51 protein-coding genes, 1 tRNA gene and 1 pseudogene (2 of these 53 cut by a window edge) are annotated in these 57,671 nt (G+C 60.6%); 17 read left to right on the plus strand and 36 right to left on the minus strand.

Translation table 11 applies throughout. The features are described 5' to 3' along the window. The 3 genes in view from E0E29_RS16300 to E0E29_RS16310 are tightly spaced (at most 16 nt apart) and all read right to left on the minus strand, a layout consistent with a single transcriptional unit that may run on beyond the window. On the minus strand, positions 1-714 hold the 5' portion of the coding sequence (locus E0E29_RS16300) for a hypothetical protein (protein WP_130850701.1). 48 nt of this gene lie to the left of the window's left edge; only the first 714 of its 762 coding nucleotides appear in the window; it begins with the start codon at positions 712-714; the stop codon falls past the left edge of the window. Further along, positions 704-2,566 (minus strand): cell division FtsA domain-containing protein, encoded by a 1,863-nt coding sequence (locus E0E29_RS16305; RefSeq protein WP_130850702.1) that lies wholly within the window; start codon positions 2,564-2,566, stop codon positions 704-706. Before E0E29_RS16305 ends, E0E29_RS16300 begins: the two co-directional genes overlap by 11 nt. A gap of 16 nt (positions 2,567-2,582) precedes the next feature. Continuing rightward, a complete protein-coding gene (locus tag E0E29_RS16310; RefSeq protein ID WP_130850703.1) occupies positions 2,583-3,317 on the minus strand; it encodes a cell division ATP-binding protein FtsE in 735 nt (244 codons plus the stop codon). Positions 3,318-3,399: 82 nt separating this feature from the next. Here E0E29_RS16310 and E0E29_RS16315 point away from each other — a divergent pair, with 82 nt between their 5' ends. Next, entirely contained in the window at positions 3,400-4,275 is an 876-nt protein-coding gene (locus E0E29_RS16315) for a C39 family peptidase (RefSeq protein ID WP_130850704.1), read from the plus strand. Positions 4,276-4,341: 66 nt separating this feature from the next. On the opposite strand, the gene E0E29_RS16320 is transcribed toward E0E29_RS16315, so the two are convergent. After that, a complete protein-coding gene (locus E0E29_RS16320) occupies positions 4,342-4,752 on the minus strand; it encodes a hypothetical protein (RefSeq protein ID WP_130850705.1) in 411 nt (136 codons plus the stop codon). A 14-nt stretch (positions 4,753-4,766) separates the two neighbouring features. Beyond that, complete coding sequence (fliS, locus tag E0E29_RS16325; protein ID WP_130850706.1) at positions 4,767-5,135, minus strand: flagellar export chaperone FliS; 369 nt, start codon at positions 5,133-5,135, stop codon at positions 4,767-4,769. A 174-nt stretch (positions 5,136-5,309) separates the two neighbouring features. Between fliS and E0E29_RS16330 the strand changes: the two genes are divergently transcribed. Further along, positions 5,310-5,624: an imidazolonepropionase gene (locus E0E29_RS16330; protein WP_130848458.1), complete on the plus strand. Its 315-nt coding sequence runs from the start codon at positions 5,310-5,312 to the stop codon at positions 5,622-5,624. Positions 5,625-5,674: 50 nt separating this feature from the next. Further along, a complete protein-coding gene (locus E0E29_RS16335) occupies positions 5,675-6,478 on the plus strand; it encodes an IS3 family transposase (protein WP_242622339.1) in 804 nt (267 codons plus the stop codon). Between the two features lie 412 nt (positions 6,479-6,890). On the opposite strand, the gene E0E29_RS16340 is transcribed toward E0E29_RS16335, so the two are convergent. The 4 genes from E0E29_RS16340 to ytvI form a co-directional block, all read right to left on the minus strand. Continuing rightward, a complete protein-coding gene (locus E0E29_RS16340; protein ID WP_130850707.1) occupies positions 6,891-9,017 on the minus strand; it encodes a sodium-translocating pyrophosphatase in 2,127 nt (708 codons plus the stop codon). A 417-nt stretch (positions 9,018-9,434) separates the two neighbouring features. Further along, positions 9,435-10,871, minus strand: coding sequence for a TrkH family potassium uptake protein (locus tag E0E29_RS16345; RefSeq protein WP_130850708.1), 1,437 nt, complete (start codon positions 10,869-10,871; stop codon positions 9,435-9,437). Further along, positions 10,868-12,292: a Trk system potassium transporter TrkA gene (gene trkA / locus E0E29_RS16350; RefSeq protein ID WP_130850709.1), complete on the minus strand. Its 1,425-nt coding sequence runs from the start codon at positions 12,290-12,292 to the stop codon at positions 10,868-10,870. Before trkA ends, E0E29_RS16345 begins: the two co-directional genes overlap by 4 nt. Before the next feature lie 122 nt (positions 12,293-12,414). Further along, on the minus strand, positions 12,415-13,488 hold the full coding sequence (gene ytvI / locus E0E29_RS16355) for a sporulation integral membrane protein YtvI (RefSeq protein WP_130850710.1): 1,074 nt from the start codon (positions 13,486-13,488) through the stop codon (positions 12,415-12,417). Positions 13,489-13,726: 238 nt separating this feature from the next. Between ytvI and E0E29_RS16360 the strand changes: the two genes are divergently transcribed. The 6 genes from E0E29_RS16360 (at position 13,727) to E0E29_RS16385 (ending at position 19,681) form a co-directional block, all read left to right on the plus strand. After that, entirely contained in the window at positions 13,727-14,167 is a 441-nt protein-coding gene (locus E0E29_RS16360; protein WP_130850711.1) for an ACT domain-containing protein, read from the plus strand. A 48-nt stretch (positions 14,168-14,215) separates the two neighbouring features. Then, positions 14,216-15,424 (plus strand): homoserine dehydrogenase, encoded by a 1,209-nt coding sequence (locus E0E29_RS16365; protein WP_130850712.1) that lies wholly within the window; start codon positions 14,216-14,218, stop codon positions 15,422-15,424. A 67-nt stretch (positions 15,425-15,491) separates the two neighbouring features. Next, positions 15,492-16,715, plus strand: coding sequence for an aspartate kinase (locus E0E29_RS16370; RefSeq protein ID WP_130850713.1), 1,224 nt, complete (start codon positions 15,492-15,494; stop codon positions 16,713-16,715). A gap of 112 nt (positions 16,716-16,827) precedes the next feature. After that, on the plus strand, positions 16,828-18,171 hold the full coding sequence (locus E0E29_RS16375) for an MATE family efflux transporter (RefSeq protein WP_130850714.1): 1,344 nt from the start codon (positions 16,828-16,830) through the stop codon (positions 18,169-18,171). Between the two features lie 495 nt (positions 18,172-18,666). Further along, positions 18,667-18,741 (plus strand) — tRNA-Thr (locus E0E29_RS16380). Positions 18,742-19,003: 262 nt separating this feature from the next. Then, complete coding sequence (locus E0E29_RS16385) at positions 19,004-19,681, plus strand: Crp/Fnr family transcriptional regulator (RefSeq protein WP_130850715.1); 678 nt, start codon at positions 19,004-19,006, stop codon at positions 19,679-19,681. A 185-nt stretch (positions 19,682-19,866) separates the two neighbouring features. Here E0E29_RS16385 and E0E29_RS16390 read toward each other — a convergent pair whose 3' ends face one another. From E0E29_RS16390 to E0E29_RS16420, 8 genes and pseudogenes are all read right to left on the minus strand, one after another. After that, positions 19,867-20,871 carry a hypothetical protein gene (locus E0E29_RS16390; protein ID WP_242622535.1) on the minus strand — a complete coding sequence of 335 codons (1,005 nt, stop codon included), beginning with the start codon at positions 20,869-20,871 and terminating at the stop codon, positions 19,867-19,869. Between the two features lie 45 nt (positions 20,872-20,916). Then, positions 20,917-20,970: pseudogene (locus tag E0E29_RS19325) on the minus strand (zinc-ribbon domain-containing protein); the annotation flags it as partial. A gap of 14 nt (positions 20,971-20,984) precedes the next feature. After that, on the minus strand, positions 20,985-21,905 hold the full coding sequence (locus E0E29_RS16395; RefSeq protein ID WP_130850717.1) for a zinc ribbon domain-containing protein: 921 nt from the start codon (positions 21,903-21,905) through the stop codon (positions 20,985-20,987). A 14-nt stretch (positions 21,906-21,919) separates the two neighbouring features. Further along, a complete protein-coding gene (locus E0E29_RS16400; RefSeq protein WP_130850718.1) occupies positions 21,920-22,330 on the minus strand; it encodes a right-handed parallel beta-helix repeat-containing protein in 411 nt (136 codons plus the stop codon). A 351-nt stretch (positions 22,331-22,681) separates the two neighbouring features. Then, positions 22,682-23,539 (minus strand): IS3 family transposase, encoded by an 858-nt coding sequence (locus tag E0E29_RS16405; protein ID WP_130848459.1) that lies wholly within the window; start codon positions 23,537-23,539, stop codon positions 22,682-22,684. Then, the gene (locus E0E29_RS16410; protein WP_130848458.1) at positions 23,536-23,850 is read right to left on the minus strand and encodes an imidazolonepropionase; all 315 of its coding nucleotides are present in this window, start codon (positions 23,848-23,850) and stop codon (positions 23,536-23,538) included. Before E0E29_RS16410 ends, E0E29_RS16405 begins: the two co-directional genes overlap by 4 nt. A 106-nt stretch (positions 23,851-23,956) precedes the next feature. Continuing rightward, complete coding sequence (locus tag E0E29_RS16415; protein WP_130850719.1) at positions 23,957-24,826, minus strand: DegV family protein; 870 nt, start codon at positions 24,824-24,826, stop codon at positions 23,957-23,959. Positions 24,827-24,829: 3 nt separating this feature from the next. Further along, complete coding sequence (locus tag E0E29_RS16420; RefSeq protein WP_130850720.1) at positions 24,830-26,209, minus strand: radical SAM/SPASM domain-containing protein; 1,380 nt, start codon at positions 26,207-26,209, stop codon at positions 24,830-24,832. Positions 26,210-26,558: 349 nt separating this feature from the next. On the opposite strand from E0E29_RS16420, the gene E0E29_RS16425 reads away from it, so the two are divergent. The 7 genes from E0E29_RS16425 (at position 26,559) to E0E29_RS16455 (ending at position 35,696) form a co-directional block, all read left to right on the plus strand. Then, positions 26,559-27,623 (plus strand): hypothetical protein, encoded by a 1,065-nt coding sequence (locus E0E29_RS16425; protein WP_130850721.1) that lies wholly within the window; start codon positions 26,559-26,561, stop codon positions 27,621-27,623. 226 nt (positions 27,624-27,849) lie between these two features. Continuing rightward, entirely contained in the window at positions 27,850-30,060 is a 2,211-nt protein-coding gene (locus E0E29_RS16430) for a hydratase (protein ID WP_130850722.1), read from the plus strand. A 118-nt stretch (positions 30,061-30,178) separates the two neighbouring features. Beyond that, positions 30,179-31,084, plus strand: coding sequence for a metal ABC transporter substrate-binding protein (locus tag E0E29_RS16435; RefSeq protein WP_242622536.1), 906 nt, complete (start codon positions 30,179-30,181; stop codon positions 31,082-31,084). Beyond that, on the plus strand, positions 31,081-31,854 hold the full coding sequence (locus tag E0E29_RS16440) for a metal ABC transporter ATP-binding protein (protein ID WP_130850723.1): 774 nt from the start codon (positions 31,081-31,083) through the stop codon (positions 31,852-31,854). The genes E0E29_RS16435 and E0E29_RS16440 overlap by 4 nt, the downstream gene beginning before the upstream one ends. Continuing rightward, on the plus strand, positions 31,854-32,723 hold the full coding sequence (locus E0E29_RS16445) for a metal ABC transporter permease (RefSeq protein ID WP_130850724.1): 870 nt from the start codon (positions 31,854-31,856) through the stop codon (positions 32,721-32,723). Before E0E29_RS16440 ends, E0E29_RS16445 begins: the two co-directional genes overlap by 1 nt. 17 nt (positions 32,724-32,740) lie before the next feature. Continuing rightward, the gene (locus tag E0E29_RS16450; protein WP_130850725.1) at positions 32,741-33,331 is read left to right on the plus strand and encodes an MBL fold metallo-hydrolase; all 591 of its coding nucleotides are present in this window, start codon (positions 32,741-32,743) and stop codon (positions 33,329-33,331) included. A 163-nt stretch (positions 33,332-33,494) separates the two neighbouring features. Then, the gene (locus E0E29_RS16455) at positions 33,495-35,696 is read left to right on the plus strand and encodes a bifunctional metallophosphatase/5'-nucleotidase (protein WP_130850726.1); all 2,202 of its coding nucleotides are present in this window, start codon (positions 33,495-33,497) and stop codon (positions 35,694-35,696) included. A 124-nt stretch (positions 35,697-35,820) separates the two neighbouring features. Here E0E29_RS16455 and E0E29_RS16460 read toward each other — a convergent pair whose 3' ends face one another. The 5 genes from E0E29_RS16460 to E0E29_RS16480 all read right to left on the minus strand — a co-directional run bounded on the left by E0E29_RS16460 (position 35,821) and on the right by E0E29_RS16480 (position 39,507). Next, positions 35,821-36,285, minus strand: coding sequence for a CD1247 N-terminal domain-containing protein (locus E0E29_RS16460; protein WP_130850727.1), 465 nt, complete (start codon positions 36,283-36,285; stop codon positions 35,821-35,823). Between the two features lie 56 nt (positions 36,286-36,341). Further along, positions 36,342-36,908 carry an elongation factor P gene (efp, locus tag E0E29_RS16465; protein WP_130850728.1) on the minus strand — a complete coding sequence of 189 codons (567 nt, stop codon included), beginning with the start codon at positions 36,906-36,908 and terminating at the stop codon, positions 36,342-36,344. Positions 36,909-37,033: 125 nt separating this feature from the next. Beyond that, complete coding sequence (locus E0E29_RS16470) at positions 37,034-38,098, minus strand: M24 family metallopeptidase (RefSeq protein ID WP_130850729.1); 1,065 nt, start codon at positions 38,096-38,098, stop codon at positions 37,034-37,036. A 34-nt stretch (positions 38,099-38,132) separates the two neighbouring features. Continuing rightward, positions 38,133-38,993: a TIM barrel protein gene (locus tag E0E29_RS16475; RefSeq protein WP_130850916.1), complete on the minus strand. Its 861-nt coding sequence runs from the start codon at positions 38,991-38,993 to the stop codon at positions 38,133-38,135. A gap of 4 nt (positions 38,994-38,997) precedes the next feature. Beyond that, complete coding sequence (locus E0E29_RS16480; RefSeq protein WP_130850730.1) at positions 38,998-39,507, minus strand: YqeG family HAD IIIA-type phosphatase; 510 nt, start codon at positions 39,505-39,507, stop codon at positions 38,998-39,000. Between the two features lie 83 nt (positions 39,508-39,590). On the opposite strand from E0E29_RS16480, the gene E0E29_RS16485 reads away from it, so the two are divergent. Further along, a complete protein-coding gene (locus tag E0E29_RS16485; protein WP_130850731.1) occupies positions 39,591-40,364 on the plus strand; it encodes a glycoside hydrolase family 18 protein in 774 nt (257 codons plus the stop codon). A 47-nt stretch (positions 40,365-40,411) separates the two neighbouring features. On the opposite strand, the gene rpsU is transcribed toward E0E29_RS16485, so the two are convergent. The 14 genes from rpsU to E0E29_RS16565 form a co-directional block, all read right to left on the minus strand. Then, entirely contained in the window at positions 40,412-40,594 is a 183-nt protein-coding gene (gene rpsU / locus E0E29_RS16490) for a 30S ribosomal protein S21 (RefSeq protein WP_050618074.1), read from the minus strand. Between the two features lie 167 nt (positions 40,595-40,761). After that, positions 40,762-43,197: a leucine--tRNA ligase gene (leuS, locus tag E0E29_RS16495; RefSeq protein WP_130850732.1), complete on the minus strand. Its 2,436-nt coding sequence runs from the start codon at positions 43,195-43,197 to the stop codon at positions 40,762-40,764. A 185-nt stretch (positions 43,198-43,382) separates the two neighbouring features. After that, positions 43,383-43,673: a hypothetical protein gene (locus E0E29_RS16500; protein WP_130850733.1), complete on the minus strand. Its 291-nt coding sequence runs from the start codon at positions 43,671-43,673 to the stop codon at positions 43,383-43,385. A 9-nt stretch (positions 43,674-43,682) separates the two neighbouring features. Beyond that, the gene (locus tag E0E29_RS16505) at positions 43,683-44,213 is read right to left on the minus strand and encodes a helix-turn-helix domain-containing protein (protein WP_165449942.1); all 531 of its coding nucleotides are present in this window, start codon (positions 44,211-44,213) and stop codon (positions 43,683-43,685) included. 178 nt (positions 44,214-44,391) lie between these two features. After that, a complete protein-coding gene (gene rsfS, locus E0E29_RS16510; protein ID WP_130850735.1) occupies positions 44,392-44,751 on the minus strand; it encodes a ribosome silencing factor in 360 nt (119 codons plus the stop codon). A gap of 21 nt (positions 44,752-44,772) precedes the next feature. Beyond that, the gene (locus tag E0E29_RS16515; RefSeq protein ID WP_130850736.1) at positions 44,773-46,284 is read right to left on the minus strand and encodes an LCP family protein; all 1,512 of its coding nucleotides are present in this window, start codon (positions 46,282-46,284) and stop codon (positions 44,773-44,775) included. A gap of 112 nt (positions 46,285-46,396) precedes the next feature. Next, on the minus strand, positions 46,397-47,956 hold the full coding sequence (locus tag E0E29_RS16520; protein ID WP_130850737.1) for an LCP family protein: 1,560 nt from the start codon (positions 47,954-47,956) through the stop codon (positions 46,397-46,399). After that, the gene (gene nadD, locus E0E29_RS16525; RefSeq protein ID WP_130850738.1) at positions 47,956-49,170 is read right to left on the minus strand and encodes a nicotinate (nicotinamide) nucleotide adenylyltransferase; all 1,215 of its coding nucleotides are present in this window, start codon (positions 49,168-49,170) and stop codon (positions 47,956-47,958) included. Before nadD ends, E0E29_RS16520 begins: the two co-directional genes overlap by 1 nt. Before the next feature lie 559 nt (positions 49,171-49,729). Then, complete coding sequence (gene yhbY, locus E0E29_RS16540; RefSeq protein WP_130850739.1) at positions 49,730-50,047, minus strand: ribosome assembly RNA-binding protein YhbY; 318 nt, start codon at positions 50,045-50,047, stop codon at positions 49,730-49,732. An 18-nt stretch (positions 50,048-50,065) separates the two neighbouring features. Beyond that, positions 50,066-50,665 (minus strand): XTP/dITP diphosphatase, encoded by a 600-nt coding sequence (locus E0E29_RS16545; protein ID WP_130850740.1) that lies wholly within the window; start codon positions 50,663-50,665, stop codon positions 50,066-50,068. 3 nt (positions 50,666-50,668) lie between these two features. After that, entirely contained in the window at positions 50,669-51,385 is a 717-nt protein-coding gene (gene rph / locus E0E29_RS16550) for a ribonuclease PH (RefSeq protein WP_130850741.1), read from the minus strand. Positions 51,386-51,436: 51 nt separating this feature from the next. Then, positions 51,437-52,303 (minus strand): signal recognition particle-docking protein FtsY, encoded by an 867-nt coding sequence (gene ftsY, locus E0E29_RS16555; RefSeq protein ID WP_130850742.1) that lies wholly within the window; start codon positions 52,301-52,303, stop codon positions 51,437-51,439. A gap of 531 nt (positions 52,304-52,834) precedes the next feature. Then, complete coding sequence (smc, locus tag E0E29_RS16560; RefSeq protein ID WP_130850743.1) at positions 52,835-56,404, minus strand: chromosome segregation protein SMC; 3,570 nt, start codon at positions 56,402-56,404, stop codon at positions 52,835-52,837. Between the two features lie 215 nt (positions 56,405-56,619). Further along, positions 56,620-57,671 carry the 3' portion of an acyl CoA:acetate/3-ketoacid CoA transferase gene (locus E0E29_RS16565; protein WP_130850744.1) on the minus strand. The gene runs 514 nt beyond the window's last position, so the window shows 1,052 of its 1,566 coding nt (coding positions 515-1,566); the start codon falls outside the window, past its right edge; it ends in the stop codon at positions 56,620-56,622.

A 57,671-nucleotide genomic window follows, 5' to 3' on the forward strand; every position in this document is an offset into this window, starting at 1 on the left:
GAGGGTTTTGCCATCCAAAGTGAGCATGCAGGTCTCCTGGATGGAGTGATCTTTGCTGTAGACATTCATCTGGTAGCAGGTTTCTCCGTCCACCAGCACATAGCCGTCCTGGGGATAGACCAGATAATCCTCCATAGAGGTGCCCTCCAGTCCCAACAGGGCGGGGGACATGGACTCGATGCTGTCCACCGCCTGGGTCACGGTAATGGTGGGCTCATCCTTTGGTTCCGACACCTGAAGTCCCTCCACCACTGACACGGTGACGGTACAGCTGTCTGCCGTCCACTGGAGCGCCACCTGGAGAATACCATCCTCCGCCTGGGTATTTTTGCCCACCAGGACAGAGCCCTCCTCCGCCGTGAAGTCCGGTGCTTCCTGGATAACGCCCGACTCATCGATCACCGAACACGTCCCGTCTGCCGTCAGCGCGTCCACATAGATCTCCGCCTCCGCGCCTCCGGAGACCAGGCCGCCATACACATAGGTGACTGGCTCCCCTTCTTCCCCCTGCTCTGTGGTGAAGGTCGTCCCTTCCGCTCCGGGGACGCCCACTGTGCCCAGGGCTGGCATGCTATCATCTCCTACGGCGTAGGTCTCGGGCATCTCTGCCCCTCCGCCGCCACACCCACTCAGGGTGAGCAGCAGCGCAAGCCCTACCAGAGACAGCTGTATCTTACATCGGTTCAAAAGAGCCACATCCTTTTTACGCTTCATATCGGATCTCCACCTGATCGCCGGGCCGGAGCACCTGTTGAAATGCGCCGGCCTGGCCGTTGACTGCCAGGCGGACCGGGCGGTCCAGGTGTTCAAAGTCAATACCGGAGCGCTCCAGGAGATCCATGAGATAATAGGGCCCGCCCTCCGGCTTGGGGGGCAGCAGCAGCGTGCGGCCGTTGAGGGTCAGGCGGCAGCTCTCCACCACCGGCCGTTCCGGCTCACTGACAGCCGGTGGCTCCGGCTTTTCAGCCACTGGCGCTGCGCCCGTCTGAAGCCGAACGCCCACGGGAACCTCGTCCTCCGGGGCCAGCGGCGCCCCGTCAGCCAGAAGACTTTGCGCCCCCAGGCGCTCCAGCACCTCCCGGACCGTCACCTTCCGGTCGGCTCCGGGTGTGGCCGGGACAAAGCGAATTTTGTCTCCGGCGTGAATCACATCGAAAGGCCGGGCGGGTGCTCCGTTGACCTCCAGCACAGCGGGCTGAGAAGGCTCGCCGTGGAAGACCACCCGCCGACTATCTACCTCCAGCACCGCGCTCTTTCCGTTCCGGCCCAGCAGATCCCGGTAGCCGTAGCCGTTCATCATCAGCAGCTCCAGCAGCGTCAGGCGGCCATTCCGGAAGAGTTTGGCCGGCCGGTCGTTGAGGAGGATACGGTAGCTGTCGCTGATGAGCTCCAGACCCGCGGACACTGCGATCCCCAGATGGGTGGTGTACTCCGGATCTTCCAGCTCTACCGTATCGGAGAAGGCGCTGGTCTTGAAGTGGGCGCCCGCCAGGGCCACCCGCCTGGGGTCCATGCCCAGGGCCTGGGCCATCTTCTCCCGCAGGGAGGAGAGCTTGCTGCCGCCGCCGGCCAGGAGCAGGGCCGAAGGGGCTCCCCCGTTGAGTTCCAGCACCCGGGCGGCCACCTCATCCACCAGGGACTGTCCGGCTTGATCGGCGGCGTCCAATACCTCCTCCGCCCCGCAGGTCTGCTCCATCCCCAGGATGTCAGTGAAGGTGATGGTCTCACTCTGCCCCAGGGCCGCCTTCATCTCCTCCGCGGTGCGGTAGTCCACAAGGTAGGTCCGCATGAGGGCTTCAGTGATCTCATCCCCGGCCACGGTGGCCATGGTATAGCCCACCACGCTGCCCTCCCGGCAGATGGCGATATCGGAGGTACCGGCACCGATGTCCACCAGAGCCAGATTCAGCAGCCGCAGCTCGGCAGGGATGGCGGCGTTGAGGGCGGCGATGGGCTCCAGCGTCAGGCTGGCCACCTCCAATCCAGCTTCCCGCAGCACGGCATACAGGCTGTCCACCACCTCGCCGGGCAGAAAGGTCGCCACTACGTCGGCCTCGATGTTCCTGCCTGTGTGGCCCAGCAGACTGGTCATGGGGTAGCCATCCAAGAGGAACCGTGTCACGGTGTAGCCCACCAGGAAGAGCCGCTGCCCCTGGTCCTCCCCCTCCCGGAGATGCTGCTCGGCGTCGGCCACCGCCGTCGCCTCCAGCTGGCCCAGCTGCTCCTCACCCAGCTTTCCGGTCTCAGGCAGCTTCAGCACGCCATGGCCCTGCTCGGTGCGCAGCGCCCGGCCGGCCGCCGCCACACAGGCCCGCTCCAGCCTCAAACCCATGCGCTCTTCCAGTCGGCGGGTCACCTGCTCCACCACCTGAGCCACCTGGGCGATGTCCTCGATCTGGCCGTCCAGCATGGCACGCCTGGGGTGGGGCTGCTTCTCCACCGCCAGCACCCGGGCCCGGCCATTTTCCGCCCGGCCCACCATGCCGATGACGCTCCTAGTCCCTACATCCAGAGCGTAGATGAGCTCCTCCGTCTGGACCCCATCGGGCGTCTTCGTCTCTGCCATGTCCTTCCCGCCTTTCTTATCGTTCCATTTCCTCCGGGTGGGATGCCGGGCGGCCCACCACATCGCCGTACCGCCCCTTCTCCACATCGGCAAAAAACCGTCCGTCCACCAGGGTCACCACTCGTTTGCGCAGCATGTTGACAAAAGGTTGGGCGTGGGTGGCCATGATGATGGTGGTCCCCCGGTGATTGAGCTCTTCCAGCAGGTGAAAGAGGTCCCAGATGGTGTCCTCATCCTGGTTGGCGGTCAGCTCGTCCAGCACCAGCACCGCCGGGCTGTTGATCATAGCCCGTGCCAGCTCCACCCGGCGGCACTCGCCTTGAGACAGCCCCACCGGATAGCGGTCCTCCACCCCTGGAAGCCCCACCATGCTGAGGGCCTTGTTGACCCGCTCCTCTATCGGCCCATGTCGGCGCCCCCCCTGGATCATGGCGATGGCCGTCAGATTGTCCCGGATGGTCCGCCGCCGCATCAGCTGGGGGATCTGGGGCACATAACCGAACATCAGACGCTCCCGGAACCGTCGTGAGAGGAGGGTGCGGCTGGCTCCATCCAGATACACAGTGCCGCTGCTGGGCTGGAGATCTCCCGTGATGAGCCGCAGCAGGGTGGATTTTCCCGCGCCGCTGCTCCCCGTCACAAAGAGGAACTCCCCCTGCCGGACAGTAAGGTCCACGTCCCGGATGGCCGCCACCTGCCGTTTCTCCTGTTTGTAGAATTTTGTGATCTTCTCCAGGCGTATCTCTGGCATACGGCGTTCCTCTTTCTGTATACAACCGGCAAAACTTCTGCTATAATCTTCAAATACAGTCTAACGTTCCGAGGTGTTTTCCTTGTCCTCCAAAAAAGGTCCCGGCAAAAAAATCTTCCTGGCGGTGTGCCTGGCTCTGGTGTGCGTCGCCAGTGCAGAACTGCTGGTATGCCGCTTTTCCGCACCGGACCTCTTCCAGCGCATCACAGCGCCAGTGATTGCCGCCACAGAGCATGTCCGCTCCGCTGGCTCCGCACTGCTGAACGCAACGGTCCAGCACATCCCCACTCCGCCGAAGCAGGAGGAGATGCCGGAGGAACAGCTGGCCGGCGACCCGGCCCTGGAGAATACCCAGCCCAAGGAAGATCCCGCCATCACAGAATTTGTTCAGAGAGATGGTCATGAAGTCCTCACCGGCGGCAACGTGGAAATCGTCTACTTCAACCAGGGAGAGGAGCCATGGGCCTCCGCTCCCTACGGGCCGGATAAAATCGGCGGCTACGGCTGCGGCCCTACCGCCATGGCTATGGTGGTCTCCAGCCTCACTGACCAAATGGTCGACCCCTCCGCCATGGCTCAATGGGCCTACGAATCCGGCTACTGTGCACCGGGCAGCGGCTCCTACAACGGTCTGATCCAGGCCGCGGCGTCTGCCTACGGGCTAAAAGCAGCCCCCTGGACAGACCTGACGCCAGATGCGATCTCTCAGTCTCTCGCCTCCGGCCAGCTCTTCGTGGCCCTAATGACCCGAGGGCACTTCACTTCCAGCGGACACTTCATCCTTCTCCGAGGACTTACCTTGGAAGGGAAAATACTGGTGGCCGACCCGAACAGTCGGGAGCGCAGCCTCACCGCCTGGGACCCACAGCTCATCATTGACGAGCTCTCGGCCACCCGCAGTTCCGGCGCCCCGCTATGGTGTATTTCCACTGTGGACACCATCTCACAGCAGTCATAACGCACGATTCCCCTGCCGGCGCGCCCCGCCGGCAGGGGAATTTTCGTTGGTACGGAAGTCCTTTTCCTATCCGTGCTCTTTCCGACGGGCATAGTAGGACTTTTTTCCACCCAGTTTCATGCTGACCTGACGGTCCGCTTCCTGAACTCGCTCCAGCAGGTTCCGGTTCTGCCCGATCAGCTTCTCCAAAACCTGGAGCTGCTCCGAACCATCCCCGCTGCCCTGGCCCGTCAGTACCTTCCACAGGACCTCGCCCTCCTCATCAGGAAGAGCCGCGCACCTTTTGCGTTGAATGGCCCGATACTCTCTGAGCTGATTGATCGGCTCCTGCCGCATACTCAAAAATAAACGCACTGACACCTGGTCCTGACGCTGAAAGGCGTCACCCAATTCCTTGGTCAGCTCCATGACCTCGGTGAGGGTTGTATAGCGTTTCCGCTCCGTGGCGAGGGCTGCCGCGATGATATTCTCGTCCATCCTGCTTGCCCTCTTCAGACTGCTGCACTGTTTTTGTCGGCCTGGCGGAAGCTATCCCGCAGCTCTGCGACCATACCGGTAACCCGCTCCAGCTCCGTCTTGTTCCGCCCGACCTTGACCCGGCTGAGTTCGTAGCAGAAGTACTCATACAACCGGTCCAGATTGGCACTGATGGGATACTTCCGGTCCAAGGTCTTGGAGAGGTAACGAATGATCTCTATCGACCGGTCCACCGCGGACTCAAATCCCTGGTACCGTTCCCGATCCAACTCCAGTCCCGCCAGTTTTAGGCGTTTGACCAGCTCATCATAGAGCAGCAGCAGCAGTTCTCCCTGGGTCATGGTATTCAGCGACTCTTCCCGATAGCGCTGATAGCCTCGCATAAAGAAAAAGACCTTTCAAGCAGGGGAGAAGCCGCCCGGCGCGCACCCCGCTTAAAAGGTCTTTTTTGTTTTCTTAAAACCCCGCAAACCCCCGCCTGAACAGATCCAGTAAAAACGGACAGTGACAAAAGCCCCCCTGATGTAGGAAAATAGACTACATCAGGGGGTTTTGTCATGAAGAAACGAAATTACACACACGTTCAAATGCTTTTACCAGAGATCAAGGCCATGTTGGCAGAGGGGAAAACACAGCGGGAAGTCGCAGAATACTATGGCTTCCGGAATAAGCAGGTGGTAAAAAGACTACTTGAGCGTGAGCGCCGTAAAGAACGAAAACTGGAAGCCGGAATCCGCCCACGACCGAAAGGACGGCCGAGAAAAGATGCTGCGCCAGGAGACGTTGTGGCAGAGCAGGCCTGTGAGATCCAACGGCTTCGCATGGAAAATAAACTACTGCGGGATTTTCTGCGCTTCACAGAAAGGAAGTGAGAGCAAAGGTAAAGTATCATATCATCTATCGTCACAGGACAGAGTATCCAGTGGCAGTCATGTGCAAATTCTTTGGAGTGTCCAGAAGCGGCTACTATGCTTTTGTCCATCGCCTAGGCAAGCCAGAAAAGGATGCGGCTCTTGCGGGGCTCATCGCACAGCAGCGGGAACGCAGCTTCCGCACCTACGGCTACCGGCGGATGTGGCTGTGGCTGAAAAGCCGGAATATCTTCTGCAATCCCAAAACTGTGCTGCGAATCATGAAGAAATATGATCTGCTCTCGGAGATCCGCCGCCGCAGGAAATGGCAGCAGATGGGGCGGCAGGCACACAAATACAGGAATCTGCTGAACAGGGAGTTCCATGCGGACAAACCTAACAGCAAATGGGTAACAGACATCTCCTACATCCACACCAGGCAGGGTGTGCTGTACCTTTCCATAATCCGGGACCTCTATGACAACAGCATCATCGCCTACAAGACTGGAACCCAGCAGACAGTGAATTTGGTTCTGGATACCGTTCATCTGGCAATGAAACAGGAGAAAAAGAGGGTCGCTGCGGAGTTGCAGCTCCACAGCGACCAAGGATTTCAGTACACCTCTGCAGCATACTTCAATCTGACTCAAGCATACGGAATCACACCATCCATGTCAAGGAAAGGAAACCCGTACGACAACGCCATGGCGGAAAATTTCTTCTCTATCCTCAAAACAGAATGTATTTACCGCCACAAACCGGCGACCTTTTCCGAAGCCAATGAGATGATTGACCGCTATATTTACTTCTATAACCATGAGCGCATCCAGTTAAAAACTGGAGAGGCGCCGCTGGCGCGACGCCTCTCCGCTTAAAACTTAATCTTTCCTACTAAGGGCTCTTTTTTGTACTGTCCGCACAATCTGGGGCAGTTCATCAGGGCGGCCGCTCTTTTCTAATTGCGAACAGAAACAAAGGTAAAAAAGTGGCCGCCCAGACGGGCGGCCACTTCTCAGGTTGTCGAAAAAGGGCATATACGTCAGATTTTGTGCAAGAGCCTCGCAGAGTTCCGTCGTCCGCAGACGACGGAATCAAGTACAGTCTGTTTTTTCCGGGGACATGTGCCTCGGAAAAAACACTGCTCAGGCCGCAAACGTGCGAGCGAAGCGAGTGCGATGCAGCGGCCTGCATCTTTTCGAAAAAATGCCTGCATTTTTGAGAGAGCCTGTCGACTTTGTCGACAGGCTCAAAAGTGGCCGCCCAGACGGGCGGCCACTTCTATTTGGTTCACAGGATGTTCATCAGGTTGAAGGCCACGATGAGGCCGGAGAACACGATGGAAACGGTGGAGCACAGCTTGATGAGGATGTTGAGGGAAGGACCGGAGGTGTCCTTGAAGGGATCGCCCACGGTGTCGCCCACAACGGCAGCCTTGTGGCAGTCGGAGCCCTTGCCGCCGTGGTGGCCGGACTCGATGTACTTCTTGGCGTTGTCCCAGGCGCCGCCGGCGTTGGACATGAACACAGCCATGGCGAAGCCGGTGACGGAGACGCCGCCCAGCAGACCCACCACGCCGGTGGGGCCAAGGATGAGGCCGGTGAGGATGGGCACCACGATGGCCAGCAGGGCGGGGGCAACCATCTCGTGGAGGGCGCCCTTGGTGCACAGAGCCACGCAGGAGGCGTAATCGGGGTCAGCCTTGCCGTCCATGATGCCGGCGATCTCGCGGAACTGACGGCGGACCTCCACAACGATGGACTGAGCAGCGGTCTGCACGGCGCTCATGGTGAAAGCGGAGAAGACGAAGGTGAGCATGGCGCCGATGAACATACCGACCAGCACGGTGGGGCTGGTGAGGGTGAAATTGAGGACCTCGGTGGTCTTGGTCTGCACGATGTCCACGTAGGAGACCAGGAGGGCCAGAGCGGTGAGGGAGGCGGAGCCGATGGCGAAGCCCTTACCGGTGGCGGCGGTGGTGTTGCCCAGAGAGTCGAGGGCGTCGGTACGCTCACGGACCTCCTCGGGGAGACCGCTCATCTCGGCGATACCGCCGGCGTTGTCGGCCACGGGGCCGTAAGCGTCGGTGGCCAGGGTGATACCCAGAGTGGAGAGCATGCCCACGCCGGCGATGCCGATGCCGTAGAGGCCCTTATTGAAGGCGGCGGTGAAGAGTCCGGACTCATCCACAACGGTGAGGGAACCACCGGCAGCGAAGTAGCTGATGAGAACGGCGGCGGCCACAATGAGGATAGAGGCCACGGTGGACTTCAGGCCCAGGGAGATACCACCGATGATGACGGTGGCGGAACCGGTCTCGGAGGAGGCGGCCAGCTTCTGAGTGGGCTTGTAGGTATCAGAGGTGTAGTACTCGGTGAAGTAGCCGATGGCGCAGCCACCGATGAGGCCGCAGAGGATGGCAATGTAGACACCCCAGTTGCCCAGCACCAGATAGGTGAGGGGAGCGGCGATGACAGCGGCCAGGATGGCGGCGGTGTAGGTGCCGGTGCGCAGGCTCTTCAGGAGGGACTTCTGATCGGCATCCTCCTTGGTGCGGACCAGGTAGGAGCCGATGATGGAGCAGATGATGCCCTCCACAGCCAGGAGCATGGGAAGGAGCATGCCGCCAAACCCGTAGCCAGCCACGGCAGACAGAGCGAAGGTGGCCAGGATGGAGCCCACGTAGGACTCGTAGAGGTCGGCGCCCATGCCGGCCACGTCACCCACGTTGTCGCCCACGTTGTCGGCGATGGTGGCGGGGTTGCGGGGGTCATCCTCAGGAATACCAGCCTCGACCTTACCCACCAGGTCAGCGCCAACGTCGGCGGCCTTGGTGTAGATGCCGCCGCCCACACGGGCGAAGAGGGCCATGAAGGAGGCACCCATGCCGTTCATGACCATGATGTTGGCCAGGGTGGTGGCATCGGTGATGCCGAAGACATAGTAGAGGAGAAAATACCAGATGGAGATGTCCAGCATGCCCAGGCCCACTACGGTGAAGCCCATGACGGAGCCGGAGGAGAAGGCCACCCGCAGGCCCTTGTTCAGGCTCTCAGAGGCGGCCTGAGCGGTACGGGCGTTGGAGTTGGTGGCGATCTTCATGCCCACGAAGCCGGCCAGCATGGACCAGATACCGCCGGTGACGAAGGCGAAGGGGGTAAACTTGGAGAGCATCTCGCCGTTGGAGCCAAAAGCAATGGCCAGCAGAACGATGAAGACCACCACAAAGACCTTGGCGACGGTGGTGTACTGCCTCTGGAGATAGGCGTTGGCGCCCTGACGAATAGAGGCGGCGATCTTCTTCATGGTATCATTGCCTTCCGAGAAGGTCATGACCTTCCGGCTCTGGACATAGGCAAAGAGGATGGCCAGGACGGCGCCCACGATGCCAACCCAGAAGTAATTTTCCCAATTCAAAATTCCTCACTCCTTTTGCATGCGCACGCCGAGACGCGTGCGCTCCTTGTCTATAATTTTAGCAGATTGAAGAGGATTTTCAAGATTTCTACCCGGCCATTTCAGCATCTTGACGAAGTTTTTACAGTTCGTACGAAAATGAAATGTCCTTTCTGTACCTTTCCGTGCATTGTTGCCATCACATGGAAAAAGGAAACAGTAAACGAAAATTGTGCCCCTTCAAATGAAAAGAAAAGGGACTTACGAGCGGCGGGAGGACGGAAAAGCCGCAGTGTTGTCAAGAAAAAAATTTTATGCTTTGCACAAAAATGAAAAGGGAAGAAAAGGAAAAGACAGGGTCGCACGCATTTGGCGGCCCTGTCTTTGGTCAAAAAAACGATATGCAGGAAATGGCAGTCTTTCCTTCTAAATGGGAGGTCAAACCCGCTGCCAGGCACTCTTGCTGAAGAGGACCAGAATGGGGAAGACCTCGAGACGTCCGATGATCATACACATGGAGAGGACGATCTTGGAGAGGGGGGAGAAGTCGGCGAAGTTGCCCATAGGGCCCACCTGCTCCAGACCGGGACCGATGTTGCCGATACAGGCCACCACGGCAGTGAAGGTGGTGCCGAAGGAGAAGTTGTCCAAAGCCACCACCAGCATGGCGGAGAAGGCGATGAGCATGTAGGTACCCAGGAAGACCATGACGGTGTGGAGTACCTTTTCGTCCGCCACACGGCCGTCCAGCTTGACCACGCTCACCGAGCGGGGGTGGAGGATCTGGCGGATCTCCCGGCGCACACACTTGAGCAGCAGGAGGATGCGGGAACATTTCATGCCGCCGCCTGTGGAGCCGGCGCAGGCGCCGCACAGCATCAGAAGGACCAGGAGCATCCGGGAGAACTCCGGCCACAAATCGAAGTCCACACTGGAAAAGCCGGTGGTGGAGATGATGGTGGCCACCTGGAAGAAGGCGTGGCGGAGCGCGGTGAGGTAGCTGGGATAGAGGCTATGGATATTAACGGAGATGAGCAGCACTGAGAGTGCCACCACAACAAGGAAGAAGCGCAGCTCATCGCTCTGAAGGGCCTGTTTGACCTTTCCGCAGAGAATGAGGAAATAGAGGGCAAAGTTGACCGAGAAGAGGAGCATGAAGATGCCGATGATGACCTCATAAACTGCGTTGTGGTAACCGCCGATAGAGATGTTCAGGACGGAAAAGCCGCCGGTGCCGGCGGTGGCGAAGGCGTTGACCAGGGAGTCATAAAGGGGCATTCCCGCCAGCAGGAGACAGAGGACCATGATGACGGTGAGCCCGAAGTAGATGGTGTAGAGGATCTTGGAGGTCTGAGAGGCCCGGGGGACCAGCTTGCTGATGATAGGCCCGGGGGATTCCGCCTTCATAACATGGAGGGTACGGGCGCCCAGGGAGGGGAGAAGGGCAATGGTGAGGACCAGAATGCCCATACCGCCCAGCCAGTGGGTAAAGGAGCGCCAGAAAAGGATACCCTTGGGCAGACCCTCCACCGCCCGGAGGATGGAGGAACCGGTGGTGGTAAAGCCGGAGATACATTCAAAGAAGCAGTCAACAAAGGAATCAAAATAGCCGCAGGTATAAAAGGGAATGGCGCCGCAGAGCCCCACCAGTACCCAGATCAGGCCGGCGGAGAAAAAGCCCTCCCGGGCGTGGAACCGGGTATCGGAGCGCAGGAGGGAGAGGAGAAAGCCCAAGCTGGCGGTGATGCCGATGCCGAAAAAGAACGGAGTGGGGTCCTCCCGATAGAGAAGAGCCACACACAGGGGCAGAAGCATGCTGGCTGCCTCCACCAGCAGGGTCTTGCCTGCCAGACGAAAAACGAGTCTGAAATTCATAGTTCCAGCCCCCGGTCGAGCAGATCTTCCTCGGAATTGTCGCCCCGGCGTTCCAGAAGGGAGTCATCGAAGATGTCGTTGATGTCCAAAATGCCATGTCCGCTGGAGATGATGATAACGGTGTCCCCCATCTCAATGGTGGAGGAGCCCTCAGGGATGATGGTGCGGCCCTGGTGGATGATGACGGCTACTAGAATGCCCTTTTTCAGATGGAGGTCCTTGAGGGGCGTACCCAGGTGGCGGGTGGTCTGGTTGACCACGAACTCCATGGCCTCGGCGCCGCTGTCGCCGATCTTGTAGAGGGTGTTCATGACGCTGCCCTTGGAGTTCTGGCGGCCGCGGACGATCTGAAGGATCTGGTTGGCGGTGAAGAGCTTGGGGGAAATGATGCTCTCCAGACCCAGGTGGCGGACGATACCGGTGTAGTTCTGGCGGTTGCACTTGGCCACCACCTTGGGAACCTCGCGCTGCATGGCATAGAGGGAGATGATGAGGTTGTCCTCATCACGGTCGGTAAGGGCCACAAAGGCGTCAGATTCCCCCAGATTTTCCGACTCCAACAGCTCCTGGTCGGTGCCGTCGCCCATGATGATGAGGCTGTGAGGCAGATCCTCGGAGAGCTGTCGGCAGCGGGCCTCCTTGAGCTCCACGATCTTGACCCGCATGTTCATCCTTTCCAGGATGGAGGCCAGATAGTAGCTGATGCGGCCGCCGCCCACCACAAAGACGTTGCGGATGTGAGAGGCGTACCGGCCGATGAGCTTGAAGAACTCGTGGACGCCAACAGGGGCGCCGATGAGGTAGATCCGGTCTTCCGCCTGAGGCACGAAGGAGCCGTCGGGTATGATGACCTGACCATTGCGGTCGGCGGCGCAGAACAGGATGGGCAGGCCCTTGACACGGGCGGACAGATTGGAGAGAGGCTGCCCCAGGAAGAAGTCGCCCTCCCGCGCGCGAAAGCTCATAAGCTCCACCCGGCCGCGGTAGAAGGTCTCAATGTTGGCGGCGGAGGGGAACCGGAGCAGCCGGGCGATCTCCACGGCGGTGGCCCGCTCCGGGTTGATGAGCAGGTCAATGCCCATGTCACGCTTGAAGGCGTTGATGTCCACAGTGTACTCCACGTTGCGGACCCGGGCCACGGTGAAGCTGGTGCCCAGGTGCTTGGCGTTGAGACAGCAGACCATATTGACCTCGTCTAGACTGGTGGCGGCGATGAGCACGTCGGCATGCTCGGCGCCTGCCTCTCTCAGTACGCTGATGGAGGCACCGTTTCCTTTGACACACATGACATCCAGCGCGTCGTCGGCCTTCCGCAGAGCCTCACTGTTGTTGTCGACGATGGTAATATTATGGTCCTCCTGTGAGAGCAGTTCCGCAAGGGTGTAGCCGACCTTGCCGTCGCCCACGATGATGATATTCAAAACTCCGACATCCTCTCTGGCGATGTGTAAATAAAACCATTTATAATATAGCTGAACAAGAGCGGATGTGCAATAGAAAGTGACAAAAAATGACAGATAAGCGGACAAAATATCAAAAAGGTTCAATCCTGCCAGAGATGCAGGAGTCCGGCGTCATGCAGGGCCTTGGCGAGCATCAGGGCAAGGGGAGTGAGCACCATTCCGGCCACGCCCAGAGCATGGAAGCCCACATACATGGCCAGCAGGGCGGCCGGGGGAGGCAGACCGGCGTGGAGTCCCACCAACTTGGGTTCCAGCAAACTGCGGGCGGTCATCACCAGACCCCATAGTCCCAGAAGGCCCAGTGCCATGGGCAGATCGCCGGACAGGGCGGTGAGCACAGACCATGGGACCAGTACCAGACCGGCACCCAGCACAGGCAGGGCGTCGGTAAGGGCGGTAACGGCGGCGGGAAGGAGGGGAGACTCCATCCCCAGCGCAAAGAGTCCGGCCAGGAGGAGAGAGAATGTGAGCAGGGTGAGCAGGCCCTGGGCACGGAGCCAGCCCAGGGCAGCGGTACGGAGGTGAAGAAGGCCGGTGTGGACGTCGGCCTGACGCTCTTTCGGCACCTGCCTCCAGAGAAAGGCAAGCAGGGCGGGGCGTCCGGCGGAAGAAAAGTAGGTGGCCAGCACTGTGGTGAAGAGGCCAAGTCCCCACCGCGGGAGGGCGGCAAAAACGGCGGCGGTCTGGGCCGCCGCCGCGGATGAGAGTCGAGCGGGGAGGGCAGCGGCCTGTTCGGAGAGGGCGTCCAGGCCGTTTTGGAGCAGGGGGCGCAGCTCCGGTGGCGCCGCGGTCAGAATGCGGAGGCTCCAGTGCTCCGACAGGGTGCCGGCGGCGGAAAGCGGAGCGAGAAGTCCGGGCAGGTCCTTGAGCAGATGCTCCGTCTCACACCACAGCCGCCACAGGAGCAAAAAAAGTCCGCCGCTGAGGAACAGGGCCAGGAGGAGCGTGGATAGCCCCGATGCCGCCCAGCGGGGCAGGTGCAGGCGGCGGGTAAGAAAACGAACGGGGGGCTCCAGCATGGCGGCCAGAAGGAAACCGACCAAAAAAGGGGCAAACCAGGTCAGCATCAGTCTGGAAAAAACCCAGAGCAGGAGGGCGCAGAGGAGAAACACACCGCCCGTTTGCAGAAACCGGTAAAGCGGTTTTGGGACCATTGCGACCTCCTTTCATGGCAGGTGGCCGTCTCCGGGAGACAGGCGGCAGGGACTGGTATGGTGACAACGACGATTTTTGAGCACTGCTGATAGGAAAAAATCGTGGGAAGTATATGAGGAAACGCACTTGCGCATCTCAATTTACTGTGCTAAAATAAATCCCACATGCGGACAAATGCCTGCGTGACAAAGACACGAAGACCTCTGCGCCACAGAGGGGATAGGGGAGTAGATTGCCATGGCGAATCCGCCCAAATATTTTATCGTGGAGGCCGCCGCCCTGCCGGAGATTTTCCGTAAGGTGGCGGAGACCAAGCGGCTGCTGGAGACCGGCGAGGCCGAGACCGTTCATCAGGCCACCGGGATCACCGGGATCAGCCGCAGCGCTTTTTATAAATATAAGGATGCGGTCCGGCCTTTCAACGATATGCTCCACGGCCGGATCGTGACCGTCCAGGTCCGGCTCCGGGACGAACCCGGCGTTTTGTCGTCGGTGCTCAATAGTTTTGCCGTATCGGGGGCGAATATTCTCACCATCAACCAGGGCATTCCTACAAGCGGCTGTGCTCTGGTGACCATTGGGGCGGAGACCTCCGGGCTTCAGATCCCGGTGGAGGAGCTTTTGACCCGGACCACGGAGCTCAAGGGCGTCCTGAAGTGTGAGATCCTGGCGGGCTGACGCCGCCCGGCGCGAACGTCGGAATTGAATCAGAGGAGAGTAGATCACATGGTGAATATTGCGATCCTGGGCTTTGGCACCGTTGGTTCCGGTGTGGCCGAGGTGCTGGCCAAAAACGCCGACCACATCGACCAGAAGGTGGAGACGCCGGTCCGTCTCAAGTACATCCTGGATGTGCGGGACTTTCCGGACAGCCCCTTTGGGGATAAGGTAGTCCACGACTTTTCCATTATTGAAAACGATCCCACCGTGGACATTGTGGTGGAGACCATCGGCGGGGCTACCGTAGCCCTTGACTTTACACGCCGTGCTCTGACGGCTGGGAAGAGCGTGGTGTCCTCCAACAAGGAGCTGGTGGCCGAGCACGGCCACGAGCTTTTGCAGCTGGCGGCGGAGAAGGGCGTCAGCTACCTCTTTGAGGCCAGCGTGGGCGGCGGTATCCCCATCCTGCGCCCCCTGTCCCAGTGCCTGGCGGCCAACGAGCTCACAGAGGTCTGCGGCATCCTCAACGGCACCACCAACTATATTCTCACCCGGATGATCCGCTCCGGCCTCACCTTTGAGGCGGCGCTGAAGGAGGCCCAGGACAACGGCTACGCCGAGAAGGACCCCACCGCCGATGTGGAGGGACACGACGCCTGCCGGAAGATCTGCATTCTGGCTGCCATTGCCTTCGGCCGTCATGTCTATCCCCGGCAGGTGCCCACCGAGGGCATCTCCGGCGTGACCCTGGCCGATGTGGCTTACGCCGAGTCCTGCAACCGGAAGATCAAGCTGCTGGGCCGGGCGGTCAAGCAGGATGACGGCAAAATCTGCGCCTATGTGGCGCCCCATCTGGTGGACGGCGAGGCCCCGCTGGCCGGTGTGGAGGACGTGTTCAACGCCATCATGGTCAAGGGCGACGCCATCGGCGACGTGATGTTCTACGGCAGGGGCGCCGGCAAGCTGCCCACCGCCTCCGCCGTGGTGGCCGACGTCATGGATGCCGCCCGGCACATTCGGTCCCGGAAACGGATCGAGTGGGGGCCCGGAGGCGACGATGTGGCGGTCGGGCCTGAGAAGATGCCCTTCCGCTGGTATGTGCGGGCACTGGGTACGGCGGAAGATGCCCGGGCGGTGCCCGGCGCCAGCCTGCTCTCCCGCCCCGGCGCGCCTGCCGATGAGGTGGCCTTCCTCACCAGCCCCATGACCCGCGCCCAGTTGGACGGCGCTTTGGGAGCGCTGGTGCCCCAGTCGGTGTTCCGGGTCCTGGAGTGAGGGCATAGACTGGTTTGGAGCCTGGCAGGCTCCCCTTTCCCATAAATGCTTAGGGGGTACATATACCATGGCACTCATTGTACAGAAATTCGGCGGGTCCTCCGTCGCGGATGCCGACCGCATCCGCAACGTAGCCCGCATCATCACGGAGACCTACCGCCGGGGGCACAGCCTGGTGGTGGTCCTTTCCGCCCAGGGTGACACCACCGATGATCTTATCGCCAAGGCCGGTGAGATCAATCCCAAGGCATCCAAACGGGAGATGGACATGCTTCTCTCCACCGGCGAGCAGATCTCCTGCGCCCTGTGCGCCATGGCCATCGAGGGCATGGGCTACCCGGTGGTCTCTCTCACCGGCTGGCAGGCGGGCTTCAAGACCAACTCCGTTTACAGCGCCGCCCGGATCAAGAGCATCCGCAGCGAGCGTATCCTGGCCGAGCTGGACAAGAAGAAGATCGTCATCATCACCGGCTTCCAGGGCATCAACAAGTACGGCGACATCACCACCCTGGGCCGGGGCGGCTCGGACACCTCGGCAGTGGCCCTGGCCGCCGCCCTCCATGCCGACCTGTGCCAGATCTACACCGACGTGGACGGTGTCTACACCGCCGATCCCCGTTATGTGAAGGGCGCCCGGAAGCTGGATGAGATCACCTACGACGAGATGTTGGAGCTGGCAACCCTGGGCGCCCAGGTCCTGCACAACCGCTCCGTGGAGATGGCGAAGCGGTATAACGTGAATCTGGAGGTCCTCTCCAGCTTCTCCGGTCAGCCCGGGACAAAAGTCAAGGAGGTTGCAAAAACCATGGAAAAGCCCTATGTCAGCGGCATTGCCAAGGATAAAAATATTGCCCGCCTGGCCCTCGTCGGCCTGCCCGACAAGCCCGGCACCGCCTTCCGGATGTTCTCCGCCCTGGCGAAGTATAAGATCAATGTGGACATCATCCTCCAGTCCATTGGCCGCAACAACACCAAGGACATCAGCTTTACCGTGGACCTGGACGATATGGAGAAGGCCAAGCAGGTCATGACCGACCTGCAGAGCGTGCTTGGCTTTGACCACATCGACGTGACCGATGAGATCGCCAAGGTCTCCATCGTGGGTGCCGGTATGATCAACAACCCCGGTGTGGCCTCCCTCATGTTTGAGGCCCTCTACAACGCCGGCATCAACATCCACATGATCTCCACCAGTGAGATCAAGGTGTCTGTCCTGGTGGACAAGTGCGACGCCGACACCGCTGTCCAGGTCATCCACGACCGCTTCTATGAGGAGTTCGGCAACATCTGAGTTTGCAAAATGCCCCAGCGGCGCAAAGACGCGTTGAGATGGGAGCCCGAAGACCCCGCCCGGCAGGGGGGTCTCCGGGCTCCCGTTCTGCGTTCTGAAGAGAGGAAAAACGATGAAACAGAAGAAGCAAGACGTATTGAGCCTGTCCTGGCCCATTTTTGTGGAACTGCTGCTCCAGATGCTGGTGGGCAACGCCGATCAGATCATGGTGGGCTGGCGGGACCCCAACGGGGTAGGCGCCATCGGCAATGCCAACCAGATCACCAATTTGCTGCTGCTGGTGTTCTCGGTGGTGTGCACCGCAGCCATGATCCTGGTGTCCCAGTACTTGGGGGCCGGAGACACCAAACGGGTGGGGCGTACCTGCACCGCGGCCCTGGTGATGAACCTGATCTTCGGCCTGGCGGTGAGCCTGTTGCTGATTTTGGGCTGTGGCCCCATCTTCCGGCTCATGGGGGTCCACGAGCTGATTTTTGAAGAGACCTGTCTCTACATGCGCATCATCGGCGCCGGCATGGTCTTTCAGTCGGTCTACCTTACCTTTACCGCCTTTTTCCGCAGCGCTCAGATGATGCGGGAGACCATGATGGTCTCCATTTTTATGAACTGCCTGAACATTGGCGGAAACTATATCCTCATCAACGGGCTGGGCTCCCTGCCCGCTCTGGGCGTGGCGGGTGCTGCCCTCTCCAGCGGTCTGAGCCGCTTTGTAGGGGTGGTGGTCATCGCCTGCCTGTTCCGGCGGCGTTTCCCCGGCCTGCTCTCCAGGCGGCACCTGCGCCCCTTTCCCAAGGCGGAGATGCTTCAGCTCCTGGGTATCGGACTGCCTACCGGCAGTGAGTCGCTCTCCTACAACGGCTCTCAGATCTGCATCCAGGCCGTCTGCAACCAGTTCGCCGCCTATGTGGTCAATACCAGGGTCTATGCCATGATCTTTGCCAACGTTACCTATATGTTCGGTTCCGCACTTTCCCAGGCATGTCAGGTGGTGGTGGCCCGGCTCATGGGTGCCCGGGAGATGGAGGCCACCCACCGCCAGGTCATGTCCACCCTGCGGGGGGCCGTGCTGGTTTCCGGAGGCCTCTCAGTTCTCCTCTGGCTGGCGGCGCGGCCAGTCTACAGCATCTTCACACAGGACCCTCAAATCCTGGACCTGGCCGGTACCATCATGCTCATTGAGATCCCCCTGGAGCTGGGGCGGGCGGTGAACATGGTCATGTGCCGGGCGCTCCAGGCCTGCGGTGATATCCGCTTTCCCACCGTCATCTGCGTCTTTGCCGCGTGGTTGGTGGGCGTAGGCGGAAGCTTTTTCCTGGGGGTAGTCCTGGATTGGGGTCTGGTTGGGCTGTGGGTCGCCATGGCGGCAGATGAGTGCATCCGTGCGGTGCTTTTCCTCATCCGCTGGCAGAGCGGCGCCTGGCGGCAGAAACGCCTGCTGGATACGGCACAGGGATAAGAACTGGGAAAATGCCCATACATGTTTGATATGGATTTTTCCACAAGAAATTATATTATGTAAATTAATAAGGGAGCCTGGGCAACAGAACACCCTGTGTTGAGAATGTGGAAAAATAGGTGTAAAAGTGCGATAATTCCAGGCATAAGAAGGGGAACGACCGGTGGAAAACCCGGTGCAAAATGTGAATAACTAGATGTAAATACACCTTACATGTTTAATATTATGTAAACTATATGATAAAAATTACAACAATAAAAAAGTAAAAGTTCGTTTCTGAAAGACTGGAGAATGTGGACTTTTTATGAACAGAAGGAAAAAGAGGAAAATAGAAAAATGAGGGAAAAGGGAACGCCTGCAAAGAGAGATATACTTCTTGTATAGCTACAGTAAAGGACTGGAAAAGGGCGGCGGGCGGTGCGAAACTCGCTTGACAACCAGGGGCGGATATAGTATCATAACAAAAGCAGTTTGCAGTCGTTGTGCTGCAGACGGGCTAGTGTGGCTCAATGGCAGAGCATCTCACTCGTAATGAGAAGGTTGTGGGTTCGATTCCCACCACTAGCTCCACGTCGGAGCAAAGTCCGCTTTGCTCCGACGTTTTTTATACCTATGTCAAAAAACGTCATCCGTCCGCTCCCTTGCGCCACCTTTCCAAACCGCAACCGCTTATGCTGGGTTGCGGTTTGTTTTTTGTGCGGACCTGTCGGTATGGGTATCGTTTTTTGCTTCCGATGGCCTGTGCCGCCTCAACATCGGAGTGCTTGACGTTAGGTCTGCATGCTACTATAATCAAGAAAGAATTGTTGGAATTCCAACGTTGGAGGCTCATATGGAACATTATTTTTCTGTTCTGTCCCATTGTTCCCTGTTTCATGGAATTGGGCAGGAGGATTTGAATGAGATGATGGGCTGTCTTGGTGCGAAAATTACATCGGTTTCCAAGGGAGAGCCTGTCTTTTTGGAGGGCGACCCCGCGCAGATGGTAGGTGTCGTTCTCTCAGGCGGCGTGCAGGTGGTTCAGGATGATTACTATGGGAACCGGAGCGTGCTGTCGATCCTGCAGCCCGGAGATTCCTTTGGAGAGGCTTTTTCCTGCGCTGGATTGGATCATATGCCTGTAAGCGTGTTTGCCGTCAAGGAAAGCGAGGTACTTCTCCTGAATTGCAGGCGGATACTGACTCTGTGCTCTCATACCTGCCATTTTCACAGTCTGTTGATTCAGAATCTATTGCAGGGGCTGGCGCAGAAAAATTTAGCTTTCACGCAGAAAGTGCGTTATATGTCTCAAAAAACCACAAAGGACAAGCTGCTGACTTATCTTTTGGACCAGGCGAAGCAGCAAGGGAGCGCAGAGTTTGTCATCCCATGCGACCGGCAGACCCTGGCAGACTATCTGGGGGTCGAGCGTACCGCCATGTCAGCGGAGCTTAGCAAATTGAAAAAGGCCGGACAGCTTGACACCAAAGGTTCTTGGTTTCATCTGAACCCGGTGGAGCGGCACATATGAAACGGATTGGAACAGGTGCGGGTTCCACATCATTCAGTGCATAAAATATAACAGGCGGACAGCTTCAGCTGTCCGCCTGTTATATTTTATGTGTGCTTCGTTCAGAACATATATTTGTGAGAACGATTCAAATTGGTGCACCTTTTCTTTGCCACGCCTGGGACAATGAAAGCGGCGCAGTCTGTTCACTGAAAAACCGCGTTGGTGGTGTCGATGGGGTGGTCGCAGCGGTTGTCCAGATCGGTGCCGTTATTGGAGAACACGGTGCCGTCAAAGACCATGGTGATGTCGGTGGGCACGCTCTCCAGCAGGATGCCGGTGCCGTTGCCGGTGAAGGTACAGCCCACGGGCCAGGCCTTCACCGGGGTGTTGATCCCAATATCCGTGCCGTCTCCCACAAAGTCGATGTCATAAAAGTAGTTGATCCAGTCGTAGTGCCCGTCCTCCATGGAGACCGAGCCCTTCCACACGGTGCGCTCTCCACCCTCGTCGGTGCTGCCGTAGAGGTCGTAGGACCGGTGGAAGAACAGGTCTCCCTCGTAGGTCCCCGGGGCCAGGTAGAGGAGCACCTGGTCGGTGGACGGCACTTGGTTGGCAATCTGGTCCAGCAGGGCCTGTACCTCCTCCATCGTGCTCATGGGATAGTCCTGCCAGTGGTACTCGTGAGTGATGACGAGGGTGATGTGGAGGTTCTGCTGCACCCGGATGAGGTCCCCGTTCTTCATCTGAACGGTCCACACCACCTGGGGCTCGCCGGAATTGCCCGTAAAGTCCAGGGAGGACACCATAGCGGCATCGGGGGAGTAGTCCTCCTGGTGGCTGGGCTCCCCAGCAATGAGTTCATCTGCGGCGTTCTCGTCCTGGACCACCTCCACAGTGACCTTCTCCACCAGAGGCTCGAACTCCCCCCAGGGGTCGGTGCCGGTGAGGGCGTCGTTGACGTACCACCGGGAGGGCCAGCGGTACTGCTCATCCGGCGCGCCCTGGTGGTAGATGTCGGCGGCGGGGGCGGTGCGGTCGTCGGGCCAGGCCACCAGGAGCTGGTAGGTCTTGTCCCCGCTCTCATAGTACACCTCGCCCTCTCCGTCGTACTCCTGGGGCACATGGGGCCGGTTGAAGTACCTAAACCCTGCCCCGACAGCGATCACCACCGCCAGTCCCAGCAGGCCCAGCAGCAGCTTTTTCAGCAACGGAACCGGCTTTTTCGTCTCTCTCCGTGGATGGATGTCCCGGGCACAGTGGGGGCAGAAGGCAGCGTTTTCCGGCAGGTCCGCGCCGCAGTGGGGCATTTGTATGCCATGGCTTAACCCCCGTTTCCCTGGTAGTCCAGCATGGTGTAGCCCAGCAGGTCATAGTCCGCATCCAGCAACAGATAGCAGCGCCACCGGCCCTCGTTGGGCAGGAACTCCTCCAGCCGCTCGATCTCCCGGCACTGGCGCTCCGGCTCCGGCGAGTGGAGCATGGCCCACAGGTGGTAGATCTGGGCGTCATCCTCCCGCAGCACCGGGCCCTTGCCGGTGTTGTAGCCGTTCAGGAACCACACTACGCCGGAGCTCTCGATCTCCTCCGGCGGGATGTAGTGGGAAAAATCCTCCTCCCAGCTTCCCTCGAAGGCGGCCAGCTGATCCTCATAGAGCTGGGTGAAGTCATAATCGCAGGACACCACGTCTATCTGCCACTGTCCCTCCGACACCTGGATGGGCTCCCCGATGAAGTAGCCCATCAGGTGGGTGTTGCGGTCGAACATGAGCAGGCACACCCGGGTGCCGGAGCTGCGGGTGCTGAACATCCCCTTCTCCTCGTCGGTACCATAGGCTCCCCGAGAGGCCACCAGGTTGGCCAGCTGGAGATTTTCTACCAGGTAATCGTCGATATTGCCGCTGGTGGTGGAGGTGGTGCCGAAGTTGATGCCGGTGAGGGTGGGAAAGTACTCCCGCAGCCGGTCGGGGGTGACGGTGACCATACCGTCCTCGTCCTCCGAAAAAACCACCGCCGTGGTCTCCCCGGCGGGGAGACCGCCGACAGCCGGCTCAGGCCGCAGTGCCCATGCGCCCGCGCCTACCGCAACCACCAGGGCCAGAAGCAGCACCCATTTCAGCCCCTTTCGCCACAGGTGGGCGGGGACATTGGCGGTTTCACGGTCCCGGACGCTCTGGGCGCAGTGGGGGCAAAAGCAGGCGTGCTCCGGAAGAACAGCACCGCAGTGGGGGCATTTTTGTTCCATAGAGGTCGTTCCTTTCATTCAAAGGTAGCATAGGAAATGTTGAAGGGGTAATTGGACGGGTTGCGGATGTTGCCGCCGTTGCCGGAGAACCGGCAGTTCTGGAAGTTGATCTCCTTGGCTCGGGGCACCCGCACCAGGTCCACGGCAATCTCATTGTGGAGGAAGGTGTTTCCCTCAAAATAGCTGTCATTGAAGTAGTCCCCGGCGCTGTCGAAGCAAAAGCCTACGCCGTTGTTCTCAAACCAGCAGCCCACCGGGTCGGCCCAGTGCACGCCCCCCACCAGCAGTCCGGTGTCCCAGCCGTAGAAGCCGCAGTTCCGTATCCTGCCGTCTGCCTCCACTGTGAGGCCGGTGCCGGTGCCGTCGCCCCGGAATTCCACATTTTCCACGGTGATTGTGGAGCCGTTCTCAGGCGTCACCGCCACCGGTGTAAGTTTTCAGAATAGTTGAGAAATATAGACCGGCCAAGGGGTTTGATATGAAATATCCCGGAAAAACACGGGAACTGGCCTAAAATCAAGGGATTCCAGCGATAAACAAGTGCAAAACCGAGGAAGAAATTGTAGTCCTGTGAAAATGGGATTGCAATTTCTTTTTTTATCCTCACCAGGCCACCGGAGAGACAGAGTGGGCCGGGGTTTTAAGCGGCCCTTTTAAGAGCGTTTAAGCGGACAGGGCGGCAGGGGCGGTGAGAGCGCAAAAAGCCCGGTGCGGCTGAACTGCCCCAGATTGTGCGGACAGTACAAAAAAGAGCCCTTAGTAGGAAAGATTAAGTTTTAAGCGGAGAGGCGTCGCGCCAGCGGCGCCTCTCCAGTTTTTAACTGGATGCGCTCATGGTTATAGAAGTAAATATAGCGGTCAATCATCTCATTGGCTTCGGAAAAGGTCGCCGGTTTGTGGCGGTAAATACATTCTGTTTTGAGGATAGAGAAGAAATTTTCCGCCATGGCGTTGTCGTACGGGTTTCCTTTCCTTGACATGGATGGTGTGATTCCGTATGCTTGAGTCAGATTGAAGTATGCTGCAGAGGTGTACTGAAATCCTTGGTCGCTGTGGAGCTGCAACTCCGCAGCGACCCTCTTTTTCTCCTGTTTCATTGCCAGATGAACGGTATCCAGAACCAAATTCACTGTCTGCTGGGTTCCAGTCTTGTAGGCGATGATGCTGTTGTCATAGAGGTCCCGGATTATGGAAAGGTACAGCACACCCTGCCTGGTGTGGATGTAGGAGATGTCTGTTACCCATTTGCTGTTAGGTTTGTCCGCATGGAACTCCCTGTTCAGCAGATTCCTGTATTTGTGTGCCTGCCGCCCCATCTGCTGCCATTTCCTGCGGCGGCGGATCTCCGAGAGCAGATCATATTTCTTCATGATTCGCAGCACAGTTTTGGGATTGCAGAAGATATTCCGGCTTTTCAGCCACAGCCACATCCGCCGGTAGCCGTAGGTGCGGAAGCTGCGTTCCCGCTGCTGTGCGATGAGCCCCGCAAGAGCCGCATCCTTTTCTGGCTTGCCTAGGCGATGGACAAAAGCATAGTAGCCGCTTCTGGACACTCCAAAGAATTTGCACATGACTGCCACTGGATACTCTGTCCTGTGACGATAGATGATATGATACTTTACCTTTGCTCTCACTTCCTTTCTGTGAAGCGCAGAAAATCCCGCAGTAGTTTATTTTCCATGCGAAGCCGTTGGATCTCACAGGCCTGCTCTGCCACAACGTCTCCTGGCGCAGCATCTTTTCTCGGCCGTCCTTTCGGTCGTGGGCGGATTCCGGCTTCCAGTTTTCGTTCTTTACGGCGCTCACGCTCAAGTAGTCTTTTTACCACCTGCTTATTCCGGAAGCCATAGTATTCTGCGACTTCCCGCTGTGTTTTCCCCTCTGCCAACATGGCCTTGATCTCTGGTAAAAGCATTTGAACGTGTGTGTAATTTCGTTTCTTCATGACAAAACCCCCTGATGTAGTCTATTTTCCTACATCAGGGGGGCTTTTGTCACTGTCCGTTTTTACTGGATCTGTTCACTGACGGGCGTCCGCTCTCTTATTTTCATCAGCGCTCGCTGCCCCAGAAGATGATGGCCAGCATGCCGGGACCGGTGTGGGTGCCAATGACCGGACCAATGGGCGCCGTCTGGATCTCGCTGTCGGGGAAGGCCTCATGAACAAGGGTCTTCAGCTCCTCTGCCTTCTCTGGACTGTCACCGTGACCGATGACCACCAGCTTGCCTATGGAGGGCTCCCAGCCCTTCTTCATCCGTGCCAGCTGGGCGGACATAGCCCGGCGACCGCCTCTCAGCTTCTCGGCCACCTCCAGCTTTCCCTCTTCAGAGACATGGAGCATGGGCTTGATCTGAAGCGCCGTACCCACCACCGCAGCGGCAGTGGAGATCCGGCCTCCGCGGCGCAGAAACTCCAAGGTATCCACCGTGAACCAGTGGCAGACGGAGAGCCGGTTGGCCTCCACCCAATCGCCCAGCGCATCAAGGTCCATGCCCTCGGCCTTCTTGCGGGCCGCCTCCCGGACCAGGAAACCCTCGCCCGCAGAGGCGCACAGGGTGTCCACGCAGCGTATGGTCCGCTCAGGGAAGGACTCTCTCAACTCCTGGGCGCACATCTGGGCCGTCTGATAAGTGCCGGACATACCGGAGGTGAAGCACAGATACAGGATGTCCTCCCCCGCCTCCAGGCAGGGCGAGAAATGCTTGAAATACACGTCGGGGCGGATCTGGGTGGTGCTGGCTGTGGCACCGCCCCGCAGGGCTTCATAGAACTCCGCCACATCCATATCCCCGCCCGGCCCGTAAATCCGGCTCTTCCCGTTCAGGATCACCTCCATGGGGAGGACGGTCACCTCGGGGAACCCTGCCAGCATCTCAGGACTGTGATCGGCGGTGGCATCTGTAAAGATCCGATAACCCATGGCTTACTCTTTCGCACAGCCGGCGCAAGCGCCGCAGTCGTGTCCGCTCTCAGCCCACAGCCGGTCAGCGGTGGCCTTCCAGTTCTCCGCATAGGGAGTGGTACGGTCGCACAGGGTATCCGCCGCCTCGGGACTCTCGTAGTCGGTGGACTTGGCGCCGGTGGCCTTGACCATGGCCCGCAGCTTCTCCGGGTTCTCCAGCATGGGGCAGGGACGGAGCATATTCTGGTTGAAGGGCTGTCCGTCGTGGTAAGCCATGAAGATGGGGGACTTCAGGGCGTCCAGCAGGCTGCAGTCGCGGATGTTCACATTGGAATAGTGGATGAACACGCAGGGCTCCACATCGCCGCGGGCATTGATGTGCAGATACCGGCGGCCACCGGCGATACAGCCGCCCACATACTCGGCGTCGTTCTGGAAATCCATGGCGAAGATGGGCTTGGAGCCGCGGAATGCGCGGATCCGGCGGTACATCTCGGTGCGCTGCTCGGGGGTGGGGAGGAGCTCGGTGGCGGCGCCGCTGCCCACGGGCATGTAGTGGAAGAACCAGATGAAGAGGGCGCCGGCCTCGATGATCATGTCGTAGAACTTCTCGCTGCTCACATCGGCGTAGTTCTTGCTGGTGTAGCAGGTGGAGATACCGAAGGGCAGCTTGTGCTCCTTCAGCAGCTTCATGGCATGCATGACCTTCTCAAAGTCACCGCTGCCACGGCGGCCGTCGTTGGCCTCAGAGAAGCCCTCCAGGCTGATGGCAGGAACAAAGTTCTTTACCCGCAGCATCTCCTGGCAGAAGGCCTCGTCGATGAGGGTGCCATTGGTGAAGGAGAGGAACTCACAGTCGCTGTGCTTCTCGCACAGCTTCAGGATATCGGCCTTACGAACCAGCGGCTCACCGCCGGTGAAGATGTACATGTAGGTGCCCAGCTCCTTGCCCTGGGAGACGATGGAGTCCAGCTCCTCGAAGGTCAGGTTCAGCCGGTTGCCGTACTCGGCCGCCCAGCAGCCGGTGCAGTGCATATTGCAGGCGCTGGTGGGGTCCAGCAGGATGGCCCAGGGCACGTTGCAGTTCTCTTTCCGGGCAACCTCCTCCTGAGTGGCACTGCCCTGCAGGCTGGCATTGACGATGAAGTTGCGGAAGAACGCCTTCCGCACACCGGGATCCAGGGCATAGACCTTCATGATCAGGTCATACCAGTGGTTTTTCTCCTCGATGGACTTCCGGAAGGCCTGGCGCTGGGCCACATACCAATCCTCGGGAACCAGCTTATCCACCAGATTCATGACCTTGGGGATATTGGTCTCGGGGTCCTTCTCCAGATAGGCAAGGGCCTGGGTGACAGCTGCGCTGATGGCCGCGCTCTTGGCTTTTTCTGTAATGCTCATTATGATCAACCTCATTTCTTCTCTGCTTGAGCCGACATTTTGGGGAATATGCGTCGGAGTATTCTGTTTGCTTTTATTTTAAAGCGAAAGCACCTTCGATGTCATGGGACAGGGTGAGGAAATTGGGACATTTTTCGACACTTTTCAAAATTGTCACCTTTCTGGACAGTTCCGCCAAATTGTCCCTTTCCTTCCGGCGGCCAGCTTTCTATGATGAAATTACTGCGGTATCCGTCTGGCTACCGCCATACAACTTGTTCACACGCCTTTTTGTCGTGCGCATTTTATACCCTGTAACATGTGACCGCTGTTCTGCGGGTTCCAGTTTTCCTTCTAAGGAGGCGCTCAAATGGATCAAGACGCTTTCAAGCGTGCTATGATGGAATCTGTCGTAGATCGAAGCCTGCGCGACATCCGGCGGGATCCCCGGCGAGGGATCCGGAGATTAGCCGATCTGGGTGATGTCGCCGCCTCCGGACCCTATCAAAAGAAATTCCTCGCCATGGCCCGCCGCATGCTGGAGCAGGAGGACAGCCCCTACTACACTATGGTGTGCAACGCCGTGCGGTCGGCGGACAGCGAGCGTCTGAAAACCTTTGGCATCAATTTCGGGTGGAACTGCCTCACCGTCGGCACCAGTAAAATCCGCGCCCGGGAGCAGACGCAAACCTGGAGCATTCCCTGGTCGCTTACCCTCCACATCGGCGGTGATCCCGAGGATCTGGACGCCCATGTCCTGATTCGGCTCATCCGGGAAGGAATGGAGCTGGGTATCTACACCTACTTTCTCTTCCCCGACGGAATGAGCCGCTCCATCTCCACCGCCCTGGATGCCATCACAGCTTCAGAGGACTGCGCCTTCTTTCTCTTTCTCCCACCCGAACAGACGGACGCCGGTGCCATCCAGGCCCTTACGGCTCCCCGAAACCTGATGCTCGGTATCAGCAGCGAAGTTCCGCAGTGGCAGTCCCTGGCCACCCAGCTGCGCCAGGAGGGTGCGCTCTACTTCCTCTATCGGACCTATGACGGCCCCGACGAGGCTCTGGACATCGCATCCGGCAAGTGGGCCGATCAGCTCTCCCCCTTGGCCGGAATCGGCAGCATCTGTGTGGCTGGCCAGGACTGTCCCGCTCAGTGCGGAACTCAGGTCTACCAGTATGCCCGGCGCTCCCGGATGGAGCAGCGCTATCCCTCTTTGGTTTTGGACTACTATCTGGACAACCTGTATACCGACGCCTACATCTCTCACGCCGCTTGTTTGTCCGGTGTCTGTCCCAATGGGGAGATCACCCGCTTCCAAGACGGTCGGGAACATCCAACCGGGTTGTCGGTACGCTCCGCCCGTTTGGATGAAGTCCTTGCCCAGATTCCATCCAGGCCCATGACTCCACCGCAAGAGATCAATCGCTTTTGAAAACATATGCTTTACGCCGGTAAAATAGAAATCAGATATGCTTAACTGGCACCCGGGACCTGTCTGTATGGCTGTGACGACAGGCCCGGGCATTTTTCTGCTCACTGTAACAAGGTAAAGTCTTGTTCTCATCCCCCCTTTATGCTATAATTTCAATGATTTACCCTTTCCCTTCCCGGCATTTTTGCCGCGGAGACGCATTTCCTGCCGATGGAGGTATTAAAATATGATCAAAATCACCCAATCCCCCGTCCTCTTCCAGGGCGGTGCCTTTGTGCCCACCCCGCCCCGACCTGCCGCCGAGCGGACCGGTACCATGGCCTACGGCATCCTGAAGACCCACAACACCCTGGACGGTATGGACCGTTTGGCCATCCGCTTTGACGCCATGGCCTCCCATGATATCACCTACGTGGGAATCATCCAGACCGCGCGGGCCTCCGGCCTTAAGGAGTTTCCTCTGCCCTATGTCCTCACCAACTGCCACAACTCCCTGTGCGCCGTGGGCGGCACCATCAACGAGGACGACCATGTGTTCGGTCTCTCCGCCGCCAAGAAATACGGTGGTGAGTTCGTCCCCGCCCACCAGGCCGTCATCCACTCCTATATGCGGGAGCGGTACGCCGCCCCCGGCCGGATGATCCTGGGCTCCGACTCCCACACCCGCTACGGCGCCTACGGCACCATGGCCATCGGTGAGGGCGGCCCTGAGCTGGCCCGGCAGCTCCTCTGCAAGACCTACGACATCGCCTATCCCAAGGTCATGGCCATCTACCTCACCGGCGCCCCCCGGCCCGGCGTGGGTCCCCAGGACGTGGCCCTGGCCCTCATCGGCGCCACCTTCAAGGCCGGCATTGTGAAAAACTCCGTCATGGAGTTCTTCGGCCCCGGTGTGGCCAATCTCTCCATGGACTACCGCTCCGGCATCGACGTCATGACCACCGAGACGGCCTGTCTCTCCTCTGTGTGGTCCACCGACGACTACACCAAGGCCCACCTCACCGCCCTGGGCCGCGGCGACCAGTATAAGGCCCAGGCTCCCGCCGAGGGCGCCTACTACGACGGCGTCATCGAGGTGGACCTGTCCGCCGTGGAGCCCATGATCGCCCTGCCCTTCCACCCCTCCAACGCCTACACCATCAAGGAGTTCAAGGCCAACATGGCCGACCTCCTCCACCAGGTGGACGTGGACGCCGCCGAGCAGCTGGGCGTCAAGAACGCCGCCCCCCTGGCGCACAAGATCGTGAACGGCCAGTTCCACGTGGACCAGGGCGTCATCGCCGGCTGCTCCGGAGGCATCTACCAGAACCTGGTCCGGGCCGCCGAAATCCTCATCGGCCAGCCCATCGGCTCCGACGCCTTCTGGCTCTCCTGCTATCCCGGCTCCATGCCCATCAACCTGGAGCTCACCAAGAAGGGCTATATCGCCTCCCTGATGGCCGCCGGCGCCTCCATCCGCTCCTGCTTCTGCGGACCCTGCTTCGGCGCAGGCGACGTGCCCGCCAACGGCGGCTTCTCCATCCGCCACTCCACCCGCAACTTCCCCAACCGGGAGGGCTCCAAGCCCGGCGAGGGTCAGATCTCCTATGTGGCCCTCATGGACGCCCGGAGCATCGCCGCCACCGCCCGCAACGGCGGCATCCTCACCGCCGCTGACGAGCTGCCCGACGTGCCCGCTGACCGCCCCGACGAGAGCTGGGCCTATGACGACTCCGCCTACAAGGCCCGGGTCTACTTCGGCGTGGGCAAGGCCCAGCCGGACACTGAGCTGGTCTACGGCCCCAACATTGCCGACTGGCCGGAGCAGATCCCCCTGCCCGAGAACCTGCTCCTCACCGCCGCCGCCGCCATCTATGACCCCGTCACCACCACCGACGAGCTCATCCCCTCCGGCGAGACCTCCTCTTACCGCTCCAACCCCCTGCGGCTCAGCGAGTTCGCCCTCTCCCGGAAGGACCCCCAGTATGTCCCCCGGGCCAAGGCCATCCAGGCCGAGGAGGCCAAGCGCCGCGCCGGCAAGGCCACCGACGCCCTCCTGGGCCACGACCCCAAGACCACCGGCCTGGGCTCCTTCGTCATGGCCCTCAAGCCCGGCGACGGCTCCGCCCGGGAGCAGGCCGCCTCCTGCCAGCGGGTGCTGGGCGGCTGCGCCAACCTGTGCGCCGAGTTCGCCACCAAGCGCTACCGCTCCAATGTGGTCAACTGGGGCATGCTGCCCTTCCAGGCTCCCGACGTGAAGGCCTGGAACATCCAGCCCGGCGACCGGCTCTATATCCCCGGCGTCCGGGCCGCCCTGGAACGGGGAGATGAGTCCATCCCCGCCGTCCTTATCCAGAACGGCCAGGAGAAGAACGTCACCCTCACTCTCCTCGGCATGACCCAGGAGGAGCGGGACATCGTACTGGCTGGCTGCCTCATCAACTACTACGCCAAATAATTTCCACATGCCAAACGCGGGCCGGAACACATCCGGCCTGCGTTTTTGTTTTACAAATGCCCAGCTATGAGGTATAATATAGCATGTCAGAAAATCAAAACCATTACGAGGTGTTCCCGTGAAAAAAACCATGCTCTCTCTGCTCCTCTCCGGCCTGCTCCTGCTCACCGCCTGCGGCGGCGGGACGGCAGCCACCCCCGCGCCGGCGGAGGACGACGATACCATCCACATCCTGGCCACCACCTACCCGATCTACCTTTTCACCACTGCCGTCACCGAAGGGGTGGAGGGGGTGGAGGTTACCCGTCTCATCCAGGAGGAGATCTCCTGTCTCCATGACTACACCCTCACCGTCAACGATATGAAGGCCATTGAGGCCGCCGACGTCATCGTCATGAACGGCGTGGGCCTGGAGGATTTTATGTCCGATGCCCTGGCAACCTCCAACGCTCCCGTTATCGACTGCTCTGAGGGAGTGGCGCTTTTGGAGGCCATGGGCCATGAGGGCCACGACCACGACGCCGAGTACGACCCCCACATCTGGATGGACGAGGGGAATGTCTCTGTCATGCTGGAGAATATCACGAAAGGGCTGTCCAACCTGGACCCGGACCACGGGGAAAACTACGAGGCCAACCGTGCCGCAGCCGACGCCGCCCTGGGCTATGACGCCGACAAACTCTCCCAGCTCTCCGGCAAGCCCTTCATCACCTTCCACGACGGATTCCAGTACTTCGCCCAGGCCACCGGCCTGGACCTGCTGAAGGCCATTGAGGAGGAGGAGGGCGCTGAAGCCAGCGCTGCCGAGATCAAGGAGATCGTAGGCCTCATCGGGGAATATGACATCTCCGCCATCTTCACCGAGAAGAACGGCTCCGATGCCACCGCCCAGGCCATCTCTCGTGAGACCGGCTGCGGCGTGGCCCAACTGGACCTGGTCATGAGCGGAGAGGGCAGCGGCATCCAGCCCTATGTGGATGCCATGAACCAGAATATTGACACCATATTGGAGGCCCTGGGATGAGCGTACACAAGCACGACGACCTGCCCGCCGGGGCAGGGTGTTCCCGGGCCTGCTGCCTCCGGGCGGAGGGCCTGGGGGTGACCGCCGGAGACCAGGTCATTCTCCACGACGTGGACTTCCACCTCCACTGTGGGGAAATCACCGCCCTCATCGGCCCCAACGGCGCGGGCAAATCCACCCTCTTCAAGACTGTTTTGGGTCAGATCCCCCACACAGGGACCATTGACTTCCAGCAGGCCGGCGGCAGGCACACCCGCCCCCTCATCGGCTACGTGCCCCAGTCCCCCTCCTTTGACCGTGGGGACCCGGTGAGTGTGCTGGATCTCTTCTCCGCCTCCATCTCGGACTGGCCCGTCTTTCTCCCCACCCCCAAGCGGCTCCGGGCCCGGGTGGCGGAGTGTCTGAGCCGGGTCCACGCCGAGGGACTCATCGACAAGCGCATCGGCGCCCTCTCCGGCGGCGAGCTCCAGCGGGTGCTGCTGGCCATGGCTCTGGAACCGGTACCCCACATTCTCATCCTGGACGAGCCTCTCTCCGGCGTGGACATTGAGGGAGAAAAGCAGCTGCTGGACATGCTGGACGAGGTCCGCACTCAGTACGACTTGTCCATTCTCCTCTCCACCCACGACTTCGCTACCCTGGAGGAGTACGCCGACAAGGTCATCCTCCTCCAGAGCACAGTCCTCAAGGCGGGCAAGCCCGCCGAGGTCCTCTCCTCCCCCGAGTTCCGGGAGGTCTTCCACCTGACACTGGGAAGGGGGGTGGGCTGATGGAGCTGTGGTATACCATCGTGGACCTGCTGCCCTTTGACTGGGCCCAGCCGGGTTCCATGTACTTCATGAAAAATGCCCTGCTGGCGGTGCTGGTCATCTCCCCCCTCTTCGGGCTTCTCTCCACCATGGTGGTGGAGAGCCGCATGTCCTTCTTCTCCGACGCCCTGGGTCACTCCGCCTTCACCGGCATCGCCATCGGCACCCTCCTGGCCTCCGCCTGGCGGCTCTTCGCCGGTGTGGACCCCATGTGGATCGCCGTCCTCTTTGCCGTGGGCTTCGCCCTTCTCTTCAGTGTGGTCCGGCGGCGGACCAGCCTGGCCAGCGACACCGTCATCGGCGTCTTTTCCTCCACCGCTGTGGCTCTGGGCATCTTCCTGGCCACCTTCGGCGGCGGCAGCTTCACCAAGTACAACGCCCTCCTTATCGGCGACATTCTCAGTGTGGAGCCGATGAAGATCGGCCTCATGGCCCTCATTCTGCTGGTGGTCATCGTGCTGTGGGTGCGCTCCTTCAACCAGCTCATGCTCGCCTCCGTCCACCCGGCCCTGGCCGACAGCCGGGGCATCCGGGTCTTCTGGCAGGAGGCCGTCTTTTCCGCCGCCATCGCCGTGGTGGTGACGGTGACCATGACCTGGGTGGGCCTGCTGGTCATCAATTCCCTGCTGGTCCTTCCCGGCGCCGCCGCCCGCAACATCGCCCGGAACATGCGGCAGTACCACCTCATCTCCCTGCTCTCCGCGCTGGTCGCCGGTATCGCCGGGCTCCTTACCTCTTATTACATCGGCTCCTCCGCGGGCGCTTCCATCACCCTCTATCTGGCGATCTTCTTCGCCGTGACATTCTGTTTCCGGAAACAAAGACTGTGACACAAGGAGGTATTACCATGGCAACACTGCTTTTTCAGGGACACGCCAGCTGCCGCATCACCACCCGGGCCGGGGCGGTCATCTACATCGACCCCTTTGCCGGCGAGGGCTACGACCTGCCTGCTGACCTGGTGCTTATCACCCACGAACACGGGGACCACAACGACCTGAGCAAGGTGACAATGAAGCCCGACGGCGTGGTCATCCGCTCTGCCGATGCCCTGGCCGGCGGCCAGTACCACAACTTCGATGCCGCCGGGGTCCACATCCAGACCGTCCCTGCTGGCAACCGCAACCACGACCCCAAGGAGTGCGTGGGCTACATCCTCACCATGGACGGCATCACCCTCTACCACGCCGGTGACACCTCCACCATGCCCCATATGAGCGTCCTAGCGCCCCGGAAGCTGGACTGGGTCCTCCTGCCGGTGGATGGCGTCTACAACATGGACCCCGCCGAGGCCAGCACCTGCGCCAAGCGCATCAGCGGCAAGCACACCATCCCCATCCACACCGATCCCAGCTACCAGTACAACCGCACCCAGGCCGACCGGCTCTCCTGTTCCGGCAAGGTGCTTCTGGAGCACGGTCAGAGCATTGAACTTTAAAAGCGCATATGTCACCGGCCGCCCGTCATGGGCGGCCGGTTTTTCATCCTTTTGTCAGTATTATGTAAAATACAGGTTTCCTATTGTCTTTTTTGGGGGAGAATGATAAAATTATTTTGTCCCATACCCGCAATTTATGGAATGATTAGGAGGAATCAGAAAGATGAAGCTCGGAAAACGGCTGCTGCCGATCCTGCTCACCCTGAGCATGGCGGCATCCATGCTCCCCGCCGCTGCCCTGGCCGCCGAGGCCGACACCGGTGAGAAGCATATCACCATCCTGGGCACCTCGGATATGCACGGCAATATCTGGGGCTTTTCCTACGAGGACAACGCCGAGACCGCCAACAACGGTATGGCCCGCCTGTACACCTACATCCAGCAGGTGCGGGCTGAGAACCCCAACACCATTCTCATCGACGCCGGTGATGACATCCAGGGCACCATCATGACCGACGACCTCTACAACAAGACCCCCGAGGAGCCTCATCCCGTCATCGCCGCCATGAACTATATGGGCTATGACGCTATGACTCTGGGCAACCACGAGTTCAACTGGGGCATCCCCACCATGCAGACCATCCTCTCCCAGGCTGAGTTCCCCGTGCTGGCCGCCAACGTCACCGATGAGAAGGGCGAGCTGGTCACCGGCGCCGGCTGGACCATCGTTGAGCGGGACGGCGTGAAGGTGGCTATTATCGGCGTGGTCACCCCCGACGTGCCCATCTGGGACGGAGGCAAGGAGGGCATCGAAGGCGCCACCTTTGAGGCTGCCAATGTGGCCGTGGGCAAGGCCATCGACGAGATCGGCGACCAGGCCGACGTGATCGTGGTCTCCGCCCACATGGGCATGTACGCCGAGTTCGACGAGGAGGGCGGCTCCGACTCCGCCCAGAAGATCCTGGATGACAACCCGGAGATCGACGTGCTCCAGGTAGCTCACAACCACGTGGTGGTCAATGAGAAGCAGGGCGACGTGGTCATCGGAGGCGTGCGCAATGGCGGCCGTGACATTGCCCGCTTCGACCTCACCCTGGATGCCGACAACAACGTTGTGGACGCCACTGTGGAAGTGGTGGACATGACCGATGTGACCCCCAGCCAGGAGATTCGGGACATTCCCCTGGTGGCTGAGGCCCATCAGAAGACCATCGACTACATTGCCGGCGGCACCGATGAGAGCGGCGAGCCTCTGCCTCCGCTGGGCTCCACCACCGCCAAGTTCCAGCCCGAGAACGAGATCCGCGGCATCCCCGCCGGCCGCGTCATGGACACCGCCGTCATGGACCTCATCAACAAGGTCCAGCTGGAGAACTCCGGCGCCGACGTCTCCGCCGCCGCTCTCTTCAAGGACACCAGCGACCTGCCCGAGGGCGACATCAACTACGGCAACATCTTTGACATCTACAAGTTCGACAACACCCTCTACCGGGTCACCGTCACCGGTGCCGAGCTGAAGGCCTACATGGAGTGGTCCGCCGAGTGCTACAACCAGTGGAAGGAAGGGGACATCAACATCTCCTTCGATCCCGAGTACCCCGACTACCTCTACGACATGTTTGCCGGCGTGGAGTACGAGATCGACCTGTCCCAGCCCAAGGGTGAGCGCATCAAGAACGTCATGTTCAAGGGTGAACCCCTCCAGGACGATCAGACTCTGACTCTGGCTGTGAACAACTACCGCTACTCCTCCGCTCTGAAGAGCGAGGGTCTCGTCTCCGGCACCAAGGAGTGGGAGTCCTCCAACTCCATCCGCGACATGATCGTGGCTTACTTTGCCGAGCACTCCCCCGTGGCCCCCGAGGTAGACAACAACTGGAAGATCGTGGGCGTGGACCTGAACGAGGATGATCCCCGCCGGGCTGAGATCATCGGCTACATCAACGACGGCCTGCTGGATCCTCCCTATGCTGAGAGCTACAACCTGGCCGACTACGACGCCCTGGTGACTGAGGCTCAGGCCAACGCCGCTGCCCAGGCCAACAACATCAGCGTGGACGGCACCGCCGTGGGCAAGGCCTTCACCTACACCGTGGAAGCTGCTGACGGCGCCGTCACCTACTACCGTCTCCGTGACATCGCCTTCGCTGTGAAGGGCACCGCCGCCGCCTTCGACGTGTCCTGGGACAACGGCGTGGTCCTCACTGTGGGCGGTACCTACACCGCCGAGGCCGTGACCGACAGCAACATGTCCCCCGCCGCCGTGGAGACCACCCTGTCCGCCCAGGTGGACGTCCAGACCGTGGAGGTCCCCGCCGCCCTCCTGAATCCTGGCAACTACTGCGTCACCGCTGAGGGCCTGGCCACCCTGCTGGGTGCCACCGTTACCGTCACCGACGGCGTCCTCAACATCGCTACCAAGTAACACGGTCCAGAAGTGAAAAACCGGCCTGCCGCTCACTGCGGCAGGCCGGTTCCTTTTTTCTCCACAGACGAAAAGTGCCCGCCCGGTCAAACCGGGCGGGCACTTAGAAAATCAGATCTGAGGCTTACTCCTCGTCGTGGTCGTGACCACAGCCGCAGTCACAGCCGCAGCCGTCCTCATCGTCACAGTCGCAGTCGTCGGACACGGCGAACTGGCTGTGGCAGTTGGGGCACTCGATGACACCGGCCTCCAGCACATCCTCATCGATGACCAGGGGCTCCTGGCAGTTGGGGCACTCGACCTCAAAGAAGTCGTCCTCGTCATCCTCGCCGCAGCAGCACTCGTCTTCGTCCTCGTCCTCATCGTCCTCGTAGAGGATCTCCTCCACATCGGCCAGGTCGTCGGACACGGCGTCCAGCTCCTCGCCCAGGGCGGTGGTGTTCTCCTCCAGGTCCTCGATGGACATGCCCATCTCCTCCAGGATGTCGATGATGACGGAGATCAGCTTACCCTCCTTGGACTTCTCGGTGTCGATGGCGAGGCCGTCGGCCAGACCCTTCAGATAAGCGACCTTCTCGGTGATCGTCATAATAAACTCTCCTTATCCATGCGGCCACAAAGGGCCTGGTTATCGGGATCCAAGACTTATTTCTTGCAGCGCTCCAGGTACTCGCCGGACCGGGTGTCGATCTTGATCTTGTCGCCGGGGTTGATGAAGAGGGGCACCTTGATCTCAGTGCCGGTCTCCAAGGTGGCGGGCTTGGTCACGTTGGTGGCGGTGTCGCCGCGGAAGCCGGGATCGGTCTCGGTGACCTCCAGCTCCACGAAGGTGGGGGGCTCGACCATGAAGATCTTGCCCTTGTAGCTGTTGATCTTGCAGGGCATGTTCTCCTTGACGAAGCGGAAGTCGTCGCCCAGGGTGTCCTTGCTCACGGGGACCAGGTCGTAGGTCTCGGGGTCCATGAAGTAGTACAGGTCGCCGTCGTTGTAGCTGTACTCCATGTCCTTGCGCTCCACGTAGGCGGTCTCGAACTTGGCGGTGGGGTTGAAAGAGGTCTCGGTGACAGCGCCGGTCATGACGTTCTTCATCTTGGTCCGCACGAAAGCGGCGCCCTTGCCGGGCTTCACGTGCTGGAACTCCACGACCTGCATGACCTGACCGTCCATCTCGAAGGTCACGCCGTTACGGAAATCACTGGCAGTAATAGGCATTGGTACTCATCCTCCAAAAGAAGCATCTGTTTTTCCACGTTGGGGCGCAATGGCCCCTTGCCCATGAATTATCTAAGTTATTTTACCCTAATATTCCCGGATTTGCAAGGGGTTTTCCCCTACTTTCAGAGAATGATCAGTTCTTTGGGCGATTTGGTGATATCGATGCAGCCGTCCTCGGTCAAAACCGTCACATCTTCGATACGGACGCCGAACTTCCCGGGCAGATAGATGCCCGGCTCGGCGGAGACGGCGGCGCCCACGGGCAACAGGGTCTCGTCCCGGGTGTTGGCGTTGGGGGACTCGTGGATCTCAATGCCCACGCTGTGGCCGTAGCCGTGACCGAAGTACTCGCCGTAGCCGGCGTCCTCGATGACCTTGCGGGCGGCGGCGTCGATGCTCTTGCCGGGGACGCCGGCCTTGGTGACGGCGATACCGGCCAGCTGGGCCTCCAGCACGATCTGGTAGACCTTCTTCATCTCCTCAGTGGGCTCGCCCAGGGCCACGGTGCGGGTCATGTCGGAGCAGTAGCCGCCGTAGACACAGCCGAAGTCCATGGTGATGAAGTCGCCCTTCTGGACCTTCCGCTCGCCGGGGATGGCGTGGGGCTTGCTGCCGTTGGGACCAGAGGCCACAATGGGGTCAAAGGACATGCGCATGGCGCCGAAGCGGAGCATATCGTACTGGAGCTTGGCGGCGATCTCCTGCTCGGTCATGCCGGGCTGGATGAACTTGCAGATCTCGTCAAAGGCCTTGTCAGTGATCTCCTGGGCCTTCATCATGAGAGCGATCTCCTCCTCGTCCTTGGCGGCCCGGAGGTCATTCACTAACTTCTGGGCGGGCACCAGGGCGGCAGTAAGGCCCTCCTCCCACACGTGGAAGGCGGACACCGACATGTATTCCTCCTCGAAGCCCAGCTTCTGGATGCCGTGCTTGTCGATGACCTCCTGGACCATGGCCCGGTAGTTCCGGTTCCGGTCGGTCATGGTGATCTCCGCCCCGGTGATGAGGTCGTTGGCGGCCTCAATGTAACGGGAGTCGGTGAAGTAGTAGCAGGCCTCCGGCGTCACCACCACGTTGCCCTCACCGTGGAAGCCCACGGCGTAGAACTCGCCGGGTTCACTGTTGAGCAGCATGGCGTCGATGCCGTACTCCGGCAGCTTAGCTGCGATGGCTTTGAGATGGTTCATAACAAAGACTTCCTTTCGTCTTGATTTTGTATGATCACAGGGCTTTTTTGCCGATGTATTCCAGATAGAGCTCCTTCATGGTCAGGGCATCCACATCCTGGGTACCCGCCGACTCACAGATGATGGTGGGGCTCCAGTCCCGCCGGGCCAGCTCCTCCATGAGTGGCGCCGGGTCCGGACCGAAGTCCTCCTGGTCGAAGGTGAGGTGGACCTTCTCCCCGCCGTTGGGGGTGAAGGCGATCTTGGAAAAGTGGCTGTGGAAACGGCTGGCCCGGTCGGGACCCAACAGCTCCTCCACCCGGTCCAGCATCTTCACTGTGGCCTCCAGCCCCTCCAGCTCCCCCAGGGAGCGGGCGTAGAGGTGACCAAAGTCAATGCAGGGGAGGAGCCGCTCATCCAGCTGGCACAGCTCCAGCACCTCGTCCAGATCCCCAAGCTGGTTGATCTTGCCCATGGTCTCAGGGCACAGGGTAATGTGTCCAAAACCCTCCCCGTCACAGGCCACGATAACCTCCCGCAGGGATTTGAGGGCGATGTCCAGGGCCTCCCGCCGGGTGCGCTTCATGAGGGCACCGGTGTGGACGGTAACCCGCGTCGCCCCCATCCAGTCTGCCGCCTGACAGGCGGATAGGATGTAGCCTGTGGTCTTCTTCAGGCTCTCTGGGTCGGGATTGGCCAGGTTGATGAAGTAGGGGGCGTGTAGGGAGAGCGCGATGCCGCTGACCTTGGCGGCTTCGCCCACGGCCCGGGCCGTCTCCTCTCCTATGTTGACCCCCTTGCCGCACTGGTATTCAAAGGCGTCCAGCCCCCGTTCCGCCAGCCAGGCGGGGTATTTGACCGAACTCTTACCCTTATAGTTTTCCGCCTGCCCAGCGGGTCCAAATCGTACGCTGATACGATCACTCCTTCCTCGTCCGGTGCCGTCCCAGAGCCCGGAAAGGCTCTTCCACGGCATACCGGAGGTAGCGGCCGGGATTGCCAGCCAGCTCTATGGGCTCCACCATGAGGGCAAGCACCCCCGTCCGCTTGGCACCCAGAATATCGGTAAAGATCTGATCTCCCACCATGGCCGTCTGGGCACTGGTGCGCCCCATCTGCTCCATGGCTCGGAGAAAGCCACCGGATTTGGGTTTGCCCGCATGGCCCAGGAAGGCGATACCCAGAGCTTTGGCAAAATGCTCCGGCCGTTTGGGCTTACGGCTATTGGAGAGGAGAAACAGGTCCACCCCTGCTGTAGCCAAATCATCCTTCCAGGCCAGAAGGGCCGGGTCGGGCTCCGGCTGGCCGTATTTGGCCAGGGTGTTGTCCAGATCGGCCAGCAGCAGGGTGATCCCCCGCTCGGCCAGGGCTTTGCCGTCGATCTGATAGATGGAGGGATAGACCCCGTCCGGGATAAGAGAAAAAGCCATGCTGCACCTCATGAAACTGATCTTGTCCGCATAGACTGCATTATACCAGTTTCCAACAAAATGGACAAGGGGGAGCAATGCGCATGGGAACGAGATCCCAACTGATTCTGGCCGTCCCGCCGGAGGATGTGACGGCGGCTCAGACCTACGGCCTCACGCTGGCTCACGTGGCCTACCGGGTGGGGGGAGGCCCCCACCTGTTCCGGTCCAACCTGCCCATCCCGGTGCGGGGCGGACTCATGTACATCGACGACAGCGGCTTTGACGGCCGTGGCACTCCTGACACCTTCTGTCAGGAGGTGGTCCGGGAGTGTTCCGCCCGTGGCTTCGGGGGCATCATCTGCGCCTTTGACCGGAACCTCCCCCTGCTCGCCGCCATTGTAACCCAGCTGGGGCCCATGCTGGCCCGGCAGAGCCGGAGCTTTTATGTCTCAGAGCCCTATGGCCGCCATACTGCCACCGGCCGTGTCCTGATCCCCACCGCTCTCTCCGGCGGAAGCCTGCGGCAGCGGCTCAGTGAGGCAGCGGAGCGCTACGGAACCGGCCGGGTGGCTCTGGCGGTGGAGCGGTCGGCGGAGGACTTTTTCCTCCCCTCCCCCAACGGCCAGGGCCGCCCCCTCACCCGGGAGGAATTGGCGGCCAAGCGGAAAGAGCTCTCCCCATCCATCTTCTTCTCCGATGAGCTGTGCGCCCGATATTTCACCTACATGAACCGGCAGAGCGGCGCCCACTTTGTCCTCTTCGACGATGCCGGCTCCATCCGGAAAAAGCTGCGGCTGGCCGAGGCCATGGGCATTGACCGGGCACTGTTCTTCTACCCCGAGGTGTCCGACCTCCTGCCGGACATATTAGGCTGAAAAAAATACGAAAGCCCAGCGCCTTACGGCGCTGGGCTTTATGCGCATCAATAGAACTTCTTACGGTTCTTACGGGCGGCCTCGGACTTCTTGCGGCGCTTGACACTGGGACTCTCGTAGTGCTCGCGCTTACGCACCTCAGCCAGCACTCCGGACTTGGCGCAGCTACGCTTAAAACGCTTCAGAGCGCTCTCCAGAGACTCGTTTTCTCTCACATGGACTTCCGACATCTATTTCCCCTCCCTCCGAAGTGATGGGAGAACCACCACATAAAGGGCCATATTTATGGCTTTAACAGTAGTATTATATGCAATTCTGCGGTACTTGTCAAGAGGTCAATTCCGCCGTGTCCGTGCTCTTTTTCCACAAGCGGTGGAAAAAGGTACGAGACCCATATTCAGGCCTTAGGCTTCATGACCACGTTCACAAGTTTATTCTTAACCACAATGGTCTTGACCACCTGCATGGTCTCCAGCATCTTGGCCACCTTGTCCAGAGCCAGAGCGGCGTCCACACAGGTCTGGTCATCGCTGTCCAGAGGCACAGTGACGGTGCCCTTCAGCTTGCCGCCCACCTGGACGGCCAGGGTGACCTCGGCCTCCACAGTCTTGCTCTCGTCATAGACGGGCCAGGACTGCTGGCAGGCCATAGCGCCGGTCTCGGCGGCGTAGCCCATGGTCTCCCACAGCTCCTCCACCATGTGGGGAGCAAAGGGAGAGAGCAGCAGCAGCAGGGCCTTGTAATCGCCCTTGGAGCAGCCGTTGGCGTAGAAGTCGTTAACCATGGCCATGAGGGCGGCGATGGCGGTGTTGAACTTCATAGCCTCGATGTCCTGGGATACCTTCTTGATGGTCCGGTGGATGCAGCCCTCGTTGGCGGCGCTGTATTCCATGCTGTCGGTGGCCTGCTCGGAGAGGTTCCACACACGGTCCAGGAAGCGCTTGCAGCCCTTCACGGCATTGTCGCTCCAGGCGGCGGCCTTCTCAAAGTCACCGATGAACATGATATAGGTGCGCATAGTATCAGCACCATAGGCGGCAATGACATCGTTGGGGTTGACCACGTTGCCGCGGCTCTTGGACATCTTCTCGCCGCCCTCGCCCAGGATCATACCGTGGGAGGTACGCTTCTTGTAGGGCTCCTTGGTGGGAACCACACCAATGTCGTAGAGGAACTTGTGCCAGAACCGGCTATACAGCAGGTGGAGGGTGGTGTGCTCCATACCGCCGTTGTACCAGTCCACGGGGGACCAGTAGTCCAGGGCCTCCTTGCTGGCCAGGGCCTTGTCGTTGTGGGGGTCCATATACCGCAGGAAGTACCAGCTGGAGCCGGCCCACTGGGGCATGGTGTCGGTCTCGCGCTTGGCGGGACCGCCGCAGCAGGGGCAGGTGGTGTTGACCCAGTCGGTCATCTTGGAGATGGGGCTCTCGCCGTCGTCGGTGGGCTCGTAGCTCTCCACGTCGGGCAGCAGCAGGGGCAGCTGGTCCTCGGGCAGGGGCTGCCAGCCGCACTTGTCGCACCACACCATGGGGATGGGCTCACCCCAGTAGCGCTGACGGGAGAAGACCCAGTCACGGAGCTTATAGTTGACCTTGGCCTTACCGATGCCCTTCTCCTCCAGCCACTTGGTGATGACGGGGATGGCGTCCTTCACGGTGAGGCCGTTGAGGAAGTCGGAGTTCACAAGAATGCCGGTCTCGTCCTTGGCGGTAAAAGCGGCCTTCTGCACGTCCTCGCCGCCGGAGACCACCTCGATGATCTCGCAGCCGAACTTTTTGGCAAACTCCCAGTCACGGTCATCGTGGGCGGGGACAGCCATGATGGCACCGGTGCCATAGGTAGCCAGAACGTAGTCAGAGATGAAGATGGGGATCTCCTTGCCGTTGACCGGGTTGACGCCCTTCACGCCGTCCAGACACACGCCGGTCTTCTCCTTGTTGAGCTCGGTGCGCTCCAGGTCGGACTTGGAGGCGGCGGCGGCCTGATAGGCCTTCACGTCGTCGGCGTTCTTCAGGACGCCGTTCTCCAGCCAGCCCTTCACCAGGGCGTGTTCGGGAGAGAGAACCATATAGGTGGCGCCGAAGAGGGTATCGGGCCGGGTGGTAAAGACCACGATGTTCTCGCCGGTGGTGGCCTTGAAGGTGACCTCGGCGCCGGTGGAGCGGCCGATCCAGTTCTTCTGCTGTGTCTTCACACGCTCGATGAAGTCCAGGTCGTCCAGGTCGTCGATGAGGCGCTGAGCGTACTCGGTGATCTTGAGCATCCACTGGCTCTTCTCCTTGCGGATGACGGGGGAGCCGCAGCGCTCGCACACGCCTTCCACCACCTCTTCGTTGGCCAGCACGCACTTGCAGGAGGTGCACCAGTTCACGGGCATGGTGGTCTTGTAGGCCAGGCCGTGCTTCCACAGCTGGAGGAAGATCCACTGGGTCCACTTGTAATAGCTGGGGTCGGTGGTGTTGATGACCCGGTCCCAGTCAAAGGAGTAGCCCAGCATCTGCAGCTGCTTGGTGAAGTTGGCGATGTTGTCGTGGGTCACCTTGGCGGGGTGGATGTGGTTCTTGATGGCGTAGTTCTCGGTGGGCAGACCGAAGGCGTCGTAGCCCATGGGGAACAGCACGTTATAGCCGTCCATACGGCGCTTCCGGGCTACCACGTCCATGGCGGTATAGGGCCGGGCGTGGCCCACGTGCAGACCCTGGCCGGAGGGGTAGGGGAACTCCACCAGCGCATAGAACTTGGGCTTCTCGCTGTGGTCAGGGGTCTTGTAGGTCCCCTCTTCCTGCCACTTCTTCTGCCATTTGGGCTCGATGCTTGCGAAATCGTACTTCAAAGCGATCACACTTCCCTCTATTTCTGCGCCGAAGCGGACGCTTCGGCAAGTATCGGTAGAAATCCGTACTATTATATCCGATAACCACAGTGATTGCAAGGGCCGCCGCCGTTTTTTCCCTGTCTCTCCCATTTGCGCGCTGAAAAAATACTGGACGGTCAGCGGCGACCGTCCGGTATTGGATTCTAGTTTGCGCTTCTTCCCCGATAAAGCGCCATCAGGAGCCCGGATCCTCCAGTGAAGGCAGCCAGACTCACTCCCTCGCCAAGTCCCCGAAGGAGACTCTCCATGCCGTGGAGGTCCGGCAAGTGGACACATCCCCACAATACCGCTGCCGCCAGCAGGAGGACGGCCAGGGCCACGGTGGTTGGTTTCAGTGTGAGCCGTACCCGCCGGAAGGACCACAGGGTCGACACCAGCAGAGCCAAACGCACCACCAGCATGACCCATGCCACGGCCAGGCGCACATAGTTCATTTCCGGCGTCTACTGTGCCGTCCACCGCACCACTCTCCAGGTGAGGCCGGTGGCATAGGTCCAATAGACCTGCTGGGGAAGAACGATGGCCCAGGCACACCACAGCCCCACCCGGCTCCGGGCCCGGAGGCAGATGATCCCCCATAGGACCAGGGGCAGCATGAAGAAGAGCCCCAACAGCAGGCCCTCCAGCCCTGCAAAGAGCAGCAGCAGAACCAGCCCCAAAGCGCCCACCGCCAGCAGCACACCCCCCGCCACTGTCCGAGCCAGTGAGACATTGTGGGTTTCCTCCGCCTTCACCGGCGGCGGGACTTCCTGTTTTGGTTCCTCGTCCTTGTCCGCCGCCTCTCCCTTCACCAGCCGGTCCAGGGTCACGCCGAAGGGCTCGTTGAGCCGGACCAGCTTGTCCAGTTCGGGCACCGAAGCGTCGGTCTCCCATTTGGATACCGACTGCCGGGATACCCCCAGGGCGTCGGCCAGATCACCCTGGGACAGCCGTCTTTCCGCACGCAGGCGGGCGATGTTTTCTCCCAATGTCATGGGGCAAGCCTCCCTTCCGTCAGGACCCAGAATAGCAGGCAGCGTGTGGTTTTGTCCACCAAGCTGCCTTGGAATGTGCGCAACCAGCGGTTGCATCCCGATATTTCTGTTCAAAAATGGAAAGGTGGGCGTCCCGAAAATCTTTCCGGGACGCCCACCGACGTTTTTTCAACCGCCCTCAGTTGGGCTTCAGGATATCGCTCAGGTCTACTTCCGCCGCGTCCTTCCACAGCCGCTCCAGATCGTAAAACTGCCGTGCCTCGTCCATGAAGAGGTGGACCACCACGGAGGAGAAATCCATAAGGATCCAAGTGCCGCCCCGGTGTCCCTCAATGTGGTGGGGTAGCTCGCCGTGCTCCTTCATCACCTTCTCGCACTCGTCGGCCAGGGCCTTCACCTGGGTGGTGGAGGTGGCGGTGCAGATGACAAAGTAGTCGGCCAGGGTGGTGAGGGCGCCGGTCTCCAGGACCTTGATGTCCAAGCCCTTCTTACTGTCCAGGGCTCCGGCGATGGTCAGTGCCATTTCCTTAGACGTCATAGACGTTCTCTCCTTTTTCCATTATAAAATAGGGATACCCTCGGGAGGGCCATCCTGACTGTCCGTCTCAGGGACAGTGGTAGGTGCGGGGGTGGGTGTGGCCACCGGCGTCTCGGAGGGCTGAGTGCTGGGCTCTGTGGACGCCTCCGGTGTTTCGGACGGCTGCGCGGTGCTCTCCCCGCTTCCCGCATCGGGCGTGGTGCTGGGCACGACGGACGGTTCCGGGGATTCCGTGGTCTCCGGAGCAGTTGTCTCCTCCGGCGCCGCTGTCTCGGTCTCCACCGGCGTTTCACTCTCCACAGGCTCCGGGTCGGTGCTGGGCCGGCTCGACTGGGATTTCACCAGGGAGTTGTGAGTGGTGTCCTCCAGGCGGCCGGTGCTGGAACCGATGGTGCCGTCGGAATTGACGTACATGATATCCAGTTCCTTGGAGCTCAGATCCTCCAGGTACGGATTGAAGCACTCGTTCACCAGGTCCACCAGTTCGTCGGTGTTGGGCACCACGTAGGACTGCATGTTGCCATAGCTGCGGCTCCACACGGACTTGTTGGTGCAGGGCATGGTGACAAAGTTCACATTCTCTATGTCCAGACCGCCGAAGATGGCCTGCTGGCCAAACCAGAACAGGTTCTGAACGGAGAGGTTGGTGGTGACGTTTTTGTTAAAGACCTCGGCCAGCTGCTGGATCTTAGTCACATTCTTGATCTGAAGGCACTGCTCCACCACCGCTTTCAGGAAAGCCTGCTGGGTCTTGATACGGCCCAAATCACCGTCAGGGTAGCCGTAGCGCATGTCATTGTCGTGGCGATAGCGGATAACCCCCATGGCGGCCTCGCCGTCCAGGAGCTGATAGCCCTTCTCAATGTGGATGTGGAGGTCCTGGGTGGGATCGTCGTAGTTCATGTTTCGGGGCACATCGAACCACACACCGCCGATGGCGTCCACCAGCTCGCCCACGGCCTCCCATTCCACTACCACCTGGAAATCGGGGACAAAGCCCACCAGCTGGCTGATCTCCTTGTCCAGCGCCTCGATGCCGTCATCTCCGCCGCCGGCGTAGTTGTAGACCGAGTTGATCTTCTTGATATCCCAGGACACATTGACCATGGTATCCCGGGGGATGCTCATGACGTTGAGCTTCTGATTGGGTACATCATAGGACGCCAGCATCAGAGTGTCGGTATTGCCGCCGCCGCCCGTGTCACGGCCGATGACCAGAAAGGTGAAGAAGTCCTCCTTCCGGCCGCTGCCGTACACGCTGGGCGTCTCGGTGTCCAGCTCTCCTTCTGTCCCTTCACCTGCCGACAGTTCGGGCCGTCCACCGCTCTGGGAAACATCCGGCTTGACGAACAGCAGCCTGGAAAGCGCAAAGCCAATCACCACCAGGGCGGCCAGCACGGTGACGATGATATACACCGTCCGCATCGCCTTCTGCTTGGGGGTGAGCTTCCTGCGCGGCTTTTTCGGGGGCTTCGGCTCCAAACTGCCTGCCAGGCGGCTGCCGCCCTTTTTCTGTTCTCTCTCTGAGGTCATGTGCGTCGTCCTTTCACAGTGTCCCCGGTCCATACGCCGTCAAATTGGGACTGATTTCTCGCGATTCGTCCTGTAAGATACCACAATTTCTTTGAAAATGCAACCATCTCCCTCAGGCGGCCGGCACCTCTGGCGGCGTAAAGATCGGAATCCCGATGTCACCGGGAGATTGAGATTCTTCAGAGGAAGTCTCTGCCGGAGCCTGGGAGGAGACCTCCGTCTCGACGGGAGCAGTACTGGCCGGAGGAGTGGTCTCCTCCGGCGTTCCGGTCCCTGCGGGGGACTCAGAAACTGCCGGCGTCTCCGTAGGCGACTGCGTTTCAGTGGGCGGTACACTCTCTGTGGGCGTGTCGCTCTGGCTGGGCAGAGGACTCTCCATGGGCGTCTCCGTCTCTGCCGGCGTCTCGGTCTCATCAGGAGTCTCCGTCTCCGCCGGCTTCAGGGAGTCATAATAGGCCGCATTGGCCTTACTGTCCTTGAGTGACCCGCCGGTAGCAGCAATGGAGCCATCCGATTTTTTATAGACAATATCCAGGTTAGCCTTGGTCACATCGGTCAGGTAGGGGTTGAAGTCCTCGTTGACCAGCTCCACGATCTCATCGGCATAAGGGAAGACATAGGATTCGTTGCGGCCGATGCTGTAACTCCAGAAATAGCCGTTGTAGTTGGCGGGCATGGTGACAAAGCTGACGCTGTCCGTCCGCAGCCCACCTTGGATGGCCGACTTGGCCAGCCACAGCAGATTGGGGATGGTAAGGTCGGTCTCCACGTTCTCCATAAAAATATCCACCAGGTCGGGGATGTGGGCCACCACCGAGGGCTGGAGCAGCTTGTCCGCAATGGCCATCAGCAGGTCCTGCTGGACCTGGATGCGGCCGATGTCTCCCTGGGCATAGATCCCCGGAGCGCCGTTGTTGTTCTTGCGGAACCGGAGCACCTGCATGACCTGTTCCCCGTCCAGATGCTGAAAGCCCTTGCTGATGTGGATGTGGAGGTCCTGGGTGGGGTCGTCGTAGTTCATGTCTACGGGGACGTCGAAGTCCACACCGCCGATGGCGGTGGCCAGCTTGCCCACCGCCTCCCACTCCACCACGATGTGGAAATCAGGGGCAAAGCCGATGGTGTCGGACACGGTGTCCATCAGGGCCGCCATGCCCTTATCCCCACCTCCGGCATAGTTGTAGACCGAGTTGATCTTCTTGATGTCCCAGGACTTGTTGACGATGGTGTCCCGGGGGATGCTCATGGCGTTGAGCTCCTGATTCTTCACGTCGTAGGAGACCACCATGATGGTGTCGGTATTGCCGCCGCCCCCGGTGTCCCGGCCCACTAGCAGGAAGGTGTAATAGTCCTCCTTCCGGCCTGCCGCCGCTAGGTCCGGCGCCTCGTCTCCGGTGATCTCCGGGGTCTCGGTGGACTCCACCGGGGCGCTGCTCTCCGTGGGCTTGGGGTCTGTTTTGACGGGAATCTCCGGCTTGACGAACAGGAAGCGGGACACCGCGAAGACCACCACCACCAGGGCGGCCAGGATGGTGATGATGAGATAGACCGCCCGGAGTGCCTTTTGCTTGGGCGTCAGGGGCTTTTTCGGCTGTTTTGGGGGCTTTTGACTCTGCTCTCCCTTTTTAAGCAGGTGTCTGCCGCCCTTCTTGTTCTCTTTCTCCGGGTTCATCAGGTCCGTCCTTTCAGGAAATCTCGCGCCTGGATGGTATTGGTGTGTACCGGCACCCCACGCTCCTCCATATCCTGGATGGTCAGTTCACAGCCCAGAAGCAGGGCCTTGTCCATATCCGTATAGGCCAGCCGCCGCAGCTCCTCCAGGCCCTCGAAGTCGGCCCGGGAGGGCTCGATGTAGTCGGCCAGATAGAGCACCTTGGAGAGAAGGTCCATGTCCGCCTTGCCGGTGGTGTGCCAGTAGATGGCGTTGCACACCTCCTCGGGCTCACCGAACACGTGCCTGGCGATGGCGGCACCGGTCTTGGAGTGGAGGAGCTTTACCGCCACCCGCTCCAGCTCGTCCAGCTGGATGTGGTACTGCTCGCACAGGGCCAACTGCTCATCCAGCTCCAGATATTTGGTGCAGTCGTGGAGGATGCCCGCCCGGCGGGCCAGATGGGGATCGGCGCCCCAGTGCTCCGCCAGCCGCACCGCCTCCTCCTCACAGCCCCGGATGTGGGGAATGCGCTTGGCCTTCACCATGGAAAGGGATGCGCAGCGGAGATCGTCGTCGTCCAGGTGCTTCAGGTCAGCGTCTACACCGTATAGTCCGTTTCGCAGGATGTAGCCGTAGACCTGACACCAGAGGGCGTCCCGGACCTGGGCCCGGTCAGCGTCCAGCATGGCCCGGACCTGTGTGGAGGAGAGGTCAATGATCTGGGGCAGCTCCACCACCGCTACCCGGGCGCCGAAACGCTCCTGGAGGTATTGTCCCTGGACCTTCAGCATCTCCCCCGCGTCCGACTCCCGCCGGGCAAAGGCGGCGATACCGGCCAGAGCAGTGATCCGCTCCGGGTCACGCCAGTTCTGAAGGGTGAGGAACATGTCCGTCCCCATGAGGAGCCACAGCTCGTCGTCAGGATAGCGCTGGCGCAGCTCCTCCAGGGTATCCACCGTATAACTCTTGCCCTGACGGGAGAGCTCCAGGCCGTCAGCCTTGGCCAGGCCGGGCCGCCCCATCTCCAGACAGACACCGTCCGCCATCAGGGCCGTCATGGCCAGCCGGTCCTCCGCCGGCACGGCCTCCGGCGGCAGCGCCTTGTGTGGTGGGATGGCCGCCGGTACGAACAGGATCTTGTCCAGCTCCAGCAGCGCGGCCGCTGCCCGGGCCGCCTCCATGTGCCCCAGGTGGGGCGGGTCAAAGGTTCCGCCATACACGCCGATCTTCATTGTGAACACTCCTCTTTCCTCGACTGTTCTTCCAAGATTCCGCTGTGTGGGCTTTTTGGCGTCCGGTCCGTATGGATACTTTTATAGACGCTCCGGACCGTGAAATCGTTTTCGGCTTTTAGAAAAAATCCGTTCTGTCGCTTGTCCTTCACCAGCACGATACGGTCCTTCTTATCCTTATTGTGACTTTGACGATACAGCACGAATTTTGTCTCCCCCACAGGGCAAAGCCCTGTGGGGACCCCCTTTATCACTTCACCTGCGCGGCGGGAGTGAATCCCGCCTTGCGCCAAGCAGTCCGCTGGACTGCTTGCACGCCGCAGACGCGGCGGGGGACAAAATTCGTCAGCCGCGCTTGTCCTTCACTAGCACAATACGGTCCTTCTTATCCTTATTGTGACTTTGACGATACAGCACGAATTTTGTCTCCCCCACAGGGCAAAGCCCTGTGGGGACCCCCTTTATCACTTCACCTGCGCGGCGGGAGTGAATCCCGCCTTGCGCCAAGCAGTCCGCTGGACTGCTTGCACGCCGCAGACGCGGCGGGGAACAAAATTCGTCAGCCGCGCTTGTCCTTCACTAGCACAATACGGTCCTTCTTATCCTTATTGTGACTTTGACGATACAGCACGAATTTTGTTCCGATGACCTGGACCACCTCACTGCGGGTGGCTTTGGCCAGATCCTCGGCGGCCTCCCGGGCGGTGAGCATGGAGTTCTCCAGCACCTTGCCCTTGATGAGCTCACGGGCCTCCAGAGCGTCGTCGGCCTGCTTGATGAGGTTGTCCCCCAGGCCGTCCTTGCCCACGTGGAGGATGGTGTCAATTCCGTTGGCCAGGCCCCGAAGCTGGGCCCGCTGCTTGCTTGTCAGATCCATAATATCTCCTTATCTGTTTTATTTGCTCTGGCCGGACAGATAGTCGGCCAGCTTCTGCTGAAAAAGCTTCAGCGCATTTCCCCGGTGGGAGATGGCGTTTTTCTCTTCGGGGCTGAGCTGGGCGAAGGTCTTTTTCTTCTCCGGCACGAAGAAGATGGGGTCGTAGCCGAAGCCGTTCTCCCCCTGGGGGGCGTAGGCCAGGGTGCCGGGGCATTCTCCACGGGCGGTGATGACATCACCGTTGGGCATGCACAGGGTGATAACCGAGACGAATTTGCACTTCCGGTCCAGCTGTCCCCGCATGTTCTCCAGCAGCAGGCGGTACCGGCCCACGTCGTCTAGGCCCTCCCCGCCATACCGTGCGGAGTAGACACCGGGGGCACCGTTCAGGGCGTCCACGGACAGGCCCGAGTCGTCGGCGATGGCGGGGAGCCCGCTGGCCTCCATAACGGCCTTGGCCTTCAGAAGGGAGTTCTCCTCAAAGGTGGTCCCCGTCTCCTCTACATCTACGTCCACACCCACGTCGGACTCCAGGACCACCTCCACCCCCTGGGCGGAGAGGATGTCCCGCATCTCCACCAGCTTGTGCTGGTTCTTGCTGGCAAGCACCACTTTCACAGCTCAGCCCTCCAGCGCCTTGGCCTGGAAGGTCATGACCTCCCGTATGCCCTTGGCGCACAGGTCCACCAGATCCCGCTGCTCCTGAACGGTGAAGGCACGGCCCTCGCCGGTGCCCTGGAGCTCCACGATGCCGCCCTCGCCGGTCATGACGCAGTTGAGGTCCACCTGAGCAGAGGAGTCCTCCTCATAGCACAGGTCCAGCAGCAGCTGGTCCTCCACGATGCCGGCGGAGATGGCGGCCACCGGAGTGATGATGGGGTTTTCGGCCAACAGGCCGTCGGCCATCAGCTTCTTCACCGCCAGGGCCAGGGCCACATAGCCGCCGGTGACGCTGGCGGTACGTGTGCCGCCGTCCCCCTGGAGCACGTCGCAGTCAATGTTGATGGTGCGCTCCCCCAGCTTCTTCATGTCCACCGCCGCCCGGAGGGCACGGCCCACCAGGCGCTGGATCTCCGCCGACCGGGGGGAGAGCTTCAGCTTGGCAATGTCCCGCTTGCTCCGCTCACGGTTGGCCCGGGGCAGCATGGAGTACTCCGCGGTGACCCAACCCTCTCCCTCGGGGACGTGGGGGGGCGTCTTCTCCTCCACAGAGGCGGTGCACAGCACCATGGTGTTGCCGCAGCGGATGAGGCAGGAGCCCTCCGCGAATTTGTTGAAGCCGGGAGTGATCTCAATGGGCCGGAGCTGATCCCAGGCCCGTCCGTCGATTCTCGCCATATTTTTGATTCCTCCAAAATCAAGGCCGTATGGCCGTTATTATGTGATGGATTACACCAGCGCCTCGGTGAAGCCTTCGGCGTCGAAGGGCCGCAGGTCCTCGATGCCCTCGCCCAGACCCACATACTTCACGGGGATCTGGAGGGTGTCGGCGATGGCCACGGTGATACCGCCCTTGGCGGTGCCGTCCAGCTTGGTGAGGACGATGCCGGTGACGCCGGCGGCCTCCTGGAACTGCTTAGCCTGGATGAGACCGTTCTGGCCGGTGGTGGCGTCCAGCACAAGCAGGGTCTCCTTGGCGCAGCCGGGGAGCTCCCGGTCGATGATGCGGGAGATCTTATTGAGCTCGTTCATCAGGTTCTGTTTATTGTGGAGCCGTCCGGCAGTGTCCACCAGGATGACATCGCTGTTCCGGGCCTTGGCGGCGCTCACTGCGTCAAAGACCACCGAGGCGGGGTCGGCCCCCTCGTGCTGCTTGACGATCTCCACCCCGGCCCGCTGAGACCAGATGGTGAGCTGGTCGGCGGCGGCGGCCCGGAAGGTGTCACCGGCGCAGAGGAGGACCTTCTTCCCCTGGGCCTTCAGGGTGGCGGCCAGTTTGCCGATGGTGGTGGTCTTGCCCACGCCGTTGACCCCGATGAAGAGGATCACAGAGGGGCGGGTAGAGAGGTCCAGGCCCTGGTCCCCCACCGTCAGCATGTCCTGGAGCACCCGGCGCAGACAGTTCCGCACCTCTTCCTTGTCCTTGAGTTTCTCGCTCTTTACTCGGCTTTTGAGCTCCTCCACCGCCTTGAGGGTGGTATCCATACCCATGTCGGACAGGATAAGGGTCTCCTCCAGTTCATCGTAAAAATCGTCGTCAATGGCAGAGAAGCCCGCAAAGATGTTCAGCTTTTTAATTTTGTCAAAAAAACCCATATATTTCTTCCTCTTGCTTTATAATTTACCCCCGCAATAGGGACAGTATTGGATGTTCCACTCTCGAAGGGGCAGTATTCTCTCGCAGTTTGGGCAGCGCCAATACAGCAGCATGACCACGAGGCCAGCCAATATCAACAGTACCCCCGGAAGCGGGGGCACTGGCCAAATAAGACTTAGCAGCGCCAGCACTATCCCTATACCGTACAACACACCTGCGATCTTTCGGACGTTTTGATGGTCAATATGAAACTTTTTCATACCATTTCTCCGGTCATCGCAAACTTTTTCCACAGTAGGGGCAGTATTCCACAGTAGTCCTTCCCAGATGTTTGCCACAGTCGGGGCATCGCCAGAAAACAGCCCAAATAATCAGGCCGCCCATCATGAGGCCTCCGCCAATCAGCAACAGGACAATGTTCTGCTTCCCCAATAGAAGGAACAGGATCTCCAGCAAAACACCCGGGACCATCAGGTACCACATGACGGCTTTCGCCCTGCGCGCTCGACGCATGTTGACCGCCTCCCAAATCACTTGATATGCAGTTCCTTTTCCACATCGTTCAGGTTGATGGTCAGCAAACGACTGACTCCTTGTTCCTGCATGGTGACACCGTAGAGGACGTCGGCCTCCTCCATGGTGCCGCGGCGGTGGGTGATGACGATGAACTGGGTCTTGGTGCTCATGCCCCGGAGGTACCGGGCGAACCGGGTGACGTTGACGTCATCCAGGGCGGCCTCGATCTCGTCCATAACGCAGAAGGGGGTGGGCCGCACCTTCAAAATAGCGAAGTAGAGAGCGATGGCTACGAAGGCCTTCTCACCTCCGGAGAGCAGGGAGAGGACTTTCAGGGCCTTGCCCGGCGGCTGGACCTTGATCTCAATGCCGCAGCCCAGGATGTCCTCCGGGTCGTCCAACTCCAGGGTGGCCATACCGCCGCCAAAGAGTTCGGTAAAAGTCTCCCCAAAAGCGGCGTTGATGACACCAAATTGCTGGGAAAAAATAGATTTCATTTCCCCGGTAATGTCGGCAATGACCTTTTCCAGCTCCTCTTTGGACCGGCGCACGTCGTCCCGCTGGTCGGTGAGGTAAGTATAGCGCTGGTTGACCCGGTCGAACTCCTCGATGGCGTCCAGATTGATGTTGCCCAGGCCGGAGATGCTCCGTTTGAGCTCCCCCACCCGCTTCTGGGCCTTGGGCACACTCTCCAGCTCCTGGCGCTGGGCCCGGGCTGCCTCGTGGGAGAGCTCATAGGTCTCCCAGAGTTTGTCCAGGATCTGCTTCTCCTCCATGGAGGCGGTGACCTTTTTTTGCTCCAGAACCGAGACCTCTCGCTCCATGTTCAGCAGCTCGCTGTTCTTGTCCCGGCTCTCCTTGTCAGCCCGGTTCCGCTCTGCCTCGAGGGCCAGACGCTCCTGGTTGAGCTTCTCAATCTCGGCCTGCCGTCCCTCGTTCTCCACCCGGATGGCCTGGAGCTTCTCCTCCTGGGTCCGGATCTTTTCATTGAGGTCGTCATTCTTGGTCTCCAGCTCACGGAGCATGTTTTCCCGCTGCTCCTTGTCGCCGGTGATGTCCCGGCGCAGGTCCTCCAGCTCGGTGAGGGCCTGCTCGGTGGCGGCCCGCTCGGCCTCCAGAGCGGCGGTCTCCTGGCTGAGCTGGGCGATCCTGGCGCTCACCGCCTCCATCCGGGCCTTGATCTCCGCCTGGCCCGCAGCCTTGCCCTCGGCCTCCAGCCGCAGGGCGGCGGCGGCGCCCTCCAGCTCCTCGATCCGGGCTCTGGCATTGGCGGTGTCCGCCTCGGTCTGACGGGAGCGGCCCTCGATCTCGGTGAGCTCCTCCCGCAGGCTCCCGCGCTGACCCTCCAGGTCGGCGCAGGTCTTCTCCTGGGCGGCGCTCCGCTCCTCTAGCTGAAGAATCCTGTCCTCCAGCTCACGGCACTGGGACTGGGCGGTCTCCAGCTCGTAGATGGCCACGGCGGATTCCCGCCGGGCCTCCTCCAGGGACTTGGCAGCCTGGTCCAGCTGAGCCCGCACCCCGTCCACCTGGGCGTTCAGCCGCTCCAGCTCGTTGGCCCGGCTGAGGATGCCCGCCGAGCGTGAGGCGGAGCCGCCGGTCATGGAGCCGCCGGGGTTAAGGACCTGGCCGTCCAGGGTGACGATCTTGAAGCGGTAGCGGTACTTTCTGGCCATGGCAATGGCGGCGTCCATGTCCTCGGCCACCACCACCCGGCCCAGCAGATTGGAAAAGATGTTCTTGTATCTGGGATCGAACTCCACCAGCCGGTCCCCCATGCCCACGAAGCCGGGCTCGTGCTCCACGGCGGTATCCCGGAACTCGGAGGGGCGGATGGCGCTCAGGGGGAGGAAGGTACACCGGCCGCCGTCCCGGCGCTTCAGGAAACCGATGGCGGCCTTGCCGTCCTCCTCGCTGTCCACCACGATGTTCTGCATGGCGCCCCCCAGGGCGATCTCCACCGCCACCGTGTATGGGTCGGGCACGTGGACCAGTCCGGCCACCGGGCCGTGGATGTGGCGGAGGTTCCCCCGCTGGGCCTCCCCCATGACCAGCTTCACCGCCTTGGAGTAGCCCTCGTAGAGTTTCTCCATCTCAGAGAGCATATGGACCCGGGAGGTGAGGGCGTGCTCGTCCATCTGGAGCTTTCGGTGGGTCTCCTGGGCGGTCTCTACCTTTCGCTTCCGGGACTCGGCCCGCATGGTATAGCCGCTGATGACGTTGCCCAAGGCCTCCCGGTCCTCCTTGGCCTTTTTGAGATCGGCGGCGATCTCCCCGGCCACCTTGCGGGCGGCGGAGAGCTTCTCCTCCCCGGCGGAGAGCTCCTGCCGGACGGCCTCGTCCCGGTCCAGCAGCTCCTGGGCCGCGGCAGCCAGGGCGGAGAGAAGGGCCTTGGCCTCGGCGGCGGAGGCGTTCTCCATGTTCTCCTTCTCCCGCAGGGCCTCCAGCTCACTCTCCAGGGTACCGGCGCTGCGGCGCTCGTCCTGGTCGGCCTGCCGGGCGGTGGAGAGCTCCTCCTCCAGCCCGGTCCGGCGGGCGGCGATCTCCTCCAGGCGGGTGCGGCGCTGGTCGATCTGCTCCGAGATGGACCCTGCCCGACCCTCCTGCTGGTCCAGCTCCCGCCGGACCCGGTCGGCGTTTTCCAGGTTGCTCTGGATCTGGGTCCGGAGCACCGCCACCGCCCGCTCACACTCGTTGGCGTCGGCCTGGCGCTGCTGGATCTGGAATCGGACGCCCTCGGCCTCCATGTCCTTCTCCCGCATTTTGGCGGCGTAGTCCTCAGCGGCGGCGTAGAGCCGCTCCACCAGGACCTTGGCCTCCTCCTTCTGGCGGACCGCATTCTCGTAGTCGGAGAGGAGCTTCCGGCTGTTCGCCCGGACCTTGTCTAGCTGGTCCATCCACAGAGAGATCTCCAGTCCCCGGAGCTCGTCCCGCAGGACCAGGAATTTTTTGGCCTTCTCCGCCTGGGCCCGGAGGGGCTCCACCTGGAGCTCCAGCTCGTCGATCTTGTCGTTGACCCGGACCAGGTTCTCCTGGGTGCGCTCCAGCTTCCGCTCCGCCTCCTCCTTCCGGTGGCGGTAACGGGAGATGCCGGCGGCCTCCTCAAAGACCTCCCGGCGGTCGGTGCTCTTGACGGACAGGATCTCGTCGATCTTGCCCTGGCTGATGATGGAGTAGCCCTCCCGGCCCAGGCCGGTGTCCATGAACAGCTCGTTCACGTCCCGGAGACGCACGGTGTGGCGGTTGATGAAGTACTCGCTCTCTCCCGAACGGTAGTACCGCCGGGTGACCATGATCTCGCTCTCCTCCCGGTCAAAGAGGTGACCGGTGTTGTCCAGCACCAGGGAGACTTCGGCAAACCCCAGCTGCTTGCGCTTGGCGGTGCCGCCGAAGATGACGTCCTCCATCTTGCCGCCCCGGAGGGCACGGGTGGACTGCTCCCCCATGACCCAGCGGATGGCGTCGGAGATATTGGATTTGCCGCTGCCGTTGGGACCCACGATGGCGGTGACATCGTGGTCGAAGGTCAGGACCGTCTTGTCCGGGAACGATTTGAAGCCCTGGATCTCCAGCGCCTTAAGGTACAAAGGCACACACTCCCTATCTTACCATGTTGTGAATAAGATATTATATCAAGTTCCCGTCCGCTTTGCAACGCTCCACGCGGCACAAATGGGGCGAAAAATGCCGCGCGGCCCGCTGAAACAGCGGGCCGCGCGGCATGAACTGAGATAGAGAGGGACCCCAAATACGGGGCGGGAAACAAGAAAAGGCAGCCTCCGAATGGGGACGGACAGCTTTTTCAGGTTCTGCCCAGACCCATGGGAGCATTTTGGAAGATGCGGGGGTCCATCAGCGGGACCACACCGTCTTTGTATTCAATGATCGGCACGAACTCCATCTGGTCCAAAATATCCCGCTGGAGATCGATGCCAGGGGCAATTTCTATAAGGTGAAGGCCGTCGGGTTCCAGGTGGAAGACGCAACGCTCCGTGATATAGGTCACCCGCTGGCCGTTCTGCACCGCCATATCACCGCTGAAGGTCACCTGCTCCACCTGCCGGAGGAACTTTTTGCTCCTTCCCTCTTGGTCGATGTGGACGGCCCCATCCTGGATACGGACCTTCAGTCCGTCGGCGGTAAAGGTACCGCAGAAGAAGACCTTCCTGGTGTTCTGACTGATATCGATAAAGCCGCCGCAGCCGGCAATTTTAGGTCCGAAGCGGCTGACGTTGATGTTGCCGTGCTGGTCGCACTGGGCCAGCCCCAGGTAGGCCTGGTCCAGTCCGCCGCCGTCATAGAAGTCGAACTGATAGCCCTGGTCCAGAATGGCGTCGGCGTTGGCGGAGGAGCCGAACTGGGGACCGCCCTTTGGAATACCGCCCACGGGGCCGCTCTCCACCGTCAGAGTCATCCGGTCACCGATGCCCTCCTCCGCCGCCACAGCAGCCACGTATTCCGGCGCGCCCACGCCCAGGTTTACCGTGATGTCCGGCCGCAGCTCCAGAGCGCCCCGGCGTCCGATGATCTTCTTGGCGCTCAGGGGGAGCGACGCCGATTCCGCGTCCGGTGCCCGGCGCGCCCCGGCGAGGACAGGGTCGTACCGGCAGCCGATGGACTGCTCGTGGTCCTCCGGCCCAGCCACCACAACGTAGTCTACATAGATGCCGGGAATCTTGACCAGTCTGGGGTCCAGGCTGCCCGCCCGGACCACCTCCTCCACCTGGACCACCACCACGCCGCCGCTGTTCTTCACGGCCTGGGCCACCGAGGTGGCCTCCAGTGAGGCGATTTCCTTCTCAAGGGTCACATTGCCATTCTCGTCGGCGCAGGTCCCCCGCAGGAAGGCCACCT

The sequence above is a fragment of the Intestinimonas timonensis genome (assembly GCF_900626145.1).
GTDB classification, from domain to species: domain Bacteria; phylum Bacillota; class Clostridia; order Oscillospirales; family Oscillospiraceae; genus Intestinimonas; species Intestinimonas aquisgranensis.

Coding starts and splice junctions, on each gene's coding strand:
- E0E29_RS16520 (WP_130850737.1), bottom strand. CDS start 47,956: ATGAACCCGGAGAAAGAGAACAAGAAGGGCGGCAGACACCTGCTTAAA.
- E0E29_RS16345 (WP_130850708.1), bottom strand. CDS start 10,871: ATGAATTTCAGACTCGTTTTTCGTCTGGCAGGCAAGACCCTGCTGGTG.
- rpsU (WP_050618074.1), bottom strand. CDS start 40,594: ATGTCGGAAGTCCATGTGAGAGAAAACGAGTCTCTGGAGAGCGCTCTG.
- E0E29_RS16430 (WP_130850722.1), top strand. CDS start 27,850: ATGATCAAAATCACCCAATCCCCCGTCCTCTTCCAGGGCGGTGCCTTT.
- ftsY (WP_130850742.1), bottom strand. CDS start 52,303: ATGGGTTTTTTTGACAAAATTAAAAAGCTGAACATCTTTGCGGGCTTC.
- E0E29_RS16395 (WP_130850717.1), bottom strand. CDS start 21,905: ATGGAACAAAAATGCCCCCACTGCGGTGCTGTTCTTCCGGAGCACGCC.
- E0E29_RS16425 (WP_130850721.1), top strand. CDS start 26,559: ATGGATCAAGACGCTTTCAAGCGTGCTATGATGGAATCTGTCGTAGAT.
- efp (WP_130850728.1), bottom strand. CDS start 36,908: ATGCCTATTACTGCCAGTGATTTCCGTAACGGCGTGACCTTCGAGATG.
- E0E29_RS16440 (WP_130850723.1), top strand. CDS start 31,081: ATGAGCGTACACAAGCACGACGACCTGCCCGCCGGGGCAGGGTGTTCC.
- E0E29_RS16305 (WP_130850702.1), bottom strand. CDS start 2,566: ATGGCAGAGACGAAGACGCCCGATGGGGTCCAGACGGAGGAGCTCATC.
- E0E29_RS16455 (WP_130850726.1), top strand. CDS start 33,495: ATGAAGCTCGGAAAACGGCTGCTGCCGATCCTGCTCACCCTGAGCATG.
- E0E29_RS16485 (WP_130850731.1), top strand. CDS start 39,591: ATGGGAACGAGATCCCAACTGATTCTGGCCGTCCCGCCGGAGGATGTG.
- E0E29_RS16365 (WP_130850712.1), top strand. CDS start 14,216: ATGGTGAATATTGCGATCCTGGGCTTTGGCACCGTTGGTTCCGGTGTG.
- yhbY (WP_130850739.1), bottom strand. CDS start 50,047: ATGGATCTGACAAGCAAGCAGCGGGCCCAGCTTCGGGGCCTGGCCAAC.
- E0E29_RS16450 (WP_130850725.1), top strand. CDS start 32,741: ATGGCAACACTGCTTTTTCAGGGACACGCCAGCTGCCGCATCACCACC.
- ytvI (WP_130850710.1), bottom strand. CDS start 13,488: ATGGTCCCAAAACCGCTTTACCGGTTTCTGCAAACGGGCGGTGTGTTT.
- E0E29_RS16505 (WP_165449942.1), bottom strand. CDS start 44,213: ATGACATTGGGAGAAAACATCGCCCGCCTGCGTGCGGAAAGACGGCTG.
- E0E29_RS16480 (WP_130850730.1), bottom strand. CDS start 39,507: ATGGCTTTTTCTCTTATCCCGGACGGGGTCTATCCCTCCATCTATCAG.
- E0E29_RS16370 (WP_130850713.1), top strand. CDS start 15,492: ATGGCACTCATTGTACAGAAATTCGGCGGGTCCTCCGTCGCGGATGCC.
- E0E29_RS16415 (WP_130850719.1), bottom strand. CDS start 24,826: ATGGGTTATCGGATCTTTACAGATGCCACCGCCGATCACAGTCCTGAG.
- nadD (WP_130850738.1), bottom strand. CDS start 49,170: ATGAAGATCGGCGTGTATGGCGGAACCTTTGACCCGCCCCACCTGGGG.
- E0E29_RS16375 (WP_130850714.1), top strand. CDS start 16,828: ATGAAACAGAAGAAGCAAGACGTATTGAGCCTGTCCTGGCCCATTTTT.
- rsfS (WP_130850735.1), bottom strand. CDS start 44,751: ATGACGTCTAAGGAAATGGCACTGACCATCGCCGGAGCCCTGGACAGT.
- E0E29_RS16515 (WP_130850736.1), bottom strand. CDS start 46,284: ATGACCTCAGAGAGAGAACAGAAAAAGGGCGGCAGCCGCCTGGCAGGC.
- E0E29_RS16410 (WP_130848458.1), bottom strand. CDS start 23,850: ATGAAGAAACGAAATTACACACACGTTCAAATGCTTTTACCAGAGATC.
- E0E29_RS16330 (WP_130848458.1), top strand. CDS start 5,310: ATGAAGAAACGAAATTACACACACGTTCAAATGCTTTTACCAGAGATC.
- E0E29_RS16320 (WP_130850705.1), bottom strand. CDS start 4,752: ATGGACGAGAATATCATCGCGGCAGCCCTCGCCACGGAGCGGAAACGC.
- rph (WP_130850741.1), bottom strand. CDS start 51,385: ATGGCGAGAATCGACGGACGGGCCTGGGATCAGCTCCGGCCCATTGAG.
- E0E29_RS16310 (WP_130850703.1), bottom strand. CDS start 3,317: ATGCCAGAGATACGCCTGGAGAAGATCACAAAATTCTACAAACAGGAG.
- E0E29_RS16385 (WP_130850715.1), top strand. CDS start 19,004: ATGGAACATTATTTTTCTGTTCTGTCCCATTGTTCCCTGTTTCATGGA.
- E0E29_RS16460 (WP_130850727.1), bottom strand. CDS start 36,285: ATGACGATCACCGAGAAGGTCGCTTATCTGAAGGGTCTGGCCGACGGC.
- E0E29_RS16445 (WP_130850724.1), top strand. CDS start 31,854: ATGGAGCTGTGGTATACCATCGTGGACCTGCTGCCCTTTGACTGGGCC.
- E0E29_RS16470 (WP_130850729.1), bottom strand. CDS start 38,098: ATGAACCATCTCAAAGCCATCGCAGCTAAGCTGCCGGAGTACGGCATC.
- E0E29_RS16360 (WP_130850711.1), top strand. CDS start 13,727: ATGGCGAATCCGCCCAAATATTTTATCGTGGAGGCCGCCGCCCTGCCG.
- fliS (WP_130850706.1), bottom strand. CDS start 5,135: ATGCGAGGCTATCAGCGCTATCGGGAAGAGTCGCTGAATACCATGACC.
- E0E29_RS16420 (WP_130850720.1), bottom strand. CDS start 26,209: ATGAGCATTACAGAAAAAGCCAAGAGCGCGGCCATCAGCGCAGCTGTC.
- E0E29_RS16500 (WP_130850733.1), bottom strand. CDS start 43,673: ATGAACTATGTGCGCCTGGCCGTGGCATGGGTCATGCTGGTGGTGCGT.